Raw genomic sequence first — 55,276 nt, forward strand, 5'->3', positions numbered from 1 at the left:
TGCCAGAAGACTTAGAGAAAGGAGAGTTAAGACCTTTAAACCTTAATAATAGTGATAAATATTGAGTCGATATGAGAAAGATAAATTACGTCTTATCAATAACTTAACCCTCTAAACGTACACTTTCGTTCCGTTGGACCTCAAACCCCGTAATGCTCTTGCTAGAGCTGTTTTTATGCATCGGCTTGGGGAAATAAGAGATCGAAGACTTGAGAATCAAAGCTATCGAGCAAGTGGACTGACTCTACTTACAGCAGCAATTACATTATGGAATACGGTGTATATAGAAAGAGCTATAGAGGCCCTTAAACGAAAAGGTATCGAAGCGGATGGAGATCTGATTGCTCACCTATCGCCACTTGGTTGGGAACATATTAACCTCAGTGGTGATTACATATGGCGCACCAATACCAAGTTATCACCGAAAAGATTTAGGTCATTAAGGCCTGTGGATTTAAAGTCGTACAAGAAGCCTTAACGTAGGATATTTTCCGTTTTCCAAGCGGACCCCATATAGAAGACGGGTGATTTTTGCCATTCTGTAGCAATCAGAGAATGGAGCCAGCAAAAATCACCCTAAATTTAGCTATTTAACGTAATAGGCATAATCTACCCCACAGATGTAAGCCCTATTTAGAAATGTCCTCTTTTCTCGCTAGCTCTGGAGAGTAACCAAAATCACAAGCGATACGAACGGCCATACTTGGCCGTCGTTTAAACGCTCGATCAAAATACTGCGTAAACAATCGAATGTATTCGTCATACGATGTGCCACTGTCCTTACTCGCTCGATCTGCAATATCTTCAATCTGACTTTGCCAGTGGTGGGGATTCATACGTTGCTCTCTCATCATCAATTTAACTCTGTAGTATTTGATGTGTGAGCGTTGAGATAGTTCTCGATAGATTTACGACTCACGAATGATCCAACAAAGGAGCGTTGGTGAGCGCCAAAAAATCCGTTGTCCATCATACGAACGAGGACACGCAGCTCATCATCACTGATGATTTCGTTTAGGGTGTGGTTAATGCTACAATTCACTTGCATCTTAATTTCCTATATTTTGAGGTGTTTGCCTCTCAGCGCAAGTTTGCCGACCTAGCTGAGAGGCTCTTATATGTATTACATGTGTAATACATATTTCATGGCATTTTATCAATTACCATAGCTAATTGATGATTTAGCTCAACAACCTCTTCTTCTGATAGATTGTTTTTATATTCAACTAGTGCCCGATATAGCTTAGCTGCTGATGATTTATGAGTAGTTAACAAATCTACTTCATCAACCCAGTCCCCAATAGCTTTCTTATCAGCTAAAGATACTCTCAATGTCAAAGGGGGGACTTTATATGACGTAGTCACTTTTTTCTTAACGGTAGTGATACCACCATCAATCTTAGTCTTATTGTCAGTTTTCAATGATATTGACGTTGACGCGCCTTTTTTTCGAAGTTTACTCACCTGTATTACCTATGTATTACATATCAATAATGAAGCTTGCTAGCTTTCGATAGTCATTGTTAACTAACGAACCTTGCTTATAGAAACGAACAGGGGATGATACCGCATTGGCTTGACCAACATGCTCTGAGCGTCGTATAGCGAATGGCAAAAGTTTGTCTTGGACAGTGTCCAACTCTTCATCAATAAATTCATTGATAACCGTGTTACGAACATCAACTTCATTTCTCAATATAAAATAATTAGCGTCTTCATCCTTAATTTCTGAAACAGCTTCAAGCAAAGGATTAATACCATCCAGAGAGAATGCCCCAGAATCTACAGGGATCAAGATGAGATTCGATGCTTGGATTGCATTGAGAGTTGTTAACGATAAATTTGGAGGGGTATCAAGGAGCACGTAATCATAAACATCATTTAGTTTTGCGAGCTGTTTTTCCAATATACGTTCACGATTAATTTTTGTTAGTGAAGTTTCTATAACCCTTGAGAGTTGAAAATCAGCGGGAACAATATCTAGATTTTCAATAACAGTATCGCCAACGCAAGTTGGACGAATAAGATCGATAATAGACACAACTTTAGGCTTATCAAACATAGCAGCAACAGTGACATTAAAATCAAACTCTCTTAGCCCTGTGAGAGTTTTAGAACAATTACCTTGTGGGTCTAGATCCATGACTAACACCTTATTTTTTCTAGCCAGTTCTGACGCTAGATTAACAAGGGTTGTTGTTTTACCTACTCCACCTTTTTGATTAGCTACACCAATAACTTTCATAATGACTCCATGTATTACATATGTAATACACAATAACACCCACCAAGAACAACGTCAACACCAAAATATGTATTACACATGTAATACAGCTAAATACATCCCACTGTAGTTGAAATAATTGCACTATACACACTCGTGTGTATAATATTTGTTAGGTCGGAGGTAATATGAAATCTAAAGACCTAATAGATGAACTGCTCGCCGCAGGATGTGAGTTTGTAAGGCATGGGAAAGGAAGTCACCAGATCTGGAGATCTCCAATAACTGGAAAGAAATTTCCTGTACCACACCCGAAAGGCTCCTTACCAATAGGCACAGTACGTTCTATCAAAAAAGACGCGGGCATCTAGCCCGCGCACTTGGAGGTAACGATGTGGTTTACATTGGGTGTAGAAACACCAAAAGATAAAGATTCCTCTTACGGGATCGTCGTTCCAGCTCTTTGTAATGAGCATTATTCCTGCTATAGCGCATCAGATAGCAGTAAAGAGATAGCGGCACATTCAGCAGAAGCGATAGAAAGCATTTTAGAAGAAATGCTTGCCGATGGTTTTGATGTGTTAGGACTAGAAGACCAGGGAGCATTGATTTATAAAGAAGATCAAAGCTACAGTTTTTGTGATGTTTGGTTACAAATAGAAATTGACGTAAGCAAATACAGTGGTAAAAGCCAAAGAGTCAATATTTCTCTACCAGAATCACTACTAGCTGTGATCGACCGTAAAGTAGAGAATAGTGATCTCTATCGAGATCGAAGTCATTTCTTAGCTATCGCAGCCAGAAATGAGCTGTGATGGTTAAAGTACAATAGTTCCAAACATAATGGCGAAGTGTTAATGACATTTCGCCATTTTTTTATTTGTACAATGTGACGTTGTAACTATTAATTTCATGAGGAGCTGTGCGACGAATACTAGAACGCGCTCACGCAGTGAGTAAGAAGCGTCCTATCCGAGTGCTCAGAAGCTTTTTTTGATTCACAGTGGTTCCGGTACGAAAATTGCCCTTCCTCCTGCTAAGCCCGGGCGCTTGCGCCCTAAGAGGCACTGAAAATGAAGAGTATGCGGAGTTTATCGCTGTGCTACGGTGGTGAAGGTCTTGGGGCCCGTCAAAAGCCTTTCACTTAGGCTGTTTAAGGGGATTGAACGTGATGGCTTTTGATGGGAGGTACTTTTTGTGCACAGCGAAGCGGCGCTACTTAACAAGTAAATATATTTATATATTTCTAATATAAGTGGTTAATTACGTTAGTAATTAACTCTTAAAGAATCCCGCCTTAAACTATATCTCCGATGCTATGGTCTAAATTAAAATGATATGGACAGGCTTATCCACAACTGACTGTATATTCACAAAACAATACTGATTACAGAGTAGAACGGCCAAAATAGTGGGGAATTATTGAGCTAAAAGAAAGGAGAGGGGACAAACTTTATCTTATTGAGGGGGGAGTTACCTCATAGCTACGTAAAGTGCCAACACCAAAAGCCGCAACAAAGCGGCTTATGCAACAAAAGAATGGGGGATTAATGCCAGGATGTCACCAGTTCGGGCAACACATCATCCCCATAAGGATTAATGTCCGGTGGCCGTCCCTGCGGATAGCGTAATTGATTGAGACGCCACAGATATTCTTTTCGCTTCTTCGTCCAGAAACCATCAGAGAATGGGCTGTATGTCGCGTAGATATTTGATAACCTCTTCGCTATCATCGACTCTTTCGCTTGAGCCAATGATTCTTTCATTTTGTCTTGAAAATGAATACCGAAGATCTCAATAAATTGATGAGTGAACCACTTGTACGCAGCTTGAGATTTGATGGAAGGGATCGCTTCAATAGCTTCGTCATTAGCACCTTGCTCTCGCAGCTCCTCACGAAGTACAGCCGCTTCTGGTTGAGCTAAATAGCAAGACTCAACTTCCAAAAATCCTGAAAGCTTAAGCATTTTTACAACATCGGTATACTTTGTCTTTGAGATAGGTTGTCGCCAGATTTGAGTGAACAAACCGCGTAACTCGTAATGCGTCACGCCACGTAGCAGCTCATTACCGTTCTCATCGAGAATAGGTTGCTCATTTTTGCTTTTATCTGCGTAGCGGCCAATACGATAACCATCAACATTCATCGTACAAAACATAGCTGTGACAACTTGCACAATGGCAAGACGTTGTTTGGCTTGCAACGTCTTCATACCACTTTTGCATTGATGTAGTCCCATCAAACGCCCTTGGTGGCAACGACGAGGATCGTCAATAAAATCACAGAAGGCGAGTAGTATTCGCATTTGAAAGTAAGTGATCCATTTCATCGGCTTACCATTTTTTTTCCGTTGGGGTAAACCATACTCTTCAAGGTAAGATTGGATCACTTCAAGATCATCGCGCTCTTTGGCTTTTAAACGAGACTCATCACGATTGTACTTGTTGAACTTTTCAAGCACCGCAAGATATTTGTCTGGCAATTTTCCAAGACACAGCACTCGGATATGCAAACGACATAATCGAGACTCTAACGATTCTTGGTACGTGGTATGATGCGCAAATTCGGCGCTACGATGACGAGGATTACGCTGGGACATGCCACACCCTCATATCACTAGACACTTTCCAAACGAAAGTCAAAGCGGATATGCAAGGATGCGGTATACACCAACGGTGAAAAATATTAAATAAAGCCATGTTAGATTCCATCAGATTTTGGGGAGGTTTGGTTGCTAAGCCAAGCCAATATCCCATGACTTTATAGAAAAAGATCAAAAAGATCAACTGCTTAAATTTTAAACACGAAAAAGCCGTCTACTGATGGGAAGACGGCTCGTTTGCGAATGCTATCTAGTCAGATTAGCGGTCTGACACACTCTAGTCTTTGAAAAATACACTACATAGAGAACTCTATGTAGCAGTGCTTTATGTAATGCACTCAACATCAAAAACTATGTTAATTCTAAAGAACATATTAATAAAAATCAAGTACTCATACAAAGAATCAGAGCTTCCAATTTAAACTATAAGTCAAAATAGAAACTTCATAAGAAGCCTTATTAATGGAAGACACTATAATAGATGATATAAAAGTCATCACTCAAATACTATTACCAGAATTAGGAGAACGTCAATCGATGTCTCTATTATTATTTTATTTTTACGGAAGAAAACGCACTGCATCTATTTTAAACATTTCACCTTCAAGTGTTAGAGATAATGTATTTCGAGCTAGATCACATTTAAAGAGCTTAAATAAAATTGACGATGTAGAGCGTCTTTTGATAAGAAAAATCTTACAAAACATTAACTGCGAACAATAGTGTTATTAAAATTTTTATTAAAAACCCATCAAAGATCACACTAGTTGCATACTCGATGTATGCAACCTAGAATTTTTTTTGGGTTTTATTTAATGCTACTTTGCTACAACTGAGTAGAAGGAAAGCATCATGACAGCACGTACAAACCAAAAACTACAACGCAATATAACAATGTTATGCCATTACAAAGGTTTTAAGAAAAAAGATGTATTTGACGCAGTCAAAATACCCAATACAAAACGTAATTTGACAGTAGATGATCTTGATAAAATTTCTCAATACTTAAAAGTAACCATATTAGATTTTTTCTAAATAGATGATAGAAAGCGCGAATATTAATTTTAAACTAAAGGTCAAAAAAAAAGTTTATAGAACACTAAAAAAGTAGACGATAGGTACGTCCAAGGCTAAAGCGATTTTTTCCAATGTTGTAATTGTCGGACTTTTACGGCCATTTTCTAAACGGGATAAATGTGCGACGGACAATCCTGACTTACTTGCTAAGTCTTCTATTGTAAGCTTTTTTTTCTTTCTAGCCTCCTTAATTTTTTTCCCAACAACAATACTTGCTGTTCCAACTTCACTTTGCATAAGTGTCCCATTTGATTTCATTCCCACAACATAGTTCTACATCTCAGACTCTAGTTATCTTTGCAAACAAAGGACAAATCAATAATTTGACCTTTAGGACAAAAATTTTTACTATGCTCTTGTTCTTTAACAATTCGCGCCAAGGCAGACCGTTCGCCGCTATCGCGCTCGTCGAGATGACGACATGATACGGACGTTAGAACGGCCGACGAAGAGGCCACGTAGCATCATTGCTGCGGAAAAAATGCTCTTCAATCACACCCATCCGCAAAGCGGCGGAGGCTGGGCGTTGTTCATAAGCCGGAACAACTCAACGTGCAGGCTTTTATCAACGGTTAAATGAAGAGCAATATTCATGACAGCTAAAGTTCGTTGCTTTAAAGCAAAGCATAAAAATCACAAGCTCTGTGCGAGAGCATTAAGAACCAAAACCGAGCGCGCGACATCCAGCTCACGGGACATGACGCCCGTCAAAACGATGGGGCTTCAATCTCCCGACGACGACACGCTCAATACGCTATTATCTTCGCTGTTCCCGCAGCAGTGATCCGCTTGTGCTTTCTCAGCAGAGAGCACAGCCGGATCTCTAAAGCCGATCATTACACCTTGCTTATTTAAGCAGCCCCATTGGGTCACACCAATGGGGCTTTTTTGTTTTCAGAAAAGAGGAATACCTAATGAAAGCCAATGGCCGAATCAAAAACCTCAGCAAAAAAGAAGCTGAGCACGCTAAGCGGCAAGCCCACGCCCGTCGCCAACTCGAAATCATGCAAGAACTGCGTGCCCTAGGGCTCAATCCTTTTCTCGACGCCAAACTTATCACGCAATAACGCAGCACTTTTTTTAAGAGTGCTGCGTTATTTCTATTTGGAGAACTGTTATGTCTTTGATTCAAAAACTTAAGCGCTCCGGCGAGCACCTACTATTAGGTGTCTCGGTCGGGTTGTGTTCGTTTGCTGCCAATGCATCGAGTACCGGCCTTCCTTGGGAATCCCCCTTAGAGCGCATTGTGGATTCGATCACCGGCCCCGTCGCTTTTGGTGCGTCTGCCCTCGGCATTGTCGCGGCCAGTGTGGGCTTGATCTTCGGTGGCGAGATGGATGGGTTTGTACGCACTCTCATGATGATAGGTTTGGTTGTCGCGGTTATCGTTGGCGCCGTTAACCTATTGACGATGCTCTTTGGCGTCTCTGGCGCCCTAGTGGTGTAAGGAGGCAAGGATGGATGACGATGATGAATTGCAGTTTACGCCGATTTATCCGTTCAACCGCGCCAACCTCTTCATGGGCGGTGACCGCTTTTTAGTCATGGGCGCGGGATGTCTTGCCCTGGTGTTGGTGGTTCTGCAAAACATTTACACCGCGGTTATCGGTGTGGTGCTATTTTTGGTGATGTTGCTCATCACAAGACTCATGGCCAAAAACGACGCGCAGTTACGTCCGGTGTATCGCCGCTACGCGAAGTTTCAGCGTTATTACCCCGCCGCTGGCGTCAAGTATCTACACAAACCGTCTCACTCTCTTCGCGCTCGCTAACCCGAGCGCTTTTTTTTGCTTCTATGAATAGGGTTTTACTATGTTATCCCTTAAATCGTACCGCGACACGGCCAAGGGGCTCCCCGATTTACTCAATTGGGCAGCCTTAGTCGATGACGGCGTCATGCTCGGTAAGGATGGCTCCTTTACCGCAGGGTGGCGCTTTACGGGCATGGACGTGGACACCGCCACCAATCTAGAGCGCAACGCCATGACCGCCCGTCTCAACCAAACGTTGTCCTCGCTGGGTTCTGGCTACATGCTCCATGTGGACACCATCCGCGAAATTGCTGACTCCTATCCCGACGTTGAGTCTTCGGCGTTTCCCCACCCCGTGATGCAAATGATGGACGATTCCAGACGACTGTTCTTTGAGTCGCAAGGCGACAAGTTTGCGACCCGCTCGGTGCTGTTTATCACTTGGCGCCCAACCACTAAGCGTTTATCCAAAGTCACCGATTTGCTTTTTGACCACGGCGACACCAAACGCGTGAGCTTAGCGCAGCGCAACCTGGCGCTGTTTAAAGAGCGCATGTCTGAACTGGAAAAAAGTTTCGCCAATGTGTTTTCTTCCATCACGCGCTTAAAGTTGGTTGAACGCGACGGCCAACCGTTTGATGAGCTGTTGTCGTATTTACGCTATTCCTTGACCGGACAATGGTATCCCGTGTCGGCGGCTTGTACTCCGTTGCCGCTAGACAGCTTATTAGGCAGCGTGGAATGTTGGCCTGGCTTTCAGCCCAAAATTGGCGAGCAGTACACGAGCGTTATCAGTATTGATGGCTTCCCCGATTTCAGTCACCCCAACATGCTGCATCACTTAAGTTTGATGAACGTGGAGTTTCGCTGGAGCACACGTTTTATCTTCTTTGACAGTCGCGAAGCGCATCAATTGCTCGATAAAGAGCGCAAGAATTGGGACCAAAAAGTCACCTCATTTCGCGACAAGCTGTTAAAAAATCCAGACCCAAAAGTGGATGAAGACGCGCTGGAGATGGTCACCCAATACCAAGCGGCCCAAAACGAAGTGTCCGCGGGGCGTCTTAACTATGGTCAGTACACCTCAACGTTTGTGCTGCGTCATGTTGATAGAGAAGTGTTGCAAGAAGTCACTGAGTTTGTCGTCAGCGTACTCAATAACACCCTAGGCTTGACGTGCCGCGTAGAAAGCCTCAACGCCACCGAGGCGTTACTCGGCACTTTGCCCAGCGACTCGTTATACAACATTCGCCGCCCACTGCTGAGCACGTTGAATCTGTGCCATCTGCTGCCCATTGCCAGCATTTGGACCGGAGAGGCGTACTGCCCTTGTCCATTTTATCCAGTAGCTTCCCCACCGATGATGATGTGCACCGCCACAGGGAACACACCGTTTCGGCTCAACCTGCATGTAGACGATGTGGGGCATACCTTAATCTTTGGTCCAACAGGGGCGGGGAAATCAACCTTATTGGCCATGCTGGTCGCGCAGATGCACCGCTACCCCAATGCTCGGGTGTTTGCCTTTGATAAAAAGTACTCGATGTTCGCCATGAGTCAGCTTGGCGGTTTGCACCTAGATATTGGTTCGGTTGGCTCACGAGAAGCCCCCGCCTTTGCGCCACTGGCGGATTTGGACAGCGATTTTGAATGGTGCTGCGAGTACATTGAGCAGCTTTTGGTGCTGCAAGGAGAAACCGTCACCCCCGAGATGCGGGAAAGCATTTTTAAAGCGCTCAGTGACATGCGCGGCTCGTCTCGCTTATCAATGACCGAGTTCTGCGCGCAAGTGCAAGACCAACGCATCAAAACCGCCGTGGGGTATTACACCATCAATGGCCGCGCAGGGGACTTACTGGATGCCGAAAGCAGTTCACTCACGTTTGCCGATTTTACCGTGTTTGAAATTGACCAACTGATGAAGCGCGGCGACCGTGATTTGGTACCGGTCCTGTCGTATCTGTTTCGCACCATTGAACGGCAACTTGATGGCAACCCGTCTTTTATCTTGATTGATGAAGGGTGGATTGCCCTCAAACATCCGGTATTTAAAGACATGTTAGTGGAATGGCTTAAAGAGCTGCGCAAACTCAATTGCCTGGTGTTGCTCGCCACTCAAGCGCTCAACGAAGCCATCAAATCGGGCATTTTGGATGTGTTGATGGAGTCGTGCCCAACGCAAATTTTCTTACCCAATCCCAAGGCAGGGCAGTTTGCCAAGACCTATCACCAGTTTGGTCTCAATGACAAACAAATCGACCTGCTCAAAAACGCCGTGCGCAAACGCGACTACTACGTCCACCAACCCACGGGGAGTCGCTTGGTGGACTTGTCTTTGGATAAGCTGGCACTGGCGTTTGTTGGCGCATCCGACAAAGAGAGTGTGAACACCATCCGTCAATTGGTCAGTGAGCATGGCGAAAACTGGTATCTGCCCTATCTGAAACAACAGCACATCCTGGAGGACGACGAATGAAACGAACGTTAAGCGCACTGACCTTGTGCAGTGTATTGGTCTCATTTGATTCATCGGCACTGTTTTGTGTCAACTGCGCCAGTTTCACCCAAATGATGACCTCCAACCTCAACCAAGCACAAAGTTACGTCGAAGAGGTGCAGCAAACGCTCAACTCGGTCAAGAACGTGCAATACCAAGTTCAAAACCTCAAAAACTTGAAGAACATGGAATGGGGTGACATTCAGTCACAGTTGCGCAACCTCAACACCATTGCATCACGCGGTCAGTCGATATCTTTTGCGATGGCCAACATGAATCAGCAATTTGAGCAGTTGTTTGGCGGCACCGAAGCCTATCAGGGCCAATCGATTAGCGACATGAACTCAGTCGCCACGTATCAGCAGCAGGGCAATGCCCTGCGAGATACGGCGCAAAGCTCACTGGCACTGGCGCAGCAAATGAGTCAATACCAGGTCGATGACCATCAAACGGTCGCGTCCATTCAGTCGCATGTGCAAGGCGCCGATGGTGCAATGGAAATCGCTCAGGCGAACGCGGAATTGCTCGCGCAACTGGCGCAGCAGCTCCAGAAATTGCAAACCCTGATGCAAACGCAAATCCAAATGAGCGCCACGCAAATGGCCGCGGACGCCGATACGGTAGAGCGCCAGCGCGTTGCCGAAGAGAAGATGCTCACTCAACCGCTCAATGTGGACCCAACCGATGGCAAAGATTGGTCACAAGAGTGGCAACATCCCAGCATGAAATGGTAAGGAGGTCGCGATGAACCGAGCCTTGCAAGGCATTCGCCATCATTTTTTACAAGCGGGGTTACTTGATTATTTAGAAGACCCTAATTTAACTGAAATCATGCTCAACCCTGACGGTAAGTTATGGATTGAGCGTCAAGGGGAAGCGATGACGCACGTGGGCGAGGTCACGCCCGAGGATGCAACGCGCATTCTTAATGCCGTCAGTGACTATCATCGTCAGACGGTCACGGCCACGCAGCCAATTTTGGAGTGTGAACTGCCTCTTGATGGCAGCCGCTTTGAGGGGCTTATACCGCCTTTGGTGGAAAACCCTAGCTTTGTCATTCGTAAAAAGGCCACGCGCGTGTTTACCTTTGATGACTACATTAAGGCAGGAACGTTAAGCAAAGAAGCCGCTAATGTATTACGTCAGTTGATTGTTGATAAACGCAACATCCTGGTCGCGGGGGGCACTGGCTCAGGAAAAACCACCTTCGGCAATGCCCTGTTGCATCAAATCTCCATGGTGGCACCGGACGAGCGTATGGTCATCATTGAAGACACCAACGAGTTGCAATGCAGCGCGCCTAACCATGTGATTAAGCGCACCAATGACACAGCGAACGTTTCCATGCGCACCTTGCTTCGCACCACACTGCGTTATCGCCCCGACCGCATCATGGTGGGAGAAGTGCGCGGCGGTGAAGCGCTGGATTTACTTAAAGCGTGGAACACGGGCCATCCTGGCGGCATCGCCACCATTCATGCCGATTCAGCGAGACAAGGGCTCGATAGACTGGAGCAATGCGTCAGTGAAGCGACCGCCACACCCAATCGCGCGCTCATCGCCAGTGGCATCCATGCGGTGGTGTTTATGGCGCGAACGCCAGAGGGCAAACGCGTCATTAAAGAGGTGATACAGGTGAACGGCCTCTCTGATACCGGTTACGACACCGCCACCATTTGGGAGGCACCATGAAAAAAGGGCTGATCCTCCTCGCGCTTCTAAGCCATCCCGCCCTTGCTGCTGACAACAATAACGCCCTCGACACCATCCTCGCTAAATTCAACGCCATTACCGCCACTTGGGAGCCCATCATTACCGACGCGGTAACCAACCTGTTTTGGTTGTTGGTGATTGCCAGTTTTACCTGGTCGGCCATCAAATTATGGCTGCATCAAAAAGGACTGGAGCACTTTATTGCGGAGTTGTTTGAGCGGGTGATGACCGTAGGCTTTTGTTGGTTTTTGGTCGTCAATGCCTCGCCGCTGGCGTGGACCGTGCTCAATTCGATGCAAGAGGTTGCTTCACGCCTTTCGGGTAGTGACGACAAACTCTCGCCCTCGAACATTGTTGAGTTAGGTCTGACGCTGGCACACCGAGTGTGGGAGTCCAGTTCGGGCTTTGATATGGGGCAATTTATCATCATTGGTCTGTGCGGTTTGATTGTGCTCATTGTATTGGCGCTGATTGCGGCGCAGTTGACCATTTTGCTGGTTGGTTCGTACATCATCCTCAATGGCGGGGTGATTGTGATGGGCTTTCTCGGCAGTGAATGGACACGAGACCACGGTATGAACTACTTCACCACCGTGCTCGGCATGTCAGTGCAAATCTTCATCATGCAGCTTTTAGTCATCATCGGTAATGAGACGTTCTTGAGCTTTATTAACAACCCAGGAGCAGGCTCTGCGGATTATCTGATGATGGTGGTGATGTCGGTGATTTACTACGCCCTAGTCAACACGGTGCCCGCCATGGCATCCAGCCTCACCACGGGGCGCTTTGTGTTTAATACCGCAGGCGCAGTGGGCAGTGCCGCGGGGTTGTTGGGCGCAATGGCGGGTATTGGCATGGCCGCCGCCTCGCTGGCAAAAGGCGGAATGGGCAAAGCGGCGCAACTGGCAGGAAAAACCTCACCTGGCAAAAAAGTGGCGAGCGGCATTGACCAGTTAGCCAAATCCTCGCCCGCGTTCAAAGGCGCCGCCGCGGGCGCCAAAGCGATAACCAAAGGCTCAGGTAAACTTGGTAAGGCGGCGCTCAGTGCCATGGCCTCACAAAGTCCGGTCGGGCGCGCTTTCAAAGAGATGAGTAATAGCCGCTCTGTGCCGAAAAACGGCCATCAACAGATGATGAAGGCGATGAAGCAAGGGGACGCCACTTCTGCCATCTCTCATGGCGACGCCATCAAACAAGCCACCCAAGGCGTAAAACCCACCTCCAATCACGATGCGCTCAAAGCTCGCTTGCAGCAGCAAAGACAGCAGACTCGTGGTTACAAAAAACCGTAGAGGAACCTACATGTATAAGACCACCAAAATTAATTGTGACGAAACACCCGGAAACTGGTTAAGCGTAATTGATGGTGAAGACGAGGCCATGCCCGTCATTGAAATCTACAGCAGCGAACATCAAACCGGTAATGTGTGTTGCCCCAATAAAGACGCATTGAAGGTTTTGATTGACGCGCTATCAGAAGCTTACGACCACTTATCATAAGGTGACAATATGTCTAATCCTGAGAGTCCATCGGACTACTCCATCTTGTATCAACGCGCCCGCGAAGAGTGGGACGAACGCTTAGGCAGCGTAGTGAAACAGGCGCACGATTGGAAAATGTGCGCTTTTTTTTCGATGTTTATCGCCGCGATTGCCGTAGGCAGCACCGGATACATCGGCGCCCAATCCAAAATTGAGCCTTATGTCATTGGCGTGAAAAACGGCGAAGAAGTGGTGGGCGTGGCCAGCGTTCAAAAGCTGCCGACCTCACAACTGGAAGCGCTCAAAGTGAACGATTTAGAGCGCTTTGTGGAAGATATTCGCAGCGTCTATCTGGACGTGGAAGTCGAAGACAAAGCGGTGCGCCGCGCCTACGCAAGACTCGTTCCCAACTCCCCTGCGCAAACGCAAATCTCACAGGCGTTCAAAGAAGAAAACCCGTTTGAGCGCGCCGCGCGGGAGTTGGTCAAAGTCGACATCAAGAGCACCTTGCCACTGTCAGACAACACCTGGCAAATGGAGTGGATCGAAACCATCACCGACCGTCAAGGCAACGTACTCGATACGCCACGCTTTAAAGCCACCATCACCACCCAAACCGTCCAACCCAAAAACAAAGCGGAGATGAACCAAAACCCGCTTGGCCTTTGGATTGCCACCTTCAACGACGTACAAATTAACTGAGGACGCTCATGAACGTAGTAAAGCCACTCTCTTTATGGGTGGGCATTGTCTTGACCAGCGGCGTCATGGCCGCGCCCGTGCCTCCTATCACTGGCAGTTCATTGATTGAAATGCCCCAAGCCTTAACGGCAAGTGAGCAAGCCGGACTCGACATCGCCAAACGCTGGATAAACGGCACCGATAAACCCATTCGTTCCCCCGATGGGGCGATCACTTACTTTTTTGGTCAATCCCTACCAAGCGTGGTGTGTGCGCCGCTCAAAACCTGTGACATTCAATTAGAGCCAGGAGAGCAAATCAGCAAAAACGGCTTAAACGCAGGGGACACCGTGCGTTGGGGGTTTACCCCAACCGTATCCGGTCAAGGCAGTGACGCCGTCACGCACATTTTGGTAAAACCCACCGACGTCAACATCGAAACCACGCTGCAAATTGCCACCAATCGCCGCTCGTACCTCATTAAGCTGACAGCGAAGCACAACGACTGGATGCCGATTGTGCGCTTTGATTACCCTGAAACGCTGCAAATCGCGATGGATTCGATGTATGAGCGCCAACAAACCGAGCAACACTCAAAGGAAATCGCCGATGGTTTGAACATCGATGACCTGGATTTTGACTACGACATTGAAGGCAACACGCGCTTTACGCCGGTTCGCGTCTACAACAACAGCGTCAAAACCATTTTAGAGATGCCGCGCAGCGTCGCGACGGGCAAACTGCCGTCACTCTTGGTCATTAACGCCGGACAGCGGGAGCTCATCAACTACCGTTATCGCAACGGGAAATTTGTGGTTGATGGCTTACCTGAGCAAATCGCGTTGTTACTCGGCGCGGGCAAACATCAACAAACCGTCCTCATTAAGCGTAAGGAGGGGTAATGAGAGTTTTTTTCATTTTGTTGGTGATGATGCTCAATGGCTGCGCCAGCTACGAGCCCGATCAATACGGCAACTACAATGACGTGACGCTCACGCCCAATGAGATGCACGCCATCAGTCAAGACATTGCCTCATTCCTTCGCCAGTCCGATGGCGCGCGTACCATCATTAACCTCAATAACGATGGCAGTACGTTTGCTAAAACGCTCATTGAAGAACTGCGCTTAGAAGGCATTGGGGTGGCACAAGGCAATGAGATGGATTACCTCAGCCTGAACTACCGCGTGGAACAACTCAACCCAAGGCAATTCTTTGTCTCCGCCAAACTCAGCGATGGCCGCAAACTGTCACGAATCTGGGTGCTCAGTAATAACCTGCTTATTCCACTGAAAACCCGGGCTTACGGGGTGGAATATGAGTAACTTCACCCTCAAGCTCAATCCGTTGTCCGGCGTCGAGTCGGTTCACATCAAAAAGGGCGTGAAGTGGACCGTCATTGGATTGGGGGTATTGATGACCATCATCGTGGTTGGCGTCATCATGCAAAAAGGCCAGCGCAATAAAGATAAAGTGAGCGCGCCAACGCCCACGGAAATCAATACGTCCATGACCACCAAGCAAGCGGCGCTCGATTCGGTATTGGCGCAAAAGCCCAATACCCCCGCCCCGAAAGCGGTGGTGCCAACGCCCATTCCAACTGGCAACGTTACCCCTAGCGTGCCAACCGTAACGCCAGAGATGGCCGCGCAACAAAAGCAACGTATCGCGCAACTCGAAGCGAAACAGAAGTTGCTTAATGAGGCGATTTACTCAGGGATGAACGTGCGCATCGATGAGGCATCTTTACGTTCGTCATCCAGCTCAAAGCAATCGGACAGTGATGAACTACGGGATGCGGAGCAACGCCTCGCTCAAGCCAAAGCGGCATTGAGCAACCCAGACCAAGCATCTTACGAGCAGAGCAATAGCACTGCTGGAGAGTTAACCGCCAGCACCTTAGACACCACGGGTGCCAGCCAAGCCAGTAAGGAAGCGTTTCTGGCCAAGGCCAATCAAGCCGGTTATCTCAACGCGCGGCGTGAGCTGCCCGCCAGTGAATATGAGCTCACCGTCGGCACCCTCATTCCGGCGACGCTCATCAGCGCGATGAACTCGGACATTCCAGGCAATGTGATTGCTCAAGTGAGTCAGAACGTTTACGACAGCGCCACGGGCGCGGCGATATTGATACCGCAAGGCACGCAGCTTTACGGCACCTATGACGCGCGCGTCGCCTATGGTCAGCGCCGTTTGCCCGTCACTTGGTCTCGGGTCAATTTCCCCGATGGCAGCAAGCTCAACATTGGCAACATGGCGAGCATGGACGTGACTGGCATGAATGGCCTCACTGGTGACATCAATAACCATTATTGGCGCCTCTTCGGTCAAGCCACCTTGCTCGGCGGTATTTCAGGGATAAGCCAGGCCGCGGTCAGCGACGGTGACGACGATTCGCGATCCACAGGTGAGTCCGTTGCTGATGGCGTCACGCAGCAATACGCCGAGACGGGCAACATGCTCATTCGCAAAAACATGAACATTCAGCCAACCATCGAAATCGATAACGCTGAGCAGTTTTACATTATGGTGAGCCAAGACGTCATCTTGCCGCCTTACTCTTCCATTCGTTAGTTAATCAGGAACCTTTATGAAAACCTTCACCCTCGCTGTTTTGGGCGGGCTCATCACGTCTGCGTGTTGGGCCGCGCCTTCGGGACAGCTTAATGATGATCAACTGTTTATCACTGGCATCAAAGCGCCACTGCCAAGCTCGCCCCCTGAGCTGCAACAAGGCTACGTAGACGTTGGGCAAGTCTCTGCCCCGCAGCCTCAAGCGGTAGAGCGTGGCAAGATGCCTCTAAAGCGCATCGAACTGCGCAAAGTGGGACCGAACATTCCAACGGGCGAACCTCAATCTCAAGTGCTGGCGCCCTTACCGTCGAGTGCGAGCGCGCCTTCTGGTGACACAAATAAAACGACGAGTGGCGCCACAACGTTTTTTGTCGCCGCGGGCGAAGCGCCCTATCGCGCACTCCAGCGTTGGCTAGATAAAGCGCACATCACTAAAGTGGCGTACGGCCTCAGCGATGAGCAGCAAGCCAAGTTGCTAGAGCCTATCGAGCGCAACAAAAACTTCACCGGTAGCCTTGCCGTGTCCATTCACGAACTCGGCAAAGCATTGGGCATACCACTGCGTTTTGATGTCCAGCGCGGCATTGCCGCCATCCACACCTTAAACACCATGCCTGATGTGCAGTGGGTACACGGCGCCAGCTTAAAAGAAGCGGTGGCGAATTTAGCCCACGTCTACGGTTGGCAATGGCATAACGACGGGGCTCGACCGTCTTGGATGAGCGATGACGATTATCCGCTGATGAGTGAATACGGCATCGTCACTCCCCGCGGCGCGTTTGATTTAGCGCTCGATACCGTCCTTGAGGGCTACCCCGTGCAAGCGCAGCTTATCCCCAGTTCGCGCAGTGTGTTTATTAGAGAGAAAGAATAATGAAGCTCAACACCATGAAACCCCATTTACTCTTTGTGCCTCTGGCCATGATGCTGCTAAACGGCTGCGTCAGTCAGGACTACCTTGACCACAAAGCCAATGCCGACCAAGTCCAAAAGCAGATGGAAGACGCGCGCTCAAACAACGCGACACCACTTGGCAACGTGCAATACTTGACCAAACCGCCCGCTCTGGCCACGCCAATCAAACAAGACAAAGCGCCAAAGTGGCTCCAACAAGAAGTGCGCATCAAAGCCAATCAACTGCCTTTATCGCTTGTGCTCTCGATGCTCGTGCAAGGCACCAATGTGGAAGTGTCGTTTGACCCCGACGTAAACCCAAACACACCGATAACGGTCAACACCCGCGCCTCGCGTAAGTCGATTTTAAACCTCATCAGTAGCTTGACCCATTACGGCTTAACGCCAGAGCAAGACTCGCTCACGGTGGGGTACTATCAAACCGAAACCTTTGTATTGACCATTCCATCGGGCGCCAACTCCGCGCAACAAGGCAGTCAGAGCGAAGAAAGCAGCAGCGACGATGAAGGCGATACCTCGACCACCAAAGTCGATGGCCAGTACATTACGACGGTGTACAACAACACCGAAATCACCACCGAAATAGCAAAAGCGGTCGAAGCGGTCCTCAAAGATGAAAGCGAAGATGATGGCGATGAGCTCGTCGGTGATGTGCGTGTGGTACCAGGACTGACTGCCATCACCGTGCGCACTACGCCAAGTCGCATGGCGCAGGTTCGCCGCCTGATTGACACCTATCAAGCCGAGCTGACTAAACAGGTCTTTCTTGATATTCGCGTACTGGAGTTTCGTTCGAACTTAGGCAAAGACCAAGGCATTGATTGGAACCTAGTGAAAGATGTCGGTGACGGCACCTTAAATTTCATCATTCCTGGCACGTCCGCCACCTCTGATTTAGTCAGTTCAAGCAGCGGTCTGGCTTTCCAAGGTACGGGGAAATGGGATGGCACCACCGCGTTTATCAAAGCACTGGAGCAACAAGGCACGGTTTCAACCGATACACCTATCGGCATTTTGACCAGTAGCTCGCAACCGGCGCGCATCTCTCAAACCGTCAAAACGCCTTACCTGTCAGACATTTCAACCGAAGTGACCGACACCACCACCTCAACCAGCACCACGCGCGGCAATGTGGTGGAAGGCATCGACATGATGGTCAACACCAACGTGAAAGATGATTTCGTCTGGATACGTACCGCGGGCAAGTTAACCAAAATCGCCGGTGACAGCACCGAAACCATTGATGACGCCAGATTGCGCTTTATCTCCACGCGCAGCGCCGATTTGTCGTTCACCAACAAACTGCGTTATGGCCAAACCGTCATCATTGGATCAGTGAAACAGCAAACCCAAACCGCCAATAAGTCATCCAGTTTTGGCTTTGATGGCCTTGGCAGTCAAGTAAGCGGACAAGAGACCGTGGAAACGCTGATATTGCTGACCCCAAGGAGAGTGAAGTAATGACGCGCCTTCCTAACCATGTGGTGACGACGCTAACGTCGTCATCCCGCTGGCAACTGGCGCGGCAATTCCCGGGCAAGTACCAGCTCACAATAGAAAGAGACGGATGGCGTACGCGCTATTACAGCGATGAACCGACCGTCGCCATCAGTGAAGCGTGGCGAAACAAAGTGGAGCAAGACATCGCGCCTGACAATTGGTGTTTACTCGACCTTCACGAAAAAGACGTGCTGTTTTTTATGACCGTTCGCGGCCATGTGGTACGTGAAGCACGCCTAGTGCCACTGGATGAGTTGGATGAAGTCAAACTCAAACTGTGCGAGCAAGTGTTTGTCACCGAAAAGCTCGCTCAAAGCGAGGCAGTTCTCGACTTAAGCGCGGTCAGTGACAAAATCGATACGGCCCCAGTTCTTGAGCCTCAAGATAAACAAGCGTATGCACTGAAATCTCAGCGCCCGAAAACGCTGGCCGTGACGGCCATTGTGCTCAGTGTGTTGTTGATTGGCGTCAGTCAGTTCACTCACTACCAAGCCAAACCGAAAGACACGGTGCAACAAGTGATCGATGAGTATCACGCCTACCGCGCATCGGTCGGGCGCGCTCAAAGCGCCGCCGATGGCATGATGCACGCCCTGTCCTTGACCGCAACCAGCGCCCTCGCTCCATCAGGGTGGGCGTTAAGCAAAATCTCCCTTAAAGGGGATCGTTTCGTTGCCGTCATCAACCGCGAAAAAGGCGGATTATTATCGGTGGCCAAAGCTTGGTTAGCCAAACATGATTTGAGCGCCAAGCTCAATCCTAATGCCAATTTGACCATCGATTCTCTGACGCTCAGCCGCCCCATGACGGGCAAACTGGACAAGTGGACGAAGGAGATGGCACCCGCCGAATTGGGGCAACGCCTCGCTGACACGCTCATCAAACTGGGTTGGGACATCACGAGCAGCAAAGAAAGCAAAGCGATGCTTACCAGTACGCTCGATATGACGCTGAAAAAAAATGGCGTCACGTTAAGTGAACTGAAAAGCCTCGCTACGCTTTACCAGCCCCTTCCGGTGGGCTTAAACGCATTCACGCTCACCCCGAACGACGATGGCACTTACCGCGTTGAAATGCGCATTCAATACCTTGGAGAAGTTTCATGAAAATCACCAAAGCCCATATTCAAATCGGGATCTTAGCAATAGGCGGGCTCTCTGTGACGGGCATGTGGCTCGCCCCTCAATTCAACACGCCGCCGTCCATTTCAGTGCCCGCTAAACAAACGGCGCCAAGTACGGTCGCTTCTACGCCTTCACCAAAGGCTTTGCCCGATACGGTGGCGCCCGTGGTGAAGAAAAAGCCCAAACCACAATCGGTCACACCCACTCTGGCGCTCGATGTGAATGCGCAAAAGCTCATTAAACGCTCAGAGCAATTAGCGGTGGCTAAAATGGATTCGCAGATTGCCGAAGAAAAATCACGCACTCGCAAGGCCAATCAAAAGGAAAGTAGCGAAGGGCGAAGTGATTACGTCCCGTCAGTGGCGGTGATTGAACAGCCTTACTCGCCGCCCTCCACCGTTAGCCCCCATTCCTCTCAACCGGCCATTGACCGCGTCTCGCTCAGTGGCCTTTTTGTTGATGGCAATGAGGCAAGCGCCTACCTCGCATTCGATGGTGGCCAACCGTTTCTGGTTAAAGCCGGTGATTCGGTTAAGGGCGTCAGTATCACCAACATCAACGGTAATGGGGTTCGCCTAAAACAAGGCGCGCGCATTCGCGTTCTGGAAGGTGGCCTATGAGTCACTTTCCCAAACTGACCGACAGCGAAGAAAAAACGCTGCTGACCTTGTGTCGTGACGATGGTTACACCATCGTCAATGCCGCGCTCACCGTGCAAACCTCGAATCTCAATGCGCCCAATCTGGGGCGCATCATGGACTTGCTTCAAGGCAGTAAAGCGCTGCTTGGACAAGACGTCATCGTCGAAGAGGTGCCGCAAAGCGTCATCGATGAGGCGCTGGCCATGTTCAGCGATACGCAGCATCAAACACTGAAAGAGCAAGGCGAGCAAAACGTCGTCGAACGTCAACTTCAAGCCCTGTGCCAAACCGCCGTAAATGAAAACAGCTCTGACGTGCATGTGCTCACCACGCCTGACAGTACCTTGTTTTTACTGCGCACGGTGGGCGTTCGCCGCGTCATCAGTCGCTTTCATAACCACCAAAGCGCGCAAAACCAACCGCGTCAAGTGGGTTTGGCGTTGATTGATTACGTGTTCTCGACGCTCGGTGGGCAAGACATCAAATACACCCTGCCCGCCAATGACCGATTCAGCCTTCCGCTAAAAGTCGGCAATGAGCTGCGCTTGTTTGAATGGCGCGCGGCGCTCATTCCAACCCACGATGGCCCGAAACTGACACTGCGCTGTCTGACGCCAAAAAACAAAGCCTTGTCACTCGAAGACATGGACTTACCAACCCCATATTTAGCCACGCTTATTCAAATGGTGCACAAACGCCAAGGGGGGATCATCATCACCGGTCCGATGGGTTCCGGTAAAAGCTCCCTGGTGTACGCCCTACTTGAAAAAGTAGACCGCATTGCGCGTAACGTTCATTCCCTGGAAGACCCAGTGGAGTTTTCACAGGACTTCGTCAGTAAAACCCAAGTGCAGCCGAGCCTTGAGACCTTTGAAGGCTCAGGGGTAAAAATGGATTACGCCTTTTACTGTAAAGAGACGCTGCGTCACGACGTGGACATCTCCAACATTGGTGAAATCCGTGATACGCCCACGGCAGCTGAATTTTGCCGTAAAGCTGAAACCGGTGGGTTGGCACTGGCCACCTTGCACACCAACAGCGCATTAGGCGTCGCGCAAACCTTCATCCAGCAACTGAAAATGCCGGCAGCGATTGTGGGCGCACCAGATCTAATGGCCATGTTCGTCCACGTCAAACTGGTGCGCAAGTTGTGTGACTGCGCGTTCTCGTTTGCTGACCGTGACTCTGAGGAAGCAAAAAAAGCGTACTCCAGCATCAACAGTTCGGACAAGCTGGCGCTCAAAATCAGCCAACTTGAAAAGCTGTGCTCAGAGGATGAGCTCAAGAACGTGCGCCTGCTCAACCCTTGTGGCTGTGACAAGTGCAATCAAGAAGGCGGCGCCCTTGGTGAAAATGGTCGCCTCGTGGTGATGGAAATGATTGTGCTCGATGACGCTGACCGTCAGTTCATCATCCAAGAGGACGATTTAGGTTGGAAACAACACCTAAAAGCCCAAGGTTGGCCAGATATTAAAGACCACTGTAAATCGCGCATTATGCGCGGTCAGGTTGATATTCTTTCGGCTTCCGAGCAAGTCGATGATCTAGTGCCCGTGCCCGTCACCGATATTTACCGAGCGATGCAGGAGGCGCTATGAGCTTCCTTATCTTAGGGAAAACGCTGGAGCAATGGACCTTCTCCAGTGATGAGCAAGTGGCGTTTTTAGACCAATGGCTCAAAGCCGACCGATACAAACTCACCACCAAAGAGTTTTGTCAGTCATTGGTTGAAAACGGCACCGACGCCCTCAAGCAAATCGGTCAAGCCGGACTTGATGCTCCAGGGCAAGGTCAACGTTTCGTTGATGTACTCGAAGGCTGGTTTCCAAGTGTGGTTCTAAGCTCGATACGCGCCGCGGAAAGCGCGGGACAACGCCACATCGGCTTGCAAACGGCAATTGAGCAGTTAAAGGGCGGTGAAAACATTGTGGCTAAACTGGTCAAGATGCTCGCCTTTCCTTACGCCCTCACCCTCGGCGCGGGCTTTTATGGCGTCTACATCGCCGACAAAATGCTCGGCGCCATTGATAACCAACCAGGCATTGGGCTCACGGTGCGCAATTTCTTTGCCGACTATGGCATTGCCATCGCCGCGGTCTTTGCCCTACTTCTTCTGGTACTCGCCATTGCACTGCCCAATTGGACAGGTAACAGTCGCAAGTTCAGTAACGATTGGCCACTGTTCTCACTGTATCGCGTGGCGGTGGCGTCCACGCTGCTGAAAACGCTCGCTAACCTCACCCAATGCGGCATGAAACTCAGTGATGCCTTAGTGCAAGCCGAAATCCGCAATACGCCGTTTGCCAAAGCGCACATCCAAACCATGCGCGAACAAGCGATTGGGCAAACCAACCTCGGCGCCATTCTCGATACGGGTCTCTTACTGCCAAACGAACTCAGCGCGATGAAGGTCCTTGGCACTCGCGTCAGTTACACCGAACTGCTCAGCGAAAGCGGGCAACACCACAGTGAACATGTGGCGAAACAGCTCGAAAAAATGCAGCTCTGGCTACCGAAAGCCGGATTGCTGGTCACGATATTGGTGCTTGGGTCTCTCATTGCCAGCGCCACTTACCAACTCTATCTCACTTTGATTTAAGGACGCGTTCACGATGCAAATGAACAATACCACCACTCAATTCAACACAACTAAAGAAGAAGTAAACACGATGCACACCGAAGTAAATTCAACTAAAGAGAACTTAACCCCATTAACAGAAAGCTCGCCAATCAAAAGCAAGAAGCAGCGCGGCGCGTCCTTGCTCGACTTTATTTTCTGGATGGGGCTGGCTGCGATTGTGATTGCGGGGATTGCTGCAATGGCAAGTTCTGGCAAAGGCAAGCTCAAAATCAACAACACCTTAACCGAAGTCAGTGAAATCCGCGCCGCCGTCGATGCGTGGGCGGGTGCTGGCGCCGATACGGCGGGCGTAAGCCTTTCCGAAATCTGTACCGAAGGCTACGGCTACAGCAATGCGGCGTGGTGTGACGTCAACCAATACGGCGGCACATACACCGTGACAGCAAACAGCTCACACTCCTCTTATGTCGATATTGCCATCAGCAACATTGAGCAAGACAACGTGCTGGCTCTAGCCAACCAACTGGCGCCTGTGAGTACCGAACGCTGCGCCAAGGCCGACACTGATTGTTCTAGCGTTGTGGTCTCTGACACGACCATCACCGTCACCATGTAATGACGCGCCAATCTGGCGTGTCGATACTGTCGTTTTTATTGGCTCTACTTTTAGCCAGCGTCTCGCTGGCTATTACTGCCGCAATCGGCTCACACCTGTTGCGGCAAACCAATCAAAGCGAAGAGTTCAAATCGGTCATGGTGGACGTATTTCAAGGCATGGACGCCGCCATCAGTGACCAATGGCAAGACTCAGGCTGCCGCGCCCTGTCTGAGCCGCCCACTCTGCAAACCCTCGTCAATGATTACGAGGTGCCCGCCTCCGTGTTGACGTCCCCTTACGCCATTTCTATCGCGTATCGCACCCCAACCGGTGCCACGTTGAGTTGGGGCATCAAAGTCACCGTGACGCTGCCCGATGGTCTGTCGGGTTATTCACTCACGCGCGCCGCCCAAAGCGTCGCGGATGACGTGTTCATCACCGAGCGCACCATCACGCTCTATAAAGGCGTCGCCACCATTAACTCACAACTGCAACACCAATATTTTGATGGGGAAACCGGTTGTATGCAGGAGGATTACGAATGATGAAACGCCAACGAGGACTTGGCTTACTGGATGTACTCTTTGCGCTGGCGCTGCTGGGGCTGATTTACGCGGGCGCCGCCAAAGTGCTCATGACGCAAAAAGAAACGAACGCCGCACAAGACTACCGCGTTCGCATCGAGCAGGTCATCGAAGCGCTCCAGAAATACCAATACCAGCAACGCACCATCAAGCCACCGGTTGCCGTGATTGATGAGTTCCCGACCGAACTCAATGATTTGGTGACCACCGATGAGCAGTTCTGGATCAACTGTAGCGAAGCCGACGAAACAGCAAGACGCTGTATCCGCCCCGATTCCGTGCCGTGGACGCGTGAGCGCATCGGTTATGAAGCGGGCCATAAGAGCATCACCATTGGCACCGAGCTGAGAGATGTGGCTTACGCCCAGCTGACCTTTCCGCTATCGAGCAGCGTCATTGAGCCGATTTACCGCGCGAAATGGGCAACCGAACTACTCAAAATGCCTTACGCCAAAGCGCAAACCAATGGCGACATCATTGTCACGGTTTATGACCCGCTGCTGTCGCAGCTCTATGACGAGTTCTTGCAGCGCGATGGCAGTGTCGCTCTCACCGACGATTGGGATGTGGGCGGTGATTACTCCATCACCAACGCTCATGATGTGACGATTTTGAACTCGGATGGCACGCAGAAGATCGTCAGCCAGGGTTTGGTGGATATCTACACCGTCGCTCATGGCGATAGGGTCGAAAAGCCGTCTTGCCCCGAAGGCTCGCAGCCTTACATCGCTCTAGGTTTGGGGAAAATTTTCATCGAAAAAGATTACCAGCTAACGGGGAGTCAAAAGCCCTACCTAATAAGTCAAACATCCGATTATTGGCAGGTCGGGCTTGAGGTACGAGTGAAATCACTCATCACTGGAGATCTAGACATCAAAAATGAAGGCGAAGTGACTGCCTTTACCCAATGTAAATAGCAAAGGAGCTATCTAATGAAAAAACTGTTATTACTGCTGCCCATCTTATGTCTTAGCGGGCAAGCGTTAGCCAAAGTGTCGTATGAAGACGCAATTGAATCCAATCGCCCTTACCACGATGCCAATGGTGCCGTGCATATTCCTCCGGATACAGAAGGCCTCGGTCCAGATGAATTACCCGACAGTTCCCAAAACGGAGATTTAGGGCACTGGGTCAAAGTCTCCAGCACCACTACGGATGTGGTCAATGCGGGCGCCTATTCCGCGCTGCTTTCCCCTGATTCTGCGGGGCAAGCGTGTTACAAAGGCACCAAAGGGCTGATTCTGGCCACCGCGCGAGAGTGTAACAACTGGAACTCGGGCGGTTGGCACTGCGAGGGCTATGGACCAGAAGCCATCACCGATTACGGTTACAAAGCCGAATGTAAGTAACGCCACCAAGAGGCTTGGGCGATCAAGCCTCTTTCACAAGATCCTGACTTGCGCATTTTTTAGTCTTGATACAATAACCTTGCAAAAATGAATGACATAAGGCATCACCATGCGTTTACCTTCCTTATCACTGATAGCGCTTAGCTTACTGTCCGCATCAAGTTATGCGGTAGAAAATGGCACTCCTGTCGATTGGAGCCAACATGACGATACGGTTCGCTTAGATAACTCTACCAATAAGAGTCTTTACTGCACTGCCACTTTAATTTCAGGACACTACGCCATCACAGCGGGACATTGCGTTGATGACGGTGGACTCGACATTATGACGCCATCGGACAGCGAAAACTTACCTCTTAGTGCACAATGGATATCCCCAGAATACACCGATGAATATGACCGTCGTGCGAAAGACGTTGGTATCGTTCGCGTTGATGACCCTGTCGATTATCGTTACATCCAATTTTTAAACATTGACGAGCAAAGCGAAGGAGAACCAATGGTGATCCGCGGCTTTGGTGGCACTGTCGATTCGCTCAATCAAGCTGACTTTACGTTCAGTAACTACCATTGGGATAAAGAATTTCGAGTATACGCAGATACGGTGAATGAATCGCACACCACTGGCGGCGATTCTGGCGCAGCATGGACCATCAATAAGGACGGCAATGAGGAAATCTTTGCTATCCATCGTGGTAAGTCAACGAACCCAAATACAATGGAACAATCTGCCGACGGCACCACCATCCAGTCAGTGCAAGACTTCATCACTGAAACCATTGATGGCTGGCATTACCCAACGCTCGCGGATACTGATGCGAATGGCAAAACGACGATCACCATTCAATCACTGCATCGAGACGACGTTGTGGATACCGCTTGGGGTGACAATGTCACCATTACCGGTGGCACCTGTTTGGATGGACTCATCAAACCCTTTGATAAATGTACGTATGACATCGAAAGTGACGGGACTCAAGGCGAGCTTTACTTAACCGATAACGAAGTCATTCACATCAACAAACCAATCGAAAATACAGGTGGGGGTGACGGTGGTAACAATAACACTGATAACGATGATAGTGGTGGTTCTATGGGCTTTTGGCCTCTCCTTCTTCTAGGCATTGCGACTTTACGCCGCAAACGCTAATCTCGCCTTCATTCATTTTTGTGTTCAGGTCAGCCTTATCGCTGGCCTTTTGTTTTTACGTTGGCTCAACGCACTCTAGGGCTTATCCCTTAAAGGCTTGAGCCACTTATCCACTGAAAGCGGGCATAAGTTCGGGATAAATCATGAACAACACCATTGAAGCGACTCCCCAAACGGGGCCAATTGACCAACATTTCATTGCCGAGCACATCTATCAGCTCCTGGGAAACTGTCGAGAAGACCCCGATTTGAGCTGGCTTTATCCGCTCATCAAAACGGCCATTGCGGAAGCGGCCTTGATCCACACTCACGGCAATCAACGTAAAGCAGCGAACATACTTGGAATACATCGCTTCACGGTGTCAGCGCATTACCATGCTTATTCGAAATGGAAGAAAGGGCGAAGCCAATAAATTCTCTACTTATTCGTCAGTATATTTAGAGGTCATCGGCATAAAGACTCTAATGATGATAGTAAAAGCGGCCTATGATAACCTATCATTGTCATCGAAAGCTTTTGGCAAGCTATTAAATCAGTAGTGAAAAAGGATAGAAAAATCCATCAATTATCGCTTATGATTGCCGTCGGGAGCTTTTGGTTGTCTACTAAAAGCTTGATCTCTGCTGGCGGTAGATAAACAAAAACCCCGAATGAACTATAAATTCAAACGAGGTTTTAGTGTATGTACGTAGCAATACAGATACTAGCCTCTTCACTGACTGGAGGCAAGCGATGCCGGATAAAAAATACGCTCTTTTAGGGCTTATCACTGTATGTATGACTGCGCTGTGCGCGCTATGGATGGTACGCGACTCACTGTGTGAGTTCGAATACCACAACGCAAATACAAACGTTCTGGCAACCCTCGCCTACGAAGTGAAGTAAGCTGGCCAGGAAGGGCGGTTACAGGAAGCCGCTCTTCCTGATTCAGTTTGCTAAGTATAACGGCCAGAAGCTCCCATTACTTTTCTTGCCCGTTTCGTTCGGCACACAAACTCTTAATCTCCAACTCTAAACACAAACCTTCTGCGTCAATTAAAGCGCTTTTGGCGCCTCTCTGCGCCCTAAATAAATTAAGGAACATCCCATGCTCTCCAGACTTAAAGAAGAGTGGTTAGCGTTAACGCTCATCATTTTTGTCATTTCTGTAACTTCTGCATTTTGCTACACCATTTTATTGGGCTTCGCATCTACACCAACTTCAACATTTAATGAAGCGAACCAAATCGCACTCAGTTTGTTAATACCATCAGTATTATGGTTATCTAGATGGTCTTGGCGCTGGTGTGGACCGATGGACCTTCGCCCTCAAATAGTTTTCTCTCTGATCAGTTCGGTCATGCTTTCAATCGAGATGACTAATTTATTACAGATTGCGCATAACGCTGGTTTGAATGAATGGTATATCTCTATCCCCGCAACAATCTTACTTCTCCTTATCGATGGCATACACACTCTTTACAGAAAAAGAAAGTAGTTCAGCCGCCACAAACTGCGCATCGTCATTACGAATTACATTGAGGAAAAACCAATGTCGATCAAACAGAAGTTGCACCACCTTTTTGTCGAATTGTTCATCGCTCCAAAAGAACAAAAGTCTAGGTCGTATCACGACCTAGACCCTAAGATTACCCCGTTAGTGGACGCATTAAATTCGCTTGAAAACGTCACTACGATTGCTTCTTGCCAGGGACACGCTGTCGGATGGTTAGAAGCGCCTTACGTTTATTTCAACGCCTCAGTTCCCATGGTTCAGAAAATCGTGACCATCATTAGACAAGCACACTTAAATGATAAGTTTCATCACGCTTGGAAAATCACAGGCGAGTTTAACGAACAAAATCAACTCACTTTCACGCTGTCATCGCCATACTATGACGAAAACTATCTTGAAAAGAGAATAATAAGCTTGGCTTGGCATCGAGAGAAAGTAGACCAAGACATCAATACGTTAGTGCAAATTATTAACCAAATAACGCATGAACATAACTCATGTAATCTTTACTGATGAACTCATAAGTCAAATAACCGATCAATCCAACACTCAGGAACAGAGCAAGATATTTGTCCCTTCTGTTTTTTCGAGCTTTAAGTTCAAAAGGATCTTGAGAACGACATCTAGGGCACATATCAGCATCGGATGCCAGTTCACTCCCACACACATGACAATTTAATAGTTTCATTTACAACTCCAATTAATAAAAAACCATGGACAATGTAAGTGAACAATAATCAAACGAATGTCAGTCATAGGTAATATTTATTACTAAATATATCAATATCATCGAACAGATCATTGTCATCTGTCGCTAGACTCTTTCATTGAGGAGTATATCAATGTCAATCAAACAGAAGTTGCACCACCTTTTTGTCGAATTGTTCATCGCTCCAAAAGAACAAAAGTCTAGGTCGTATCACGACCTAGCCCCTAAGATTGCCCCGTTAGTGGACGCATTAAATTCGCTTGAAAGCGTCACTACGATTGCTTCTTGCCAAGGGCATGTCAACCGATTGAGTATGCCCTATGTCTACTTCCATAGCTCGACGCAACAAGCGGCACTTATCGCCAAACGGCTAAAAGAATTATGGGAAAAGCACCAATTACATGTGAGATGGAAACTCACTGGGCAATTTTCGACTTCACAAATATTATGCTTTCATTTAAGCGCCGTTTTGTACGACCAATCTTATAGTCAATTCCTACTCTGGAGGTGCTGGCACTACGGTTTGTATCGTCATTACATAGACCAAGATGTCAACGTGCTAGGTCAACAGTTAGGTGAGATACGATGAAAACACGCTCCTTTATGTTGGGTGGACTATTATTGAGTTTAGGTTTGGGTTTATACATGACTGGCTATCGCCTTAATCTCACCCACTCATACCCGCTCGGCTTTTATCAGCTTTCTAAAGCGAGTCAGTATCAACAAGGTGACTTAGTGGTCTTTTGCCCACCTCCAGGTGCGACTATTGAGCAAGCGCTTAAACGCGAATACCTAAAATACGGCACCTGTAAAAGTGGCTCGACTCCGCTTATCAAAAAAATCATGGCCATATCGGGCGACCATCTCTCTTTTGATGGCGTTGTCAGAAAGAATGGAAAACCGCTCGCGCGTTTTCTCGTTCATTCTGCAGATAGCCATCATCGCGCGCTCCCGCAACTCAAGGCATTCACGCTCACCGACGATGAGTTTTTTATGATGTCGGACTACGCGCCCAAAAACAGTTTTGACAGCCGTTACTTTGGCGCCATTCAAAAAAACGCCATTCAAGGTAAGGCTGTCCCCATATTCACTTTCTAAGAGTCATCGCCTCATGATGGATATAGACCAATACTCGCATTGTATCTATCAAGTTCATCCAACCACGATAGAACAAGTCATTAAGAACGAATCCAACTTTCGGCCACTGGCCATTAACGTCAACGCCCTTCCCAATCAAAAGCCACCGCGCATTACCCAGCCTAAGACGAAACAGGAAGCTATCCAGTTGGCCAACTATTACGTATCGCTCGGGCATTCGGTGGATTTGGGGTTGATGCAAATTAACTCAAAGAACCTGGCTCCGTTTGGGGTCAGCATTGCCGACATGTTCACTCCCTGTAAGAACATTCATGTCGGCTCCAGCATTTTGTATCAGGGTTATCAGCGCGCCCTCAAAATCAATTCAACGCCGAGCATTGCGCTGCAAATCGCCCTGTCTTACTACAACACTGGCAGTCCGCATCGAGGATTTAGAAATGGGTATGTCAAAAAGTACATGAAAAATGACATACCCAAGCGCGTATTGACTGCGCCATCCGGTATCCCCACACAAGGGCTCTACGATTAAACATTATCAACCAATCCTAACCAGGCGCTCATAAGAGCGCCTTTGTTTTTACAGAGAACACAATGCAATACGTCCTACTACCCACATCCAACGACCAATATTTTCTTGCTGATTGCAAAGAAATCATCGCCATTAAAGAAGGCGTCATTGATGCGCCAGATTTTGATGAATCAAATCTGACCTATCGCCTGATGTATGGCACCTATAAACCTCAACCGCACGCGCACTACAGCGATGAAGAAGTCAGAGTCCACATAACCGAAGCCATTGACCAATGGCTTATTCACATTGATGGCAAGAACGTCATTGATTTGGGGATTGAAGGCATTGTGATTTCAGAAAGCGTCATCAAACGCCAATGCACTGAATTACAGCATCCAAGAGCGACTCAAGATGTTGCGTTCGCCGCCCTAGTCAAAGCACCGGTGTCTTTTGAAATTGACGACAAGCGTTATCAGACTCGCACCGCTTATCTTCGTTGGGATGGCATTGACGCCATCACCACGCTGCTAAATCGAAAAGGTTTATTTGCCTTTACCAGTGAAGACAAGCGATTCACACCAGAAGAGCCGCTAACAAAGAAAAACTGGCGTCTCTACATCGATCACTTACGAATGCTCAAAGAAGCCCGTAGAGCGCAATAGGTAAATAAAACCTTTGGCTTCTTCTCAATCAACACCTTCGAGTAAATGCTCATCCAACCAACGCTTTGATTGTGTTTTTTTAACGACGTTCACACACTTAAATGAGATCAAAATAATGACAAATAAAAACCCCGATTATCCTCACCTTATCGAAACATTAGCCAAACAGGCACACCAAGGTTGCGGTTTAAGCTATGAACTTTTCAGTCGCCGCTTTCAATCTTCCATTGATAACCTCATCGAGCGTCTTCCAGAGGAAGAAAAGGGCTCTGTGATTGCTATTGCTGTTAAGCACGGTTACGAACGTGAGCAACCCGATGAAAATTGCAGGAACGACGACGAACGTTGCTGCTCCCATGGTATTGATATTGACTGCTGCCCAGCGGGGTGCGCGGATTATGACTGAGATGGTAAACCTGCCCGTTCAATTAACGGATGAAGAAGAGCAAGAACTTCAAGCATTCGAAAAACAGCAATATCAAATGACTCTAATCAGCGCTCTAGGACCATCGGGATTTACTGAAACCAACGATGAACTTCATGCCTTTGCAGGCAAAGTGGTAGCAAAAGCAAAAGAAACGTTTCAGCAGAAACCGATACTGTGCCGCTTATGGGGCTTTCGTCATGATGGATATGAAATATTGTCTTGCGATTTGTTCAGTGACGACAATTCACTACGTATGCCGCTCACCATCCCCGCCTGTCATGAACAAAATTTAGAGGATTTAGACGAACCGGTCGTGTACGACATGGTGGAAGCATTGCACTTAGCCAGTCTCATCATTCACGGTTTAGACGCTCATATCAAAACGGGATGTCACAACAATGAAGTTAATGAGCTGCTTCTCGCTCGCCCACTAAAAGGAAACGAAACCAACGGCAAGATCAACTTGTGGAAATCATGATAAAAAGGAAAACCGATGACGTTTTTACCGAACCGTTCTCACCATCTTTTAGAAGCCAAAGGAAATACTTATGAATCGCGATACAGAAAATTTTCAACAAACAGAATCGGAAGAAAAGGAACTCAAATCATTAGAGGAAGTAGGATTTGATTCTAAGCGCGCGACAAAAATCGATAGCCCTATGAACCTAGAACGCCCACACCTGTTTAGTATTGGGCATTCAGATACAGCGATTAAAGACCATTACAATGAAGCAATAATGAATGACTTATATCCACACTTTAAAGATGTTAACAAAATAATAATGAACAACTATAGAGCAGGAAGTGCTGTCACGGAACTACTTCTTCATTACAAAGATGGGCACGTATTCACCCTCACAATATGGGAAGGTGGGTTGGATGTAGCGCCAGTGTCATCCTGTGACATACGGTTATTCCATAAAGAAATATCATTACCTGATATAACGGACACGCTCTTATTTGTGACTTCGCTAGCACGCTATATTGGTTTACAACCATCATTCCCGATTGACGATTCATCAAGCGTGTTAGAGTTTAACTCATAGTAGATAGCAAGCTGACGCAAATGAGTAATTTCCAGCTCTACAACAGTCTGTTTTTTATTGTTCACTCGTTCAGTTCGAGTTGGATTGAGCAAAAATAATTGGAAATATCTGACATTATCCATGCTTAAAATCTCATCAACATAGTGTCCAAACTTCCCCTTATTCATTACATCTTTATTTACGTATATTGAGATTGGTTTGTTGTCACATTTATCAAAGAACTGAAACAAAAAGCCACGCCCATAGCGCTTGACCAAACGACCACCACCATAAATAACACCGTGATATTCGTTAGGAATGCCTTTATTAATATGGGTTATATACCTATGCTGATACACTTCTCCCAAATTAACAATGTTCAGCGTTAATGCCATTTGTTCATCAAAAGAAAGCTTCTTTTTAGTTTCTTGCCATGAGTCAATAAGACGCTGTAGCTGATTAGTTCTCGTATAACGATTCCATCGTCGGTTCGCTGAACTCCCGACATTGCGTGATGAATCATTAGACAGGTTTACGCTTGTAGATTGTTTGGTATCTGAGCTTTCTTTTGAATCACTGGATTCAATCAATGGATCAAAGCTATTGATATAGTCCGACAGCTTTAGCCTAGCTTTACCTCCCTGATGATCATTTCCTGATTTAAGAACACTTTCGTTTTGACCAACATCATCAGTAAATTGAACCCATTCACATGCTGGGTTATGAGGATGTGGCGAACGGTAATGCGCTTCCCTGAACTTCACGCCATCTTCGGCCTTGACGTGGTAATTAACACCGCTAATCAGCACACCACAACTCTGATCGGAACAAGAAAAAGAAAATCGTTTTCTCTTTTCCTGGTCGATAGCAAAATACTCAGCTCTAGCTTCACTAATGGACAGACTACGTCCAAGTTCTTTGCAATATGCAAAAAGTACTTTTGGAGCTTTCATTAATTACACTCGATAAGGGATAAAAAAACATCATAAGCAAATCACCGCATCACGTAAATTTGAAAATAAACGGTATAGGAACATAAATATGAATGATATTTTAAAATCACTATGCCACTACACTAAGCAGCCCACGTCGGGCAAAACCATGTTTAAAAACGCAAGTCTGGCCGTTCAACACTCACCCTACACTTATCCAACTATCCATCATGAGGACTGGAAACCTTCAGGATCAATTTCCAGCCGATTGTGGAGATGTGGATAAGCGTATGAACCGTTAGGTTCAATTCATTGGTCTCTCTGACCGTTCAACATACACCCTGCACTTATCCAACTATCCATCATGAGGAAAACTGGAGACCTTTAGGATTTATCTCCAGCCGATTGTGGATAGATGGGTAAGTGCGTGAGCCGTTAGGCTCAAACATCAACCAAAGGCAACACAAACTATGCAAGACATCATCAAGAAACTCAGCAACCCAAGACAAGCGAAAACGGTGCTCAAACACGCCAGTGTTGAGCAGCTTGAGCGCGTCTTAAATGTCATTACCGAGTTCAAAGAAGAGAAAGAACTGGAAGCTCAAATGCAAGCCGAGCGAGAGCAGCAAGAGCGCCTAGAGCTCGAAGCGCTGCGCGAGCAAATCATTAATAAGGGGCTTAACTTTGACAAGTTGTGTGACCTAATGAAGCCGAAAAAGAAACCTCGTAAGGCAAGCAAAAGCGACACCAACACGCCATCAAACACCTACGTTTATGGTGACAACAAGACGTGGAATGGCGTGGGCGAGGTGCCCGCGGAATTACAAAGTTTGCTCGATGAAGGCTTCGACCTTTCGGACTTTATCGCGCAGCCATAACTTCATTTTTTCACCTTAACACCGCCTCCTCCAAGCTCTCAATGCGCGCTTCACGCGCACCACTCATTGTGCCATTTCAATCCCCTAGGATTGTTAAATAGCGCAATGACGAACACGCAACATGACCATCCTTAAGGATGGGACGTGTTGTCCTTTCGTGAACGTCTCGTGTCAATTTTCCTTTCAAATTTCAATCCCAAAGGATTGTTAAAGAGAAAGGAAAATTCGATGCACGAGGAGTGAGCGCTTAAAAAAGTCCGCAAGCAAAAACGCGAAATGCGTCACCGCCAAAGTGTGGATTCCGGCGTTCCACGCCCCACTTTGGCAAGACAAATTGAGCGAAACAGCGCGGGCTTTTTTTCAATCTTAGCAAACGAAAAGCTCTGCTTTGAGTGCGCCTAGATTGCTAGCCCTAATTTCATTCAATCGCCCGAGCGCCCCCTCTGCGGGGCTTGATTGATAATGAAAAATTAGGGTCGTAGCGTTCAGCGGAGAACCTGAGACAAGGGAGTCCCCGACCGCAGGCTCAGGCGGGGGAGCCGAAACAAAACGCTCAGCGTCCAGCGATTAAAGCGAGACCTCCCCAGAGGTCGATTTTGTTTTGGGGGCTTGCCCCCGAAAACCGTTGAGTAGGCGAGACCAAGCTCGTCTGGTTAGTTGAATAACGCGAATTTGAGCACAGGAGCTTGCCGACTGCCAAATGAGTGTTAATTCACCTTCCAGAGGGGCTTGGTCTCGCGTAGCGAGGCGGTTTTCGGCTTTTAATTAGAAGGATCAGCGCAGGGGCGTCCAGCCCCGAGCATGAACCTTCTAATTCATTGAAAAAGCACCGCTTTTTTAATATTCCCCTTTCAAGGGGAACCCCATCCCTTGGAGCGTTCAGCGTAAAGGATTGGGGCATCCATCGGCGTCCGTTATCGGCGTCACCCTAACGCTGACGTTTTACCACGCGGGCATTCTCAGTTTTTTATCCGGGTTGATCACGCCCACGATCTACTTTGATAAACCGGAAAAAAACGAAAAAGGCTCGGTTCTTCGACGCCTTTTTATCTTTATCGCCGTGCTGCTATTTTGCTTTGGCACGCTCTCCAACTTCACCGTTCCGGCAATGATTAATGCGCTGCAACAACACTACTTCGTTGCACTTTCCGATCTGGTTTATCCCGTTTGGGCGTATCTGTACCTCCCTCTTTTTTTACTCGGGATTAGCATTCATGTTGCGCTGCGACGCGCAATATCGCCCCGCTTAAACAAGCTCAAACAAAAGATGACCAAGAAGACGACCATGGCACGAGATGAACGCACTGACGTGCGCACAGTAAAAGCCTTTCTACCTGAAACCGTTCAATACGATCCTGAAAAATACATTGATCTCAATAAGGGCGTTTTCGTTGGTTTGGATCGCGAACATCAACCGCAATACATTCCATTAGAAGACATCCAAAAGCAGCACGCCGACATCATCGGCACCACAGGTGCCGGTAAAGGGGTTGCGTCAGGATTGATCCTTTATCAGCTCATTCTGGCTAACGAAGGCGTGTTTGTCATGGATCCGAAAAATGACGAATGGGCGCCTCATTTGATGAAGTACGCGTGTGAAAAAGCGGGTAAGCCGTTCTACCTAATTGACCTCAATAAGAAAGCGCCACAACTGGATTTACTGGCTGACGCGACACCGGAACAAATTGAAGAACTGCTTGTTGCCGGATTCAGTTTGGCAGAAAAAGGCGACGTGGCCGACTTCTATCGTATCGACGATAGAAAAGCCGCAAGGGAAGCGCCATTGCAAGCCAGTCACATCGAACGACGATCATTTAAAAACCTGTTAAATACCGTCTATGTTCAAGGCATTGCGGAAACCATTAAAGCGTTTTACGGCAAACTCGAAGAGCTCTCGTTGGTGGAATCGATTAACGCCATTGGGGGGATGCGATTGCAAGATGTGTACGACCAGGGAGGGTGTTGTTACGTCATTGGTTCAATGCGTAACTCAAAAATATTGATCACACAGAAGATGATCCTTATCCGCTTATTTCAACTGGCAGAAACACGCGACCGTGTGGCTGGCAAACCACGCCCAATTGCCATCTTCCTGGATGAATTGAAATACCACATTTCCAAACCGGCAATGGAAGGCTTAGGAGCCGCGCGCGACAAGGGCGTGCATATGTTTCTCGCGCATCAATCGATTGCCGACTTAAAAGATTGTCCGGCCGACCTTAACGGCGATGCTGTGGTTGGCGCCGTGGTGGAAAACACCAAATTCAAATTGGTGTATCGATTACAAGATCCCGACACAGCCAAATGGGTATCGGAAATGTCGGGGACTATTTTGGTGGATGACGAAACCCGTTACGTTGAAGCCAACAAATCGTTATCCGAAGTGGTGGAAGATAAGCGCAACATTCGCATGGCAGAAAGGCAGTATGTCGATACCAACATGTTGTTAAATCTGCCCGCGTTTGTCAGCTACATCTTTACGACAAATGATGTACCTAAGCCGTCACTCATTGCTCCTATTAAAGTTCAAAAACAACACCTCGTCACGTTCGATGAAACGCAGCAAACCATTCCTGATGAACCCGAAGAACTGACACAAGAAAGTGAAGAGCCAATGGGTGAATCTCTCGTTCATGAGGATGAGCATAGCGACTCCGAAGGATCACCAACACCACAAGGATCGGACATGAACAACGACTTTAATGAACTCGATCTCGATACGTTTAAACCCGCAGGCGATGAACCAAAAACAACACCACAACGGAACACCGAAGAAGAAGCCGCTGAACTGGAGGCTCTCTCACAACAAATTGATGGATTCAACGAGTGATACTCAAAATCAAACTGGAGATATGATCCAATGGAATTACAAAGTAAACGACTTTGCGCCCTATGGGACCATAACAAGTACACCCTCAGAAGTACCCCTGTGAAAAAGCCCATTGACGGGCTTTTTATTTTTAATAGCCTGTTTTCCGTGGAAGCGTTCGCCTCCAGGCCGGAGCAAAACCTCACCACGAAGTTGTCCAAACTCACCGCCGAAAAACTGTTGAAAAAAGTACGCGCGCTACGTAACGACATCAACCGACAGCATCGCCAGCTGATGACAGAGATGGGCGACATTACGCTGAATGCGCCACGAGAGATAACCGCGCAAGTGATGAATGTGGAACAGCGTTGCTTTACACCAGGCAGCATCATGCTAATGAAAGTCTTCACGGCCAGCGACAGCTACTTCACCACACTCAACAAAGCCAAACTCAATGGCGAGTTGACCGAGAAGGAGATGCAAGCGCATCGAACAACGGTCATAAAACAAATCACTCAATGCCTTTTTGAGCTCAACAAAACGTGTCTCTCTTTTCATAAAGTGCGCAAGCAAGCAGAGGCGGCCACATGAGTCAACTGATTACTTCAAAAGAAGCCCGATATAAAAAAAACCATGAAAAAATGGCAACCGTGATCCAGTTTCTAAAACAAGAAGTCTATTCCGACATGCCTAATCTAATGCTATTACTGTCCTATAAAGACAGAGCTCCATTAGATCGTTTATTGAACAAACTTATCAGTCTTGAATATATTCAAAAGCATGTGTTTGAATTTCAAACTGGCAAGATTTCGATTTGGGGGATCACCGATTTAGGGCTGACGCAAAACATTCAGGACATCAACGAAGACTTTCGGGCGTTCGATCCCTACCGCGTGAAATTCGGTACGCTGGAGCACAAGCTTATGAACCAAAAAGCGCAAATCTATTTGCAGCGTAATGGCTGGACGGACTGGCGTAACGCCGACCAATATTCGTTTCGAAAGCAATATGACGTCGAGCACCGACCGGACGCCATCATCACGGCGCCCAACGGATTTACCATCGCGATTGAAACCGAGCGTACCCTCAAAACGGTGTCTCGTTATCGCGCCATTCTTAAGAGTCACGTCTTAGCGCAAAAGAAAAACTACTGGAGCGCGGTGTTCTATGTGGTACCCAATGACGACATTCGCCAGCTCTTAATCAAGCGGTTTGATCGCGTCGAATACATCCCGTTTGACGAATCCAAACATCCTTTCGAGCACTACCGTTCGAAACTCGTGCGCGTGTTCACGCTCGACGAACTGAAAACCCTCACCATTCAATAATTCATGACTTATGACTTATGACGACGCATCGATGCTCGGCATCGAGACGTCGTCACATCTGGAGAAATCATTATGCGCGTATTTATTGCAGAAAAACCCTCATTAGCCGCGGCGATCTTTAAAGGCTTAGGCGGCAATCCCGACACAGAGAAAAAAGACGGCTATTACCAACATGGCCAAGACGTCGTGACCTGGTGCTTAGGTCATTTACTGGCGTTGTGCGATCCCGAAGATTACAACATCGAACATAAGAAATGGGCCCTGTCTTATCTGCCGCTCACGACGGTGTACCCACCGCGCATGAAGCCGCGTAAAGGGGCGGAGAAACAACTTAAAGTGGTACTGAACTGGATAGGTAAAGCCGACAGCATCGTCCACGCGGGCGATCCCGATCCCGAAGGTTGTCTTTTGGTGGACGAAGTGCTGACTTACGCACAAAACACCAAGCCCGTGCAACGTGTCTTGATTGCCGATTTGAACGATAAACCGGTGAAAGCAGCGCTGGCCAACTTGCAGCCAAATGAACACTTCCAACCACTCACCCAAAAGGCGCTCGCCCGCGCCGTTGCCGATCAAAGCTTTGGCTATAACCTCACCCGAGCCTACACGCTCAAAGCCCGAGAGAAAGGCTTTGATGAAGTGCTCAACATTGGACGAGTGCTCACCGCCATGATTGGCATGATCAACGAGCGAACCTTAGCGAACCTCAATCACCAAAAGAGCTTTTATTATGAGCTATTTGGTCATTTCGAATTGGGTGGCCATATCATCAAAGGCAAACTCATGCCTGGTGAAGAGTTTGAACTCGATGACAAAGGGCGCATGATTTCTTCTCTGGAGGTCGCGGCGACCAAAGAGGCCGATACCGGCGCCAAGGCCAACATCAGCGATATTGAGCAGAAAACCGAAACTCGCCAACCGCCCATGCCATTTAACTTATCGAAGCTGCAAATTGAAGCGTCGAAACGATGGGGATACAAACCCAAAGAAGTGCTTGATGCGCTGCAAAGTTTGTATGAGAAACACAAATTGCTCACCTACCCACGCAGTGACAACCAATACTTGTCCGATGCGCACCTGGAGAACCGTGACAGCATCTTATCGGCGATCAAAGGGACACTGTCACATTTAAGCGAGGCAATAGACCAAGCGGCGCCGACATCGAACCATAAATCGTTCAATGCCAGCAAAATTGAAGCGCACCATGCTATCGTGCCAACCGAGAAAAGCGGCGCGGGCATCGAGCTAAACGAACGTGAACGCAACTTGTATGAGTTGGTGGCCAAACGCTTTATTGCGCTGTTCTACCCTGGATCCGTACGTGACAAAGTCGCGCTCGATGTAACTTGCACCGGTCGCTGCTACCGCGCCACCCAAACCACCCTCAATAAGCAAGGCTGGGAAGTACTGTTTAAAGGTGAACATCAAGACGAACCCAACCAAAACGCGCTGGATTTGGCCAGTTTAACCAAGGGCACCGAAGGGACATGTACTCAAGTGGACATGGAGCAGCGCGAAACCAAACCGCCAAAATATTTTGATGATGCCAGCTTGCTTAAAGCCATGACACAGGCCGCTAAGTTCATTAAAGATCCCGAACTGCGTAAAACGCTGGAAGCGAAGGACAAAGACACCGCGGGCGAAAACGGATCGATTGGCACCGAAGCCACGCGAAGCGGTCACATCGAGAAGGTAGGCAAGCTGACGCACCTAGTGAGTTTAGGTAAGGAGAAAGGCTATAAGAATCCGGTGTACAAAACCACCGAGGCGGGACAAGAGTTCTGCGCCCTCCTCCCTGATGAGATTGTACGGCCAGACATTTCCGCGATTTGGGAAGGCAGTCTCGATAAAATTTCGAAGAAACAACTCAATATCGAATCCTTCTTGCATGACGTGAACCAGTATATTAATAGCCAGGTAGAGCACGTTAAAACGCAGGGTGTGCCGTTCGTCAAACGCCATGGGATCACTTGCCCAACCTGTCAGCAAGGCACCCTCATTAAGCGTCCAGGCAAGCATGGTCCCTTTCACGCCTGTAACCGCTACCCTGATTGCAAAACGACGTTCCCTGATGATAATGGCCAGCCAAACTTAAATCCCAAACCACGTCAGAACGCTAAGCCCAGTACGGAGGAATTTTGCAAGCAGTGCGGCAATCCGTTGGTTCGCCGACCAGGGAAAAAAGAAGGATCATTTTGGTGGGGATGCAGCGGTTTTCCTAAGTGTAAAGTACGCTTTTTTGACCAAGACGGTAAACCGGATCGAGATCGCGGAGAGCTTTAAGCATCCACCTTCTCCTGCCATGTTCACATGATAGGATGATGAAAAAATAGGCGCCCTCAACTTGACGGCGCCTATGATGGACAGCTCAACGTATTTTGACTTTTGGTGGCATTATTGAGCGATTGACGTTGTTAGTTTTTAAACTATACGACATAAAGACTAGCAGGCTTCATTCATCTCAGCAGAATCAATCTGTTATCTGTCTCGCAAAGCAGCGAACAGAAACCGCGCCGAAAAAAGAGACGCCCTCCAACAAAGTGACAAAGATGTCATACATTAGCAGGCGTCTCTCACACAAAACTAACAAAGCAAGGACTCTTTAACGTTATTTTCAAATCGTTAGGTGGTTTCTAAATCTCTGTGTAAGCACCTGACTGACACAACATCCAAGAGTTGTGTTCTGGATAAATTCAACTCTTGGCCTCATCCATCACCCTGGATGAGACGCACTATCTGATTAATTAAAGTTGCATTTGAAACACCTCACCTTCCTCATAGGGTGAGGTTTTTTTTGCGTGTTACACTACTCACGCGAATGAAGCGATACAACATAGGAATAAACATTCATGCCAACCTATCAAGTCACCTATTTAGATACGAAGCAAACCCTCATCGACAGTGAAGCCATCTTTATGAAAAACTTAGTCACGGCCAAACGTTCGGCAGAACATCACGCGCCAAGTCATGCCGAACAAATCATCATCCAGGATTTGATGGACAACGTATTAAGCCGCCTAATTGTCAACGAAGGATGGACGGATACGCCATCCAATTAAGTTCCCTCTCCCACACCAACGGCCATATCATGCAAACGAACAATGACCCTTGGGTTTGTCTTGAAGATGATGAGGATGATTACGTCATCGATCATTTTGAACTCAGAGCACCAGGACGCAAACCACTCATACTCAAACAGCCTTCTTTTTCGAAGTTGATGTTTGTTACTCAGCAATACCTTCACACTTCAAAAAACACCACGAAAGAAATATTAATAAAGGCGATCCTCAATACGGCAGAGCCATTCACCGCTGAAGAGCATTGCCGCCTCGTCACCGCATTAGAACATCACCTAAGCGGCAATAACGAAAAAGCCCGATAACATAAACATGTTATCGGGCCATTTGATGTGATTACAAACAACGAACTGGAATACGAAGCCAGTTAACCAAAGGGTTGTTGTTCGATGATAAACGCATCAGGAAACAACCAGTGATACATTGACTTGAGCCTCTAGAGCTTCATCGATAAATAGATTCATGAGAGCCCCCTCTTAAATTAGTCGTTTAAAAAACGGCTAATTCTGCTGGCCATTCAGAGAACTGGCAAAGCACAGCGGGAAACCCCGCAAATAATTAATAAAACCCTGAGAACAAAGATAAGTCTCACAAGACTTATCTTGACGGTTCATGGATTAATAAGACTGAACGCCCTGTTTAACCCCTTCCCAAATCTCCGACCAAACATCAATAGAACGGCCACAATCAAAGCAGCTCATCACAACTTGGCCATCACGGCCAATCAAGACATGACTGTTTGTTGGAGTATGACAACGAGAACAAGCATGAAATCCTGCAAAGCAGAATCCCGTCTTATCGAGTAGAGCAAAATTCAAGACCAAGGCTTCTTCATGAAGCGCGGTTTTGGTTTCAATCCACTCATTATTCACCCCGCACCACATGTATAATCGGCCATCACCATCAAGTGACAGATAACACTTGCGTGTCAAATGATAATGGGTAGTGACCTCAGACGGCGCATTCTCTCGGATTTGTAGAATATTGATGATCGCGTCAAGCTTTGACATAAGACCTCTCCTAGAACAATAAATAAAACAGAAGAAGCCCCACAGGACTTCTCCTGTGGTTAGTGCAAAGCGTAAACGCTTTAGTTGGTTGGTGTTATGCCACGATTAATCGATGACACGAGCAATGTTATCCCACTCAGAATGTTCTCTGGCGTATTCCATGAGACGCACCTGGTGGTAACTGAAATTTTCCATTTCGGCAAAGTCGCCTTTTTCAAACGCAACGATCGCACAAAAACTCAATGCGATAAGCCAAATACACATCCCTGCCGCTTCTTGCGAAAACGAACCCAACGAGTAGTTGTGAGGGTTATCGAGTGTGACTTGCGTATTCATAACTGGATAAGCGAACTTACCCCCGTTATCTAACGTCACAAATTCCCAATAGGCCCCGTGGTACTCTTTCAGAAATTCCTTTGAAAAACGATAGATCGAGTTTTCAAGGAAAACGAACTGTTGGGTAATGGATGGATAAAAATTCAGACGTTCCTGCTCAGGAACTATTGAAGCAGTAATCATGATGATCACCTTTGAATTGATGGATTGACAACAAGCGAGGCTATCAATCATAATCTTGGGCTACAGCACCACTCGATTATGAATGGTTGCCTTCGCCAAGATTTACAACGTCTTATGCGCTGTGCGGTCATTATATCGGAGTAAAAAAAAGCCCGTCAACTTAATGATGGGCTTTTTTATTGAGCAGACCAGAAAGAGAGCCACCGGTATCAAAAGCGGTCCCTCCTTTTTCAAGATGCTCCTGGTAACGTCGCTGTGCATGAATTTTATTGATGAGAACCTGCTGACGTTCTTCTGGATGACGACGAGGAAAACGGCTTGCCGTTTCATAGACCAATGCAAATCTGAAGTCTTCATTTTTGCTCATCCAATAGATGTCCGCCATATACTCATCGTAGGACGCATATACGGCGCTTTGGAACGCCGATTTAAATGCGTCGCTCTCCTGTCCATCATCATACATAAACTCACCGGTCTTCGTGGCCATAATGCGTTTCGTCATACATCCTCCAGATAGCAAAAACCCGATAACATGTTGATGTTATCGGGCTATTTAATGCAATAAAAGAGTTTATGCTGCTTTTAATTGGCTTTCATCTTCAACGTATTCTTTTAAATAAGTAAACGCTTTTGATGCCTGACTTGCCGCCTTAAAAATGAATCGTTTATCATTTTTTAAAACTTGAAGCCAATTCGCAATGTAAGATTCGTGTTGAACGTCGCCGACAATACCAAAGTCCGCCATTAAGAATGCCGATCCAAGCTCTGCAACAAGCTCTTCAAACGCATAATCCTTATCACCGAATTGACGCCCCTTGGTACGCGCTAGCCGAGATTTGTGTCCCGTCCAGTGTGTCAGTTCGTGCATAACGGTCGCATAAAGATCTGCGATTGACTCAAAGCGCTCACGGTCTGGGATAACAATTTCATCCGTGGATGGGCGAAAAAACGCCTTTTGTCCAACGTAATTGATGGTTGCCCCCGTTGCTTTAAAGAAATCCTCCACATCTTCTCTCAAATCAAGTTCCCCTCTCAGCACCGTTTTTGGCTCTGGTTTGGTGATACCCTCAATCTGATCAAGGTTGAACACCACAAAGGTTTTCAACATCGGGATCGTTTCTTTTTCTTCCTTACCATTCGCAATCGTCTCTTTTTCCAAAGACTTGTAAAAAGTAATATGCGTCCCCTTCTCACCTTTAATGACATTCCCTCCAAGCTCTAATGCTTGCTTGAAAGTCAGCCATTGATTCGAGCTGAAATGATTCATTTGAGCACTCATCCAAAGCAACATCACATTCATTCCTGAATATCGGTTACCTGTCGAAAAGTTTTCAGGGAGACCGTCGGACTGGGTGACATCCCAAGGGCAAACCCAAGGTTTCACTCCGGCCTCTAACGCTTCAATAATTTGATTGGTCACCTCTTGATGAAAATCGCGTGGTGCTTTCTTAATGGTTCGCTTCGTTGATTTCGTCATGATTTTTCTCACTATTAGAGAAAAACTACCCCCATACGGGAGTAATTTCCCGTATGGTTGGACGTTTCAGTCAAGCGCTAAGAGCGTTTAACTGAACAAACGATTTGATTAGTGCCGATTTAGCGACGTCGCAAAGTCCACGTGGCTATGTCGGCATTTTAAAGAGATTGGTGCGTAAAAGCTCTCATAGTAGAGAGCCATTTACATCGACTTGTTACATGAATAAGGAAAGGATCTGCTCTTTAAAGAAAAGCGTCACAGACAAGGAAACGATTAGCCATTGTAAGCGATCTAACTTACTTTCCAGCTTCTCAAAACGCTTATTTGTGTCCGACTTAAATTCTCGAACGGATTCTTTCAGATTATCGACTGATTCCTGAGTCGCATAATGGTGCTCAAACTGCTTCATATGAAGCAAAGCATCAACTAATTTTTCAGCAGGTATCTGTACGGTTTCCATCTCATTATCCAATGATAGTCTCCTTTTACTATTAAGGAGAAACGCCCATAGGGACGTTTCCCTATGGGGTTGAATTGATTAATGAACCAGTGAATCTGGTTGTCGCTATCGAGATAGCCCACCACATACGATATGCAGCGTAAAACAGTATTACAAATGTTTACGCCTTAATCAATGAGGAGATCTTCCCAACAAAATTGAACGAAGTGATGCTAAGTGATAAGTTCCCTTCAATTAACCACACAAAAACAAAGGAAAAGTAATGAGTAACGTTTTTGACCTTATATACGAGGGGCTTCAGGTTCTTGCAGAAGAAGCGTGCAACAGCGAAACGAGTACAGAATTGAGTCGAGAGGCATTTTTGCCTCTTGCAGTTCTTAGCGAGGTTATAAAGCCAAGAAGTACATCTTTAAGTGACGGTGATCTGGCAGCGCGCTCAATCAACCTTGTTGGCGTAAGTTGTAAAGTAATGAATTCTCATCAAAAGAACTTCAAAGAAACAGATCTCTATCACTTGTGTAAGACGTTCATTACCAGTCTTTGTGACGAAATGGATATCGATTTATTTCATAAAACGTACTGGCTATCTCGTATTGATGAATCATTACCAGTGGAGTAATTCACTCATAATACGAAAGTAAAAGCTCATCCTTATGACAGGCTTTTACTTTCTACCCACTTTGGCATTAATTACGTCATAAACTTTTCGAACCGTATTGATAGCTCGCCCCGTTTCTGCGCTCGCTTTCCTAAGTGACAATCCGTTGTGGTATGCTCGAATAACATCGGGATAGTCATTCAACAACGTCTCGCTCTCCTTGGTCGGCCTACCTAAATGCCGAGAGTGAATGAACTGAGCTCGCCGCTGACCACTTTTAACCTTCTCATGATGCCGACGATAACTAACAGAGTATTCGTGGCCATCAACTCGGCGCTTTCCTAAATTACGAAGCTCTTGATTGAATAAATGAGCGTTAACACTCAAGGCATCACTGTATTCCGTGAGTGAACCAAATTTGTGCTGATAGGCTTGAAGTCTCGCTAACACTCGTTTTTCTAGGCTTCCGAAGTGCGGATAGAAGCCAATGACTTTAATATCATGAACGCAACCAAACTTAGCCAGGTCGTGACCAATTTCAGGCATTCGTTCTTCCAGACGGCGAGTCGTCATACCCACTTTGTACAGTGGGTAACAAACCCCTTCCAGCTCCAAGTGAATGCGCAATACATACAAATGTTGCTGTAAGATTGTCGCAAGACGTAGTCGGAAAAATTTGGAGGTTTGAGTGCCATGAACCTGATCATAAGCAAGCAACTGTTTGTCTTTCGCGGCAAACAAGGTTTCTTGTAATTCAGCATAATCCGCCATTGATAAATGACGGCCTCCTTTTGAGTTCAAGGTGATCAATTGCCGAGCTGCCACGGACAATGTAGGACGTTCATCCTTTGTCTTTTGCTCAACTAAGCCCGATATTACCAACTCGTCAAACGTAACCTGTTGTTTTCTCGAAAGCCATGTTCGGCTAAAAGAATGCCAGCGACTTAACTTTTCCAGCATGGTCATTTCAGCTTTAGAGACACCGGTAACCACATCAAACAGCGGTAAACCGGTCATTTGTAGTGTCACCTTCGCATCAGCACAAGTCTGACCGTCATGAGCAAAGTGGTGTTCTTTCAATCGACCTTTCTTGGCAATTAAACCTTGTTGGCAAAACGGGCAGCGCAATAAGGTTCGACCAGCTTGAACCTCATGAATGCCAATCAATTCACCATTATCATTAAGACCGTGACTTAAAAACATGCCCCACCTGTATCATGAAAGTATCTTTTATTTAAGGGTGACTTTACATCAGGAAAGTTCAACATACTTTTTTGATACACTTTACTTCTGCTGGTACTGCATCAATTGGCCTTCGAGTTTCGCACTCACTTTCTGAGCTTCATTTAAGGAAGCAACCGTTTATCGGAAAAAAGCCCTAACCTTTGGTTGGGGCTTTTTACTATTAGTTAAATTATATTTTCTATATGTATGCTAATAAATCGAGACAAGCAAAGGGATCTTCTCAAATAAACACAGTAACACCGTTACCGTAGTTACCCGTCCACACTCCAATGCCTTTCGGATTTCCGAGAACTTTGAATCACTCGCCGTTCCACACTAAACAGCCACACGTACGACTATCAGCTATTGGTCATAGTTATACCTAGTCTCAGAAACTCCCTTATGTGTGAGAACCAAGGTTACGTGCCCTTGAGAAGTTCAGGGAACAAAAAAATGCTTCTAAGCATAATTCCTCCCTACAAGGTAAGTTTCGGTACAAATATTAGCCAAGCATAAACATTACGTCAAAAAATCAGCTATTTATTTTATTTAGATATCGTTGGGACTTTTTAGTAACCGTAGACTAGCCCAATCCGCAGACTGGATAACGAGAAGACGGTCATCACGATCAATAAAGCCACGTAAATGATCACGTAAATCACTGGCTGTAGTATTGCTATGCTTCAGACACCAAACAGACTCCAGTACGCGGACCGCTCCAAAGTCTTCAAGCTCGGTATACAAGCGTTTGTAATCCCTATTCGCAACAAGATCATACGAAATAAAAAAAGTAGTCATCTATGTTCCCCTTACTCTGTAAAAAACTAGTTTTATAATACGTCAACTAGCTTAACCGACCCTGCGTCAAATTTCCTCCTATAACCTTCCTTTCGACATAGTAGAAATATCGCTCACAATCATATAGGTATGACTTAGCGCTAAACATTTAACTCAAAGGTAAAAAGTGATCATTTTGGTAATTAGAGGGTGATATCGAGACGGAATGAAAACGCATCACAAGCGTTTAACATTTGGCAAAAAACTGTAATTAACTTTCAGGAAGGATTAGATAGAAATCAGGAGAGGAAAGAGTGACTTTTGCCATGTTTTTGCGCAGGAAGCATCCAAGCTAACAAAAGCCACCCTAAATTTAGCTATTGAACATAATAGGCATAATCACCACCAGAAAATGCCCTCCACTATAGACAAGCGCACCGACACCACCACAAAAAGTCTAGTACCCTAAAAATGATAACGCTTAGGTGATCTAAATTTAAGCTAAATTTGACCCATTATTAATTTGCACGTATATTAACCATCAAGTGATGGTTCTCCTCACTAATATTGGCAATGAAAGAAAACCTCGAAAAATGGGTAAGGACAAACGTTACATGCGTACAGAGACAGTAAGCTTTTTGAAAAAACACGCTGCTGATCTTCCTTTAGATGATGCTATGACCATCACACAAAACGGCAAGCCGATTTATGTTGTGGAGTCATATGAAGAGCGCCAAAGACGCGATCAGGCTATTGCTTTGATGAAGCTGGTCAGTTTTGGACGTGAAGATATGACTGCTGGACGAACAACCAGCTCAGACAAATTTAAGGAGAGATTGGCGGCTCGAAAATCCAAATAAGAGGGACTTAATGAGCACCAATATTGTATACACCGAAGCATTTGAAAATATGACAGACGACCAAATCAACTACCTATCACTCTGGAGTGAAGAGGATGTTGTGGTCGAGAGGATTGAAACCCTTGTAGAGAAATTTGAGAGTAACATTACTGATAATCCAGAAATGCACCCTCCTTGCCACGAGTTAACAACTCTTGGCGTATACAATATTCGCCAATTCAGCTTTGATGGTTTCAAGTTGCTCTATGAATATCATGAGCACATTGACACCGTCGCAGCTCTCGCGTTGGTACGGGATAAGCAAAACCTACAATCGATGTTGGTCGATTACTGCTTAATCCACAAATAACGTTCAGAAAACAAAAGGCCGCTCGATAGCTGTCTCTTATACACAAATCCCCAAGCTTGTAGCTTGGGGATTTTTTTTGAACTCTTTCAAGTGTGTGTGATCTGATCACTTAGTAATCCTTACTGAAACACTAAGATGACACACTCAGACGCTAAACTTTGGGCACAAGAACAATTTGGACAAGCACAACTTAAAGACCCTCGAAGAACACAACGCCTCATCAGTTTAGCGACTTCTATTGCTAATCAACCAGGAGTCTCCGTGGCTAAACTTCCTTTTTCTCCCGCCGATATGGAAGGTGCATATCGCTTTATCCGCAATGATAACATCGATGCAAAAGACATCGCTGAAGCAGGTTTTCAATCAACGGTATCTCGAGCTAACGAGCATAAGGAATTACTCGCGCTTGAAGATACAACAACGCTCAGCTTTCCGCATCGAAGTATCAAAGAAGAACTCGGGCATACTAATCAAGGCGATAGAACTCGAGCTCTCCACGTACATTCGACGTTACTTTTTGCACCACAAAACCAAACCATTGTTGGTCTGATAGAGCAGCAGCGATGGAGCCGAGATATTACCAAGCGTGGGCAAAAGCACCAACACGCGACTCGCCCTTATAAGGAGAAAGAGAGTTACAAATGGGAGCAAGCTTCTCGTCGTGTCGTTGAACGCCTAGGGGATAAAATGTTAGATGTTATCTCGGTCTGTGACCGAGAAGCAGACCTCTTCGAATACTTAACTTATAAGCGTCAACATCAGCAGCGTTTTGTCGTTCGCTCAATGCAAAGTCGTTGTCTAGAAGAGCATGCTCAAAAGCTTTACGACTATGCGCAAGCGTTACCAAGCGTCAAGACAAAAGCGCTTACCATCCCCCAAAAAGGAGGAAGAAAAGCGAGAGATGTAAAGCTTGATGTTAAATATGGTCAGGTGACATTAAAGGCTCCGGCAAACAAAAAAGAGCATGCAGGCATACCTGTTTATTATGTTGGTTGTCTTGAGCAAGGGACATCAAAAGACAAGTTAGCATGGCACCTCTTGACGTCGGAGCCAATAAACAACGTTGAAGACGCCATGAGAATTATCGGTTATTACGAGCGTCGATGGCTGATTGAAGATTTCCATAAAGTCTGGAAAAGTGAAGGGACAGATGTGGAATCACTCAGGCTACAAAGTAAAGATAACTTAGAGAGATTAAGTGTCATCTATGCTTTTGTTGCTACGCGTTTATTGGCGTTACGCTTCATTAAAGAAGTTGATGAGCTAACGAAAGAAAGTTGTGAAAAGGTATTGGGCCAAAAAGCTTGGAAGCTACTGTGGTTGAAACTAGAAAGTAAGACGTTACCTAAAGAAGTGCCCGATATGGGCTGGGCGTACAAAAATCTCGCTAAATTAGGCGGTTGGAAAGATACCAAGAGGACGGGGAGAGCTTCAATAAAGGTGCTTTGGGAAGGATGGTTTAAATTACAAACCATCCTTGAAGGCTACGAACTCGCAATGTCTCTTGATCACTAGACTTGTGATCAAGAGACAGGCTCGATAGCGGCTTTTTTATGTCCAAAATTCTATCTTCAGAAAAATTTGCAAACGTCGAATACACTTATTACGTTTAATAAAAAAATAATGAACAAAAACTTTCATTTCATTGGAGCTCTCCTGACTGCACTACTGCTAGCTGGTTGCTCAACAACGTACAACATCAGCGGAGACGTAAAACTCGAAGTTCACGGGGATCTTATAACAACTGAACGCGACACATTTGAAGTTTTGAATGACGTTAAGTTAGGATTATAAGTTCAGGCAGAGACATAGAGCCCTCTAGAGAGATCTATGTATTACATATGTAATACAGCTTAATTAATTCTTTACCATCAATATCGTCTTCAAAACCTTGTAACGCAACAACAATTAAGTGTTTATCGCAGTGCTCACCCCTTAACAGGGCGTTAGGCAAAAATGAGTTTTTCTAGAATAAAAGCAGTATGTGTAGAAGATTCGGTGGAAACAGAAGATGTGCTAGTTGTTGACTTATTTGTAAATACTGATAGTTCCGCACGTCCGATGGAGAGTTTTGGTTACACGATTGATGGCGGAGACAAGTGGCCTATTTATATTATACCCAAAGATAAAGAAGGGTTACTTCATTGGGGAGCAGGTGAAGGGAACGCTACATCAACAGTGAACTTGTTTCAAAGAAAGATTCAAATAGGTGAGTACATCACTCGTACTGATACTGATCGTAGCGGAACATCAGAGTGTACCTACAGAATTACTGAGGTTTTCGATTGGAGTCAACTTCGATAATTTGCCTAACAAAGCATTTAAGCATGATTCTGCTCGTATGGCTCTTTTACTATGCGTTGATTTTAGTGATTAAGCTACCGGCTTTGGCATCGGCTTATTGCGAAGAAGGTTGTGGCAAATGACCCAAAAATCCACTTTCTTTGGCCTACTTGGTCGCACATCTAACGGATATGCACTTTCAACATGGAAGCGCATCTTACCACGCTCTTTCCAAGCGCGATAAACAACTTGGTAGTTAACGTCATTACCTTCATCGTCTTTCAACATACAACTGCAGTAACGCGTGTAACCTCCGTGATAGCAGAACTGATCTGGTAACGTCTCGATAATTTGTGGTAAGTGGCGGGATAGCATATATCGAGTCTCATCGAAAACACGCAAGTCCGGTTGATATGGATACAGCTGTTCTTTTGCCACTACTTCGCCGTCGCGAATACTTCGAGTGAACGTATGATGCGATAAAGTAAAGAAGAGGGTGTAGCTCTCGTTACGTTTTGGGTGAGTAAATGTAATTTTAAGAGCATCTAGGTGGGATAAGTCAAATTCCTGCTCATCAACTTTGAACGATTTCCACTGCTGAACAGCACGATCAGGAAGGTTGAATAATTGCTTTTTCGCCATTGATGTCGGTTTTTCCTTACCCCAGAAATAACAAAGGCTCCATCTAGGGAGCCTCGTGAACTTATCATATAAGTTCAATTCAGAACATCATTACCGGACACTGCCTCGACCCTCAAGACTAAAGTAATCAATCAGGTTACGCGATGTCATCATTCAAAAATCAAGCGAGAGCTATTCAGTCTGAACAATGTCTGCTGCATCGTTTGACTAAATATTAGTGCAATAATGATATGCGAGTCAAGATTAGAGTACGTAATTTTTACGTATTTTTCACGTATTTTATCCGTAATTTAGCATAAAGGTCAGCGGGTTAAGTTTACGATTTGAAAGGCGATGAACCTTTTTTTTGGGCACACCTGAAGGAAGAAGGAAATGCCCCACTATATGCACTGTATTCGCTTTGATTTCACGTTTTTTTCTAAATGGTTCTTGTTTTTCCTTGGTGCTATCGTCGATTTGAAGCTAGTGAAATTCGGGGAGGTCTGAGCGTCTTCCTACTAGCTAACTTTCGTATCTCAATGGCGGTAAAGTTTTGCAGCTGCCTGTCTCACTTCAGTGTTCAAAGCCTTTCATATAATTCCTGCTTTCAATATCTTGGGGAGTAAAAATCGAAGTGGCGTATGGACTAACAAATTGCTTAAGGGTGATTCGCAATGCTGGAAAAAGTAAAGCAAATACTTGATAAGAATGATTTATCTTGTAGATACGTGCATGCACGGGGTACTTACTGTTACAACTCCATGCGGAGTTGACCAGAATCCTTTTCGCCCTGATGCCTAACGTAATTCGCTATTACCTGTTCATTCACGCCTACGCTACTGACAAAGTAACCTGGCGACCAAACAATGTTCTCTTTCCAGTAAACCTTACTTAGCCAACTGAACGTTTTTCGCATGTGGTGCGACGATTGGCTTTTTAGTTTACCCATGACGTCTGAAATACTGTACTTCGGTGGGATAAGCATCATCATATGCAGATGATCTTCATCAAAGCCTATCGTCTCGATCTCAACGCCAGGTAAACTTCGCAGTAACTTTGGCATAATCTTTCGTAGGTAGCTGCACATACCAGGGTTCAGGATTTTCCGACGGTACTTAGTCACCCAAACTATGTGATATTTAGTGTAATAAACACTATGGGACGAGGTGTAATATTGCATTTAGCCATCGTACCGTCTCCAAAGGCATTCATCCACGGGTAAACCCGTGGTTTTCTGTATCCACAGAATAAAAAATGCTCAAATACGGGATGAATGGACGTTTACTTGGGGGGCAACACGCAATAGCGTTGAGCTATATGCTGTCTCCGTAAAGCAAAATCACGAATATACTATAGGGCTATTTGAAGGAAAATTTTATATTAAATCAAATATTTTTGATCCAAAATATATAAAATATGTGATACTCGTTGTTTTTCTAATGTCGCCGCTGTCTGACTTCGATGGCGCTCTAACAAAGCAGCCCATTTCCCCATCCGTTCTTGACTATCCCCTATTAAATGGCCATCAATCCACATGTTGTGTAAATCAAAAACCACCACGGTTTGAGCGTCATGAACCTCATCCGCTAAATGGATTTGACTATAGCGATTATCCAAAACATAAATTCGTCCATCATCATGATGGTATTCCAATACTAGATGGTAGATTTTAGGCGTAGTGGATGGCAATAATAAATACGCGAGACGCAACCGGTTTGATGGCATTCCTTGCCTAAGTAACGAGAAGTACTTCGCTATCGCAATATCTTCACAATCGCCTTTAAATCGTCGCAATGTTTCTTCCGGTGTCGCCCAGTAATCTTTTTGCCCCCACAGTTTGATGTCACGAGTGTAAATGATTCGGTTATAAAAATCGTGCGTCATTAACAAACGACTTTTTATCCATTCAACATCTTGCGCTTTCACTTCATTCACGCCCCATAACAAATACAAAACAAGTCCAATTATTCGTCTCATTTCATCACTTATAATGACAATTCACCCAGTAGCCAGTATAGAAAAGATGACGAACACCAACAAAAAAAACAGGAAATTGGCTCATTTTTTTCGCTAAAAAACCATAAAAACGTGAACGATGCGACTATTCTTTAACAAGCAAGATTCCATTTTTAACAATCTTGTTACTTTGCCCTCTTTTTTCTCAATGGAAACAGGAGTACAACTTATGAAAAACCATTCTCGTACCGTCGACGCCATTCCCCCAAAGGTAATGCCCTCTTTTCTTGTGCATGCTCGGGAGCGAGGCGTCTTTTGGTATGACATGTTCTACCTTTGTGCCACTCTCGGTTTACGCAACAGTGAATGTCGAGAGCTCAAGCAACACCATATTGACTGGCATACCCAAACTCTCTGTTTAATAGACAGTAAAAATATTCGCAGCTTCATTACTTGTCGCGCTCATCAACAATTTGATGCTCACTGGCTCAGCATTGGGTGACGATGGTTGCGAGAGCATATTCGTGACAAAAACATCGGTTTAATTGTTCGTCTTGCCAACACCAAAGAAGGACTTGAAGAACTGGCTCATGAATACGGCGTTGCTTCCTCTTTTTTCACCTTTTATCAGCGCTATCGTCAACGCCATCTCCCTCACTTTCGCCAACTCGCAACCAAACAAGCACCTGCGGGGCGCATCATCGACCTTTCTCAACATCCTAAAGCTCGAGATATTTTAAAGCGACGTTACGAACGAAGTTGTCAACAAAATTGGCAATACCTTTTTGCTCGTGAAGAACTTGGCAGTCGTAAGGCAAAAAGCGACGCCCCCGTATCGAGACAAATGGTCTATCACATTTGTTGTCAAATTAGAGAAAAACTTGAGAAAAAACTCAAAGGCATCCGAGTTGGATTACATTCTTGTCGTAAGTTTGCGGTGCAACGTGTCGTGAGCATAACAAAAGACGTATTCACCGCCTCGGTATGGATTGGGCATGGGAAAGGGAACCTCGCCATGACAGAACATTATCTGAATCGTTCAGCGCAACATCAGGAACAAGTCAATCGACAGTTAGGAGCTGGTATTTGTCAGATTGAATATACGGTTCCGTTCACACAACGCACTCCTAAGTTATTGATTTAGCCC

The 55,276-nt window shown here is 46.5% G+C and carries 68 protein-coding genes and 1 pseudogene; 52 read left to right on the plus strand and 17 right to left on the minus strand.

Translation table 11 applies throughout. From position 1 onward, the window contains the following. Positions 1 to 148: 148 nt before the first annotated feature. Positions 149 to 478 (plus strand): annotated as a pseudogene (locus QTO06_RS21255) (Tn3 family transposase); the annotation flags it as partial. 151 nt (positions 479 to 629) lie between these two features. Here the strand turns inward: QTO06_RS21255 and QTO06_RS21260 are convergent. From QTO06_RS21260 to QTO06_RS21275, 4 genes are all read right to left on the minus strand, one after another. Beyond that, the gene (locus QTO06_RS21260; RefSeq protein WP_031420235.1) at positions 630 to 836 is read right to left on the minus strand and encodes a hypothetical protein; all 207 of its coding nucleotides are present in this window, start codon (positions 834 to 836) and stop codon (positions 630 to 632) included. 17 nt (positions 837 to 853) lie between these two features. Beyond that, a complete protein-coding gene (locus QTO06_RS21265) occupies positions 854 to 1,048 on the minus strand; it encodes a hypothetical protein (RefSeq protein WP_024699796.1) in 195 nt (64 codons plus the stop codon). Between the two features lie 95 nt (positions 1,049 to 1,143). Continuing rightward, positions 1,144 to 1,464, minus strand: coding sequence for a hypothetical protein (locus QTO06_RS21270; RefSeq protein WP_024699797.1), 321 nt, complete (start codon positions 1,462 to 1,464; stop codon positions 1,144 to 1,146). Positions 1,465 to 1,480: 16 nt separating this feature from the next. Further along, on the minus strand, positions 1,481 to 2,245 hold the full coding sequence (locus QTO06_RS21275; protein ID WP_031420234.1) for a ParA family protein: 765 nt from the start codon (positions 2,243 to 2,245) through the stop codon (positions 1,481 to 1,483). A gap of 167 nt (positions 2,246 to 2,412) precedes the next feature. On the opposite strand from QTO06_RS21275, the gene QTO06_RS21280 reads away from it, so the two are divergent. After that, a complete protein-coding gene (locus tag QTO06_RS21280) occupies positions 2,413 to 2,595 on the plus strand; it encodes a type II toxin-antitoxin system HicA family toxin (protein WP_024699799.1) in 183 nt (60 codons plus the stop codon). Between the two features lie 21 nt (positions 2,596 to 2,616). Then, positions 2,617 to 3,039, plus strand: a complete 423-nt coding sequence (locus tag QTO06_RS21285) for a type II toxin-antitoxin system HicB family antitoxin (RefSeq protein WP_024699800.1) — start codon at positions 2,617 to 2,619, stop codon at positions 3,037 to 3,039. Positions 3,040 to 3,771: 732 nt separating this feature from the next. On the opposite strand, the gene QTO06_RS21290 is transcribed toward QTO06_RS21285, so the two are convergent. Then, the gene (locus QTO06_RS21290; RefSeq protein ID WP_024699801.1) at positions 3,772 to 4,824 is read right to left on the minus strand and encodes a hypothetical protein; all 1,053 of its coding nucleotides are present in this window, start codon (positions 4,822 to 4,824) and stop codon (positions 3,772 to 3,774) included. A gap of 465 nt (positions 4,825 to 5,289) precedes the next feature. On the opposite strand from QTO06_RS21290, the gene QTO06_RS21295 reads away from it, so the two are divergent. After that, positions 5,290 to 5,550 carry a sigma factor-like helix-turn-helix DNA-binding protein gene (locus tag QTO06_RS21295; RefSeq protein WP_074531757.1) on the plus strand — a complete coding sequence of 87 codons (261 nt, stop codon included), beginning with the start codon at positions 5,290 to 5,292 and terminating at the stop codon, positions 5,548 to 5,550. Between the two features lie 129 nt (positions 5,551 to 5,679). Further along, a complete protein-coding gene (locus QTO06_RS21300) occupies positions 5,680 to 5,862 on the plus strand; it encodes a hypothetical protein (RefSeq protein ID WP_024700464.1) in 183 nt (60 codons plus the stop codon). A 54-nt stretch (positions 5,863 to 5,916) separates the two neighbouring features. Here QTO06_RS21300 and QTO06_RS21305 read toward each other — a convergent pair whose 3' ends face one another. Beyond that, on the minus strand, positions 5,917 to 6,141 hold the full coding sequence (locus tag QTO06_RS21305; protein ID WP_023625098.1) for a helix-turn-helix domain-containing protein: 225 nt from the start codon (positions 6,139 to 6,141) through the stop codon (positions 5,917 to 5,919). A 355-nt stretch (positions 6,142 to 6,496) separates the two neighbouring features. On the opposite strand from QTO06_RS21305, the gene QTO06_RS21310 reads away from it, so the two are divergent. From QTO06_RS21310 to QTO06_RS21475, 34 genes are all read left to right on the plus strand, one after another. Beyond that, positions 6,497 to 6,688 carry a hypothetical protein gene (locus QTO06_RS21310; protein ID WP_139309237.1) on the plus strand — a complete coding sequence of 64 codons (192 nt, stop codon included), beginning with the start codon at positions 6,497 to 6,499 and terminating at the stop codon, positions 6,686 to 6,688. Positions 6,689 to 6,818: 130 nt separating this feature from the next. Next, complete coding sequence (locus QTO06_RS21315) at positions 6,819 to 6,971, plus strand: hypothetical protein (protein ID WP_153641527.1); 153 nt, start codon at positions 6,819 to 6,821, stop codon at positions 6,969 to 6,971. 50 nt (positions 6,972 to 7,021) lie between these two features. Then, positions 7,022 to 7,351: a TrbC/VirB2 family protein gene (locus QTO06_RS21320; protein ID WP_017449279.1), complete on the plus strand. Its 330-nt coding sequence runs from the start codon at positions 7,022 to 7,024 to the stop codon at positions 7,349 to 7,351. A 10-nt stretch (positions 7,352 to 7,361) separates the two neighbouring features. Next, positions 7,362 to 7,676, plus strand: a complete 315-nt coding sequence (gene trbD / locus QTO06_RS21325) for a conjugal transfer protein TrbD (protein WP_017449280.1) — start codon at positions 7,362 to 7,364, stop codon at positions 7,674 to 7,676. 40 nt (positions 7,677 to 7,716) lie between these two features. Beyond that, positions 7,717 to 10,131 (plus strand): TraG/VirB4 family ATPase, encoded by a 2,415-nt coding sequence (locus QTO06_RS21330; protein WP_024700466.1) that lies wholly within the window; start codon positions 7,717 to 7,719, stop codon positions 10,129 to 10,131. Continuing rightward, positions 10,128 to 10,886: a P-type conjugative transfer protein TrbJ gene (gene trbJ / locus QTO06_RS21335; RefSeq protein WP_024700467.1), complete on the plus strand. Its 759-nt coding sequence runs from the start codon at positions 10,128 to 10,130 to the stop codon at positions 10,884 to 10,886. Before QTO06_RS21330 ends, trbJ begins: the two co-directional genes overlap by 4 nt. Positions 10,887 to 10,896: 10 nt before the next feature. Continuing rightward, positions 10,897 to 11,844, plus strand: a complete 948-nt coding sequence (gene trbB, locus QTO06_RS21340) for a P-type conjugative transfer ATPase TrbB (RefSeq protein ID WP_024700468.1) — start codon at positions 10,897 to 10,899, stop codon at positions 11,842 to 11,844. Next, entirely contained in the window at positions 11,841 to 13,157 is a 1,317-nt protein-coding gene (trbL, locus tag QTO06_RS21345) for a P-type conjugative transfer protein TrbL (RefSeq protein ID WP_024700469.1), read from the plus strand. Before trbB ends, trbL begins: the two co-directional genes overlap by 4 nt. A 10-nt stretch (positions 13,158 to 13,167) precedes the next feature. Further along, entirely contained in the window at positions 13,168 to 13,365 is a 198-nt protein-coding gene (locus QTO06_RS21350) for a hypothetical protein (protein ID WP_023623311.1), read from the plus strand. Positions 13,366 to 13,374: 9 nt separating this feature from the next. Then, entirely contained in the window at positions 13,375 to 14,049 is a 675-nt protein-coding gene (locus QTO06_RS21355; RefSeq protein ID WP_017449286.1) for a VirB8/TrbF family protein, read from the plus strand. An 8-nt stretch (positions 14,050 to 14,057) separates the two neighbouring features. Further along, complete coding sequence (trbG, locus tag QTO06_RS21360) at positions 14,058 to 14,930, plus strand: P-type conjugative transfer protein TrbG (protein WP_024700470.1); 873 nt, start codon at positions 14,058 to 14,060, stop codon at positions 14,928 to 14,930. Next, positions 14,930 to 15,352 carry a hypothetical protein gene (locus QTO06_RS21365; RefSeq protein WP_024700471.1) on the plus strand — a complete coding sequence of 141 codons (423 nt, stop codon included), beginning with the start codon at positions 14,930 to 14,932 and terminating at the stop codon, positions 15,350 to 15,352. Before trbG ends, QTO06_RS21365 begins: the two co-directional genes overlap by 1 nt. Further along, positions 15,345 to 16,601, plus strand: a complete 1,257-nt coding sequence (locus tag QTO06_RS21370; RefSeq protein ID WP_024700472.1) for a TrbI/VirB10 family protein — start codon at positions 15,345 to 15,347, stop codon at positions 16,599 to 16,601. The genes QTO06_RS21365 and QTO06_RS21370 overlap by 8 nt, the downstream gene beginning before the upstream one ends. A gap of 16 nt (positions 16,602 to 16,617) precedes the next feature. Continuing rightward, positions 16,618 to 17,475, plus strand: a complete 858-nt coding sequence (locus tag QTO06_RS21375; protein ID WP_024700473.1) for a hypothetical protein — start codon at positions 16,618 to 16,620, stop codon at positions 17,473 to 17,475. 14 nt (positions 17,476 to 17,489) lie between these two features. After that, the gene (locus QTO06_RS21380; RefSeq protein WP_024700474.1) at positions 17,490 to 18,977 is read left to right on the plus strand and encodes a type II and III secretion system protein; all 1,488 of its coding nucleotides are present in this window, start codon (positions 17,490 to 17,492) and stop codon (positions 18,975 to 18,977) included. Beyond that, entirely contained in the window at positions 18,977 to 20,122 is a 1,146-nt protein-coding gene (locus QTO06_RS21385; protein ID WP_024700475.1) for a hypothetical protein, read from the plus strand. The genes QTO06_RS21380 and QTO06_RS21385 overlap by 1 nt, the downstream gene beginning before the upstream one ends. Further along, on the plus strand, positions 20,119 to 20,760 hold the full coding sequence (locus QTO06_RS21390; protein ID WP_024700476.1) for a hypothetical protein: 642 nt from the start codon (positions 20,119 to 20,121) through the stop codon (positions 20,758 to 20,760). The genes QTO06_RS21385 and QTO06_RS21390 overlap by 4 nt, the downstream gene beginning before the upstream one ends. After that, positions 20,757 to 22,379 carry a GspE/PulE family protein gene (locus QTO06_RS21395; protein WP_024700477.1) on the plus strand — a complete coding sequence of 541 codons (1,623 nt, stop codon included), beginning with the start codon at positions 20,757 to 20,759 and terminating at the stop codon, positions 22,377 to 22,379. The genes QTO06_RS21390 and QTO06_RS21395 overlap by 4 nt, the downstream gene beginning before the upstream one ends. Further along, positions 22,376 to 23,380, plus strand: a complete 1,005-nt coding sequence (locus QTO06_RS21400; RefSeq protein WP_024700478.1) for a hypothetical protein — start codon at positions 22,376 to 22,378, stop codon at positions 23,378 to 23,380. Before QTO06_RS21395 ends, QTO06_RS21400 begins: the two co-directional genes overlap by 4 nt. A gap of 13 nt (positions 23,381 to 23,393) precedes the next feature. Continuing rightward, positions 23,394 to 23,978 (plus strand): hypothetical protein, encoded by a 585-nt coding sequence (locus QTO06_RS21405; protein WP_025499476.1) that lies wholly within the window; start codon positions 23,394 to 23,396, stop codon positions 23,976 to 23,978. After that, positions 23,978 to 24,505 (plus strand): hypothetical protein, encoded by a 528-nt coding sequence (locus tag QTO06_RS21410; RefSeq protein WP_024700480.1) that lies wholly within the window; start codon positions 23,978 to 23,980, stop codon positions 24,503 to 24,505. Before QTO06_RS21405 ends, QTO06_RS21410 begins: the two co-directional genes overlap by 1 nt. Next, entirely contained in the window at positions 24,502 to 25,461 is a 960-nt protein-coding gene (locus QTO06_RS21415) for a PulJ/GspJ family protein (RefSeq protein WP_024700481.1), read from the plus strand. The genes QTO06_RS21410 and QTO06_RS21415 overlap by 4 nt, the downstream gene beginning before the upstream one ends. Before the next feature lie 75 nt (positions 25,462 to 25,536). Next, positions 25,537 to 25,893, plus strand: coding sequence for a hypothetical protein (locus QTO06_RS21420; protein WP_331409713.1), 357 nt, complete (start codon positions 25,537 to 25,539; stop codon positions 25,891 to 25,893). A gap of 109 nt (positions 25,894 to 26,002) precedes the next feature. After that, positions 26,003 to 27,043, plus strand: coding sequence for a trypsin-like serine protease (locus tag QTO06_RS21425; RefSeq protein ID WP_024700483.1), 1,041 nt, complete (start codon positions 26,003 to 26,005; stop codon positions 27,041 to 27,043). Between the two features lie 143 nt (positions 27,044 to 27,186). Then, entirely contained in the window at positions 27,187 to 27,456 is a 270-nt protein-coding gene (locus tag QTO06_RS21430) for a helix-turn-helix domain-containing protein (RefSeq protein WP_024700484.1), read from the plus strand. Between the two features lie 320 nt (positions 27,457 to 27,776). Then, the gene (locus QTO06_RS21435) at positions 27,777 to 27,929 is read left to right on the plus strand and encodes a Hok/Gef family protein (RefSeq protein WP_024700485.1); all 153 of its coding nucleotides are present in this window, start codon (positions 27,777 to 27,779) and stop codon (positions 27,927 to 27,929) included. 202 nt (positions 27,930 to 28,131) lie between these two features. Then, positions 28,132 to 28,521: a hypothetical protein gene (locus QTO06_RS21440; protein WP_024700486.1), complete on the plus strand. Its 390-nt coding sequence runs from the start codon at positions 28,132 to 28,134 to the stop codon at positions 28,519 to 28,521. Positions 28,522 to 28,575: 54 nt separating this feature from the next. Next, positions 28,576 to 29,052: a hypothetical protein gene (locus QTO06_RS21445; RefSeq protein WP_024700487.1), complete on the plus strand. Its 477-nt coding sequence runs from the start codon at positions 28,576 to 28,578 to the stop codon at positions 29,050 to 29,052. A gap of 781 nt (positions 29,053 to 29,833) precedes the next feature. Next, on the plus strand, positions 29,834 to 30,346 hold the full coding sequence (gene traF / locus QTO06_RS21450; RefSeq protein WP_024700489.1) for a conjugative transfer signal peptidase TraF: 513 nt from the start codon (positions 29,834 to 29,836) through the stop codon (positions 30,344 to 30,346). Positions 30,347 to 30,359: 13 nt separating this feature from the next. Beyond that, positions 30,360 to 30,875, plus strand: coding sequence for a lytic transglycosylase domain-containing protein (locus tag QTO06_RS21455; protein WP_024700490.1), 516 nt, complete (start codon positions 30,360 to 30,362; stop codon positions 30,873 to 30,875). A gap of 62 nt (positions 30,876 to 30,937) precedes the next feature. Continuing rightward, the gene (locus tag QTO06_RS21460; protein WP_024700491.1) at positions 30,938 to 31,519 is read left to right on the plus strand and encodes a hypothetical protein; all 582 of its coding nucleotides are present in this window, start codon (positions 30,938 to 30,940) and stop codon (positions 31,517 to 31,519) included. 115 nt (positions 31,520 to 31,634) lie between these two features. Beyond that, positions 31,635 to 31,925, plus strand: a complete 291-nt coding sequence (locus QTO06_RS21465) for a hypothetical protein (protein WP_023624622.1) — start codon at positions 31,635 to 31,637, stop codon at positions 31,923 to 31,925. Further along, complete coding sequence (locus QTO06_RS21470; protein ID WP_024700492.1) at positions 31,918 to 32,424, plus strand: hypothetical protein; 507 nt, start codon at positions 31,918 to 31,920, stop codon at positions 32,422 to 32,424. Before QTO06_RS21465 ends, QTO06_RS21470 begins: the two co-directional genes overlap by 8 nt. A 70-nt stretch (positions 32,425 to 32,494) precedes the next feature. Next, positions 32,495 to 32,992, plus strand: a complete 498-nt coding sequence (locus QTO06_RS21475; protein ID WP_024700493.1) for a hypothetical protein — start codon at positions 32,495 to 32,497, stop codon at positions 32,990 to 32,992. Here QTO06_RS21475 and QTO06_RS21480 read toward each other — a convergent pair. Then, positions 32,926 to 33,924: a hypothetical protein gene (locus QTO06_RS21480; RefSeq protein ID WP_024700494.1), complete on the minus strand. Its 999-nt coding sequence runs from the start codon at positions 33,922 to 33,924 to the stop codon at positions 32,926 to 32,928. The genes QTO06_RS21475 and QTO06_RS21480 overlap by 67 nt on opposite strands. Before the next feature lie 449 nt (positions 33,925 to 34,373). On the opposite strand from QTO06_RS21480, the gene QTO06_RS21485 reads away from it, so the two are divergent. The 7 genes from QTO06_RS21485 to QTO06_RS21515 all read left to right on the plus strand — a co-directional run bounded on the left by QTO06_RS21485 (position 34,374) and on the right by QTO06_RS21515 (position 42,300). After that, complete coding sequence (locus tag QTO06_RS21485; protein WP_024700495.1) at positions 34,374 to 34,781, plus strand: H-NS family histone-like protein; 408 nt, start codon at positions 34,374 to 34,376, stop codon at positions 34,779 to 34,781. An 892-nt stretch (positions 34,782 to 35,673) separates the two neighbouring features. Continuing rightward, on the plus strand, positions 35,674 to 37,611 hold the full coding sequence (locus QTO06_RS21490) for a type IV secretory system conjugative DNA transfer family protein (protein WP_331409719.1): 1,938 nt from the start codon (positions 35,674 to 35,676) through the stop codon (positions 37,609 to 37,611). Positions 37,612 to 37,710: 99 nt separating this feature from the next. Next, positions 37,711 to 38,181 (plus strand): DUF1845 domain-containing protein, encoded by a 471-nt coding sequence (locus QTO06_RS21495; protein ID WP_237305241.1) that lies wholly within the window; start codon positions 37,711 to 37,713, stop codon positions 38,179 to 38,181. Continuing rightward, complete coding sequence (mobC, locus tag QTO06_RS21500) at positions 38,178 to 38,918, plus strand: MobC family replication-relaxation protein (RefSeq protein WP_024700498.1); 741 nt, start codon at positions 38,178 to 38,180, stop codon at positions 38,916 to 38,918. Before QTO06_RS21495 ends, mobC begins: the two co-directional genes overlap by 4 nt. A 72-nt stretch (positions 38,919 to 38,990) precedes the next feature. Continuing rightward, positions 38,991 to 41,201 (plus strand): DNA topoisomerase, encoded by a 2,211-nt coding sequence (locus tag QTO06_RS21505; RefSeq protein WP_024700499.1) that lies wholly within the window; start codon positions 38,991 to 38,993, stop codon positions 41,199 to 41,201. Positions 41,202 to 41,767: 566 nt separating this feature from the next. Beyond that, positions 41,768 to 41,977, plus strand: coding sequence for a hypothetical protein (locus QTO06_RS21510; RefSeq protein WP_023623303.1), 210 nt, complete (start codon positions 41,768 to 41,770; stop codon positions 41,975 to 41,977). 29 nt (positions 41,978 to 42,006) lie between these two features. Continuing rightward, positions 42,007 to 42,300 carry a hypothetical protein gene (locus tag QTO06_RS21515; RefSeq protein ID WP_023623304.1) on the plus strand — a complete coding sequence of 98 codons (294 nt, stop codon included), beginning with the start codon at positions 42,007 to 42,009 and terminating at the stop codon, positions 42,298 to 42,300. Between the two features lie 312 nt (positions 42,301 to 42,612). On the opposite strand, the gene QTO06_RS21520 is transcribed toward QTO06_RS21515, so the two are convergent. From QTO06_RS21520 to QTO06_RS21540, 5 genes are all read right to left on the minus strand, one after another. Further along, positions 42,613 to 43,005 (minus strand): hypothetical protein, encoded by a 393-nt coding sequence (locus QTO06_RS21520; protein WP_024700500.1) that lies wholly within the window; start codon positions 43,003 to 43,005, stop codon positions 42,613 to 42,615. A 105-nt stretch (positions 43,006 to 43,110) separates the two neighbouring features. Further along, a complete protein-coding gene (locus QTO06_RS21525; protein WP_024700501.1) occupies positions 43,111 to 43,524 on the minus strand; it encodes an antirestriction protein in 414 nt (137 codons plus the stop codon). A gap of 160 nt (positions 43,525 to 43,684) precedes the next feature. Continuing rightward, positions 43,685 to 44,026 (minus strand): hypothetical protein, encoded by a 342-nt coding sequence (locus QTO06_RS21530; protein ID WP_024700502.1) that lies wholly within the window; start codon positions 44,024 to 44,026, stop codon positions 43,685 to 43,687. A gap of 69 nt (positions 44,027 to 44,095) precedes the next feature. Continuing rightward, entirely contained in the window at positions 44,096 to 45,001 is a 906-nt protein-coding gene (locus QTO06_RS21535) for an ArdC family protein (protein ID WP_024700503.1), read from the minus strand. Between the two features lie 214 nt (positions 45,002 to 45,215). After that, a complete protein-coding gene (locus tag QTO06_RS21540) occupies positions 45,216 to 45,473 on the minus strand; it encodes a hypothetical protein (protein WP_017449219.1) in 258 nt (85 codons plus the stop codon). Between the two features lie 250 nt (positions 45,474 to 45,723). On the opposite strand from QTO06_RS21540, the gene QTO06_RS21545 reads away from it, so the two are divergent. Beyond that, positions 45,724 to 46,080 (plus strand): hypothetical protein, encoded by a 357-nt coding sequence (locus QTO06_RS21545; RefSeq protein WP_023623164.1) that lies wholly within the window; start codon positions 45,724 to 45,726, stop codon positions 46,078 to 46,080. A 45-nt stretch (positions 46,081 to 46,125) separates the two neighbouring features. On the opposite strand, the gene QTO06_RS21550 is transcribed toward QTO06_RS21545, so the two are convergent. Then, entirely contained in the window at positions 46,126 to 47,262 is a 1,137-nt protein-coding gene (locus tag QTO06_RS21550; protein ID WP_023623165.1) for a competence protein CoiA family protein, read from the minus strand. A gap of 570 nt (positions 47,263 to 47,832) precedes the next feature. Beyond that, complete coding sequence (locus tag QTO06_RS25580; RefSeq protein WP_023623173.1) at positions 47,833 to 48,081, minus strand: CRISPR-associated endonuclease Cas2; 249 nt, start codon at positions 48,079 to 48,081, stop codon at positions 47,833 to 47,835. A gap of 593 nt (positions 48,082 to 48,674) precedes the next feature. Here QTO06_RS25580 and QTO06_RS21555 point away from each other — a divergent pair. From QTO06_RS21555 to QTO06_RS21570, 4 genes are all read left to right on the plus strand, one after another. Continuing rightward, a complete protein-coding gene (locus QTO06_RS21555; RefSeq protein ID WP_021018379.1) occupies positions 48,675 to 48,920 on the plus strand; it encodes a prevent-host-death protein in 246 nt (81 codons plus the stop codon). 10 nt (positions 48,921 to 48,930) lie between these two features. Continuing rightward, positions 48,931 to 49,269 carry a type II toxin-antitoxin system RelE/ParE family toxin gene (locus QTO06_RS21560; protein ID WP_024700504.1) on the plus strand — a complete coding sequence of 113 codons (339 nt, stop codon included), beginning with the start codon at positions 48,931 to 48,933 and terminating at the stop codon, positions 49,267 to 49,269. Between the two features lie 135 nt (positions 49,270 to 49,404). Next, positions 49,405 to 50,784 (plus strand): IS4 family transposase, encoded by a 1,380-nt coding sequence (locus QTO06_RS21565; protein ID WP_024699725.1) that lies wholly within the window; start codon positions 49,405 to 49,407, stop codon positions 50,782 to 50,784. 441 nt (positions 50,785 to 51,225) lie between these two features. Beyond that, entirely contained in the window at positions 51,226 to 51,573 is a 348-nt protein-coding gene (locus QTO06_RS21570) for a hypothetical protein (RefSeq protein ID WP_024699773.1), read from the plus strand. Positions 51,574 to 51,642: 69 nt separating this feature from the next. Here the strand turns inward: QTO06_RS21570 and QTO06_RS21575 are convergent, their stop codons facing one another. From QTO06_RS21575 to QTO06_RS21585, 3 genes are all read right to left on the minus strand, one after another. Further along, on the minus strand, positions 51,643 to 52,194 hold the full coding sequence (locus tag QTO06_RS21575) for a heat-shock protein (protein WP_024699774.1): 552 nt from the start codon (positions 52,192 to 52,194) through the stop codon (positions 51,643 to 51,645). 730 nt (positions 52,195 to 52,924) lie between these two features. Further along, on the minus strand, positions 52,925 to 53,353 hold the full coding sequence (gene tnpA / locus QTO06_RS21580) for an IS200/IS605 family transposase (protein ID WP_024699775.1): 429 nt from the start codon (positions 53,351 to 53,353) through the stop codon (positions 52,925 to 52,927). Positions 53,354 to 53,553: 200 nt separating this feature from the next. Continuing rightward, positions 53,554 to 54,150: a transglutaminase-like cysteine peptidase gene (locus tag QTO06_RS21585; RefSeq protein WP_024699776.1), complete on the minus strand. Its 597-nt coding sequence runs from the start codon at positions 54,148 to 54,150 to the stop codon at positions 53,554 to 53,556. A gap of 487 nt (positions 54,151 to 54,637) precedes the next feature. On the opposite strand from QTO06_RS21585, the gene QTO06_RS21590 reads away from it, so the two are divergent. Next, positions 54,638 to 55,273, plus strand: coding sequence for a hypothetical protein (locus QTO06_RS21590; RefSeq protein ID WP_024699778.1), 636 nt, complete (start codon positions 54,638 to 54,640; stop codon positions 55,271 to 55,273). The last annotated feature ends 3 nt before the right edge of the window (positions 55,274 to 55,276 follow it).

This window comes from Vibrio sp. M260121, from assembly GCF_036533715.1.
Classification (GTDB): Bacteria; Pseudomonadota; Gammaproteobacteria; order Enterobacterales; family Vibrionaceae; genus Vibrio.

Excerpts from the sequence above, each read along its gene's own strand:
- QTO06_RS21470 (WP_024700492.1), top strand. The coding sequence starts at position 31,918 with ATGACTGAGATGGTAAACCTGCCCGTTCAATTAACGGATGAAGAAGAG.
- trbL (WP_024700469.1), top strand. The coding sequence starts at position 11,841 with ATGAAAAAAGGGCTGATCCTCCTCGCGCTTCTAAGCCATCCCGCCCTT.
- QTO06_RS21405 (WP_025499476.1), top strand. The coding sequence starts at position 23,394 with ATGCAAATGAACAATACCACCACTCAATTCAACACAACTAAAGAAGAA.
- QTO06_RS21445 (WP_024700487.1), top strand. The coding sequence starts at position 28,576 with ATGTCGATCAAACAGAAGTTGCACCACCTTTTTGTCGAATTGTTCATC.
- QTO06_RS21575 (WP_024699774.1), bottom strand. The coding sequence starts at position 52,194 with ATGGCGAAAAAGCAATTATTCAACCTTCCTGATCGTGCTGTTCAGCAG.
- QTO06_RS21485 (WP_024700495.1), top strand. The coding sequence starts at position 34,374 with ATGCAAGACATCATCAAGAAACTCAGCAACCCAAGACAAGCGAAAACG.
- QTO06_RS21400 (WP_024700478.1), top strand. The coding sequence starts at position 22,376 with ATGAGCTTCCTTATCTTAGGGAAAACGCTGGAGCAATGGACCTTCTCC.
- QTO06_RS21430 (WP_024700484.1), top strand. The coding sequence starts at position 27,187 with ATGAACAACACCATTGAAGCGACTCCCCAAACGGGGCCAATTGACCAA.
- QTO06_RS21515 (WP_023623304.1), top strand. The coding sequence starts at position 42,007 with ATGCAAACGAACAATGACCCTTGGGTTTGTCTTGAAGATGATGAGGAT.
- QTO06_RS21415 (WP_024700481.1), top strand. The coding sequence starts at position 24,502 with ATGATGAAACGCCAACGAGGACTTGGCTTACTGGATGTACTCTTTGCG.
- QTO06_RS21465 (WP_023624622.1), top strand. The coding sequence starts at position 31,635 with ATGACAAATAAAAACCCCGATTATCCTCACCTTATCGAAACATTAGCC.
- QTO06_RS21370 (WP_024700472.1), top strand. The coding sequence starts at position 15,345 with ATGAGTAACTTCACCCTCAAGCTCAATCCGTTGTCCGGCGTCGAGTCG.
- QTO06_RS21565 (WP_024699725.1), top strand. The coding sequence starts at position 49,405 with ATGACACACTCAGACGCTAAACTTTGGGCACAAGAACAATTTGGACAA.
- tnpA (WP_024699775.1), bottom strand. The coding sequence starts at position 53,353 with ATGCAATATTACACCTCGTCCCATAGTGTTTATTACACTAAATATCAC.
- QTO06_RS21440 (WP_024700486.1), top strand. The coding sequence starts at position 28,132 with ATGCTCTCCAGACTTAAAGAAGAGTGGTTAGCGTTAACGCTCATCATT.
- QTO06_RS21525 (WP_024700501.1), bottom strand. The coding sequence starts at position 43,524 with ATGATTACTGCTTCAATAGTTCCTGAGCAGGAACGTCTGAATTTTTAT.
- QTO06_RS21555 (WP_021018379.1), top strand. The coding sequence starts at position 48,675 with ATGCGTACAGAGACAGTAAGCTTTTTGAAAAAACACGCTGCTGATCTT.
- traF (WP_024700489.1), top strand. The coding sequence starts at position 29,834 with ATGAAAACACGCTCCTTTATGTTGGGTGGACTATTATTGAGTTTAGGT.
- trbG (WP_024700470.1), top strand. The coding sequence starts at position 14,058 with ATGAACGTAGTAAAGCCACTCTCTTTATGGGTGGGCATTGTCTTGACC.
- QTO06_RS25580 (WP_023623173.1), bottom strand. The coding sequence starts at position 48,081 with ATGACTACTTTTTTTATTTCGTATGATCTTGTTGCGAATAGGGATTAC.
- QTO06_RS21285 (WP_024699800.1), top strand. The coding sequence starts at position 2,617 with ATGTGGTTTACATTGGGTGTAGAAACACCAAAAGATAAAGATTCCTCT.
- QTO06_RS21355 (WP_017449286.1), top strand. The coding sequence starts at position 13,375 with ATGTCTAATCCTGAGAGTCCATCGGACTACTCCATCTTGTATCAACGC.
- QTO06_RS21560 (WP_024700504.1), top strand. The coding sequence starts at position 48,931 with ATGAGCACCAATATTGTATACACCGAAGCATTTGAAAATATGACAGAC.
- QTO06_RS21480 (WP_024700494.1), bottom strand. The coding sequence starts at position 33,924 with ATGAAAGCTCCAAAAGTACTTTTTGCATATTGCAAAGAACTTGGACGT.
- QTO06_RS21425 (WP_024700483.1), top strand. The coding sequence starts at position 26,003 with ATGCGTTTACCTTCCTTATCACTGATAGCGCTTAGCTTACTGTCCGCA.
- QTO06_RS21305 (WP_023625098.1), bottom strand. The coding sequence starts at position 6,141 with ATGCAAAGTGAAGTTGGAACAGCAAGTATTGTTGTTGGGAAAAAAATT.
- QTO06_RS21330 (WP_024700466.1), top strand. The coding sequence starts at position 7,717 with ATGTTATCCCTTAAATCGTACCGCGACACGGCCAAGGGGCTCCCCGAT.
- trbB (WP_024700468.1), top strand. The coding sequence starts at position 10,897 with ATGAACCGAGCCTTGCAAGGCATTCGCCATCATTTTTTACAAGCGGGG.
- QTO06_RS21365 (WP_024700471.1), top strand. The coding sequence starts at position 14,930 with ATGAGAGTTTTTTTCATTTTGTTGGTGATGATGCTCAATGGCTGCGCC.
- QTO06_RS21315 (WP_153641527.1), top strand. The coding sequence starts at position 6,819 with ATGAAAGCCAATGGCCGAATCAAAAACCTCAGCAAAAAAGAAGCTGAG.
- QTO06_RS21395 (WP_024700477.1), top strand. The coding sequence starts at position 20,757 with ATGAGTCACTTTCCCAAACTGACCGACAGCGAAGAAAAAACGCTGCTG.
- QTO06_RS21265 (WP_024699796.1), bottom strand. The coding sequence starts at position 1,048 with ATGCAAGTGAATTGTAGCATTAACCACACCCTAAACGAAATCATCAGT.
- QTO06_RS21550 (WP_023623165.1), bottom strand. The coding sequence starts at position 47,262 with ATGTTTTTAAGTCACGGTCTTAATGATAATGGTGAATTGATTGGCATT.
- QTO06_RS21290 (WP_024699801.1), bottom strand. The coding sequence starts at position 4,824 with ATGTCCCAGCGTAATCCTCGTCATCGTAGCGCCGAATTTGCGCATCAT.
- QTO06_RS21295 (WP_074531757.1), top strand. The coding sequence starts at position 5,290 with ATGGAAGACACTATAATAGATGATATAAAAGTCATCACTCAAATACTA.
- QTO06_RS21385 (WP_024700475.1), top strand. The coding sequence starts at position 18,977 with ATGACGCGCCTTCCTAACCATGTGGTGACGACGCTAACGTCGTCATCC.
- QTO06_RS21460 (WP_024700491.1), top strand. The coding sequence starts at position 30,938 with ATGCAATACGTCCTACTACCCACATCCAACGACCAATATTTTCTTGCT.
- trbD (WP_017449280.1), top strand. The coding sequence starts at position 7,362 with ATGGATGACGATGATGAATTGCAGTTTACGCCGATTTATCCGTTCAAC.
- QTO06_RS21530 (WP_024700502.1), bottom strand. The coding sequence starts at position 44,026 with ATGACGAAACGCATTATGGCCACGAAGACCGGTGAGTTTATGTATGAT.
- QTO06_RS21505 (WP_024700499.1), top strand. The coding sequence starts at position 38,991 with ATGCGCGTATTTATTGCAGAAAAACCCTCATTAGCCGCGGCGATCTTT.
- trbJ (WP_024700467.1), top strand. The coding sequence starts at position 10,128 with ATGAAACGAACGTTAAGCGCACTGACCTTGTGCAGTGTATTGGTCTCA.
- QTO06_RS21475 (WP_024700493.1), top strand. The coding sequence starts at position 32,495 with ATGAATCGCGATACAGAAAATTTTCAACAAACAGAATCGGAAGAAAAG.
- QTO06_RS21300 (WP_024700464.1), top strand. The coding sequence starts at position 5,680 with ATGACAGCACGTACAAACCAAAAACTACAACGCAATATAACAATGTTA.
- QTO06_RS21535 (WP_024700503.1), bottom strand. The coding sequence starts at position 45,001 with ATGACGAAATCAACGAAGCGAACCATTAAGAAAGCACCACGCGATTTT.
- QTO06_RS21570 (WP_024699773.1), top strand. The coding sequence starts at position 51,226 with ATGAGTTTTTCTAGAATAAAAGCAGTATGTGTAGAAGATTCGGTGGAA.
- QTO06_RS21585 (WP_024699776.1), bottom strand. The coding sequence starts at position 54,150 with ATGAGACGAATAATTGGACTTGTTTTGTATTTGTTATGGGGCGTGAAT.
- QTO06_RS21310 (WP_139309237.1), top strand. The coding sequence starts at position 6,497 with ATGACAGCTAAAGTTCGTTGCTTTAAAGCAAAGCATAAAAATCACAAG.
- QTO06_RS21260 (WP_031420235.1), bottom strand. The coding sequence starts at position 836 with ATGAATCCCCACCACTGGCAAAGTCAGATTGAAGATATTGCAGATCGA.
- QTO06_RS21510 (WP_023623303.1), top strand. The coding sequence starts at position 41,768 with ATGCCAACCTATCAAGTCACCTATTTAGATACGAAGCAAACCCTCATC.
- mobC (WP_024700498.1), top strand. The coding sequence starts at position 38,178 with ATGAGTCAACTGATTACTTCAAAAGAAGCCCGATATAAAAAAAACCAT.
- QTO06_RS21390 (WP_024700476.1), top strand. The coding sequence starts at position 20,119 with ATGAAAATCACCAAAGCCCATATTCAAATCGGGATCTTAGCAATAGGC.
- QTO06_RS21435 (WP_024700485.1), top strand. The coding sequence starts at position 27,777 with ATGCCGGATAAAAAATACGCTCTTTTAGGGCTTATCACTGTATGTATG.
- QTO06_RS21375 (WP_024700473.1), top strand. The coding sequence starts at position 16,618 with ATGAAAACCTTCACCCTCGCTGTTTTGGGCGGGCTCATCACGTCTGCG.
- QTO06_RS21275 (WP_031420234.1), bottom strand. The coding sequence starts at position 2,245 with ATGAAAGTTATTGGTGTAGCTAATCAAAAAGGTGGAGTAGGTAAAACA.
- QTO06_RS21410 (WP_024700480.1), top strand. The coding sequence starts at position 23,978 with ATGACGCGCCAATCTGGCGTGTCGATACTGTCGTTTTTATTGGCTCTA.
- QTO06_RS21455 (WP_024700490.1), top strand. The coding sequence starts at position 30,360 with ATGATGGATATAGACCAATACTCGCATTGTATCTATCAAGTTCATCCA.
- QTO06_RS21350 (WP_023623311.1), top strand. The coding sequence starts at position 13,168 with ATGTATAAGACCACCAAAATTAATTGTGACGAAACACCCGGAAACTGG.
- QTO06_RS21545 (WP_023623164.1), top strand. The coding sequence starts at position 45,724 with ATGAGTAACGTTTTTGACCTTATATACGAGGGGCTTCAGGTTCTTGCA.
- QTO06_RS21520 (WP_024700500.1), bottom strand. The coding sequence starts at position 43,005 with ATGTCAAAGCTTGACGCGATCATCAATATTCTACAAATCCGAGAGAAT.
- QTO06_RS21380 (WP_024700474.1), top strand. The coding sequence starts at position 17,490 with ATGAAACCCCATTTACTCTTTGTGCCTCTGGCCATGATGCTGCTAAAC.
- QTO06_RS21320 (WP_017449279.1), top strand. The coding sequence starts at position 7,022 with ATGTCTTTGATTCAAAAACTTAAGCGCTCCGGCGAGCACCTACTATTA.
- QTO06_RS21280 (WP_024699799.1), top strand. The coding sequence starts at position 2,413 with ATGAAATCTAAAGACCTAATAGATGAACTGCTCGCCGCAGGATGTGAG.